We start from the raw sequence: 57,671 nt of genomic DNA, 5'->3' as shown, positions 1-57,671 counted from the left end.
CATTCGAAACGGTTGGTTCCACACTGGGGATATTGGCTATTTCGACGAAGCAGGCCACTTGTACATTGCAGATCGCTTAAAAGAAATGATCATTCGCGGTGGATTTAATGTTTACCCACGTGAAATCGAAGAAACCTTTATGACTCACCCAGATGTTGCCATGGTTGCGGTAGTCGGCATTCCAGACGAACACTACGGTGAAGAGATTAAGGCCTTTGTCGTGCTAAAACCAGATGCACAAATCGACAGCAAGCAACTGCAACAATGGGGGCAAGAACAGTGTGCCGCTTATAAATACCCTCGCTATGTTCAGGTGATGGATAAACTCCCTATGAGTGCAACCGGAAAGATCCTCAAACGAGAGCTAAAATCTGAGCACGAATCTAAAGCAGACTAACGCGCAGTCACTGCTGATAACTATTAAGGCCAGACATGCTCTGGCCTTTTTCATGTTCATCGTCAGGATTTCCTGAACCGGTAGGGTGCAAATCGACAAAACTGTAAAAATTATTGGCGTCGGTAAGGGCAATTTGGGTATGCTTGCTGTTCACCTCGATAAGGTTGCGTCATGCCAAACGTGTTAAAGACAATTTGGATTACGACATTCACTCTGTTTGCGATGCTTTCAACTAGCCTATTTGTTGAAGCCAAAGCCAGTGGTGAAGCCTTGCGAGCTCTTCACACCCAGTCAGAAAGCCAACAAAACGTTGATGTTGCGGCCAATTGCCCTGACGAGCAACACGGCTCGAGTGACCATGGTGTGAAAAACCATCAAAGTTGCAGTTCCACCTGCATACTCAAAATGCCGAGCCATCGCGCTTTATCTGAACTGGCTTATCAAGATTTTTCTCTAGCCCCAATTCCACCCGATTGCGCAATTAAACCGGTACTGATAGCCCAAGGGCTTTACCGGCCTCCAATCGTTTAATTCCATTCAAATAATCGAACTTAACTTGGCTTATTTCATTAGGCCTATACTGTTGTACATAAAATTTATGGAATTATTCAATTATGAAAAAGCTTTTTGCTCTATTTACCGCACTGCTAATGAGTGCATCTGTTGCTGCAGCGCAATTTGAAGAAGGGACACACTACCAAGTATTGGATGTAGAGAAGGCATCTAAGCCTGTTGTCACAGAGTACTTCTCGTTCTACTGCCCTCACTGCTACAAGTTTGAAGGTGTCGTTGAAAACCTGAAGCCAGCTCTACCGGACAACGCACGATTCGAAAAAGTACACGTCGCTTTCATGGGCAGCAACATGGCTGTTCCAATGGCTAAATCGTATGCAGCAATGGTAGCTCTGAAAGTGGAAGATACGATGGTTCCAGCCATGTTCAGACAGATTCATGAGCTGCGCCAACCACCAAAAAATGAAGAAGCTCTGCGTCAGATATTCATCGATAACGGCGTTGATGCAAAGAAATTTGACGCGGCTTACAACGGCTTCGCTGTCGATTCGATGCAAAAACGCTTCGATAAGAAGTTCCAAGCAAGCACTCTAACAGGCGTTCCTGGTGTTTTGGTTAACAACAAGTACATTGTAAAGCCGGACAACATTCGCAGTATCGAAGAGTACAACCAACTGGTGAACTACTTGCTGACACTGTAACCACTGTTTTAGGCGATACAGTTAAGCTCAATAATGCCCCGTTAGATCGGGGCATTTTTATTTTCGCCGCTACTCGTTAATAAGCAAAGCCAAGTCCAATCTACTGGTAGCTACCACCTTGAGCTTGTAGTACCTGACCATTTAGATCCTTGCTCACCGCCGCAGCGTAATACGATGCCACATCCTTAGCGGCGATCCCCGTGCTGCTATCCATTCCCCACGATTCCATCGTTTCTTTGACCATGCTTGGGCTGACCGCATTCAACCGCTGTTCGTTAGTCATGTCCAGCGCAGCGCTGCGAACAAAAGCATTTACAGCAGCGGTACCCATTGAAATCGCTACCACACCAGGCATCGGATGATCTGCAGCAGCTCCCGATGTTAACGTAATTGAGCCACCGTGATTTAAGTAATTCAAACCAACTCGTGCAACATTCACTTGTCCCATTACCTTGTTGTTAAGCACCGTTTGATACCCAGCATCATCCGTTTGTTGCAAGGTTCCCATTTCTCCGTTGCCCGCCATGCTAATGATGGCGTCAACCTTTCCTACTTGCTCAAACAAACGTTCAATAGACTGCTTATCTTCTATATCGACACGGAACTCGCCTTGGCTGTACCCAACACTGATCACTTCATGCTGCTGTTGTAGGTTATCAACCACCGCTTTGCCAATCACACCATTGGCACCAATTGCTACTACTTTCATTTTTTTTCCTCGTTAATATTGGGTTTGCGCCAACCACTCTTGGGTCAACTGCGCGAGCTGTTTCGGTTGATCTTCTTGAAGAAAATGGGAGGCGTCATTCACCGTATGATGCGGCTGCCCTTTCGCTCCAGTGAAGTTGGTTTGGAAATGGATGTCGTACCCTCGCCCTGCGAGAAAAGGATCACTGTCGCTAAATAAAGTCAGCACCGGCTTAGGCCATTGTTTTAAGCGTTGCCAATCAGCATTCACTTGGTCCAGTTCAGAGGCCACTATCTCCGCCATCTTTTTCGGCCCAGCTGCATATTCGACCGATGGAAACGGCGCGTCGTAACCGCTCATGTCATCGTTCGACAGTTGGCGAGTCGTTAAGGCTTGGATCACCTTGCCAATTTCCAATGGCGCACTATGACGGAAGTAACCCGCCCAATTTCCATAGTTAATCTTGGACGATAGGTCTTCAATACTTGGTTTGCCCGCCAAGGCCGCCATGACTTTGAGTACCTTCGGCACCATAAACTTCTCTAGGCCCTTCATCTCAGCCAGTGCCGTATTCGATAGCACCAATCTATCTAGCCAGTGCGGCTCGCGAGCCAAAACTCGCAGGCCAATCATGCCTCCCCAGTCTTGGAAAAATCCGGCAGCGTGCTTAATGTTCAACTGCTTAACAAAGCTGTGCATCCAATCGACATGATTGCCATAGGTATGAAGGTCGGAGCTAAGCGGCTTATCCGATTTTCCGAAACCAATTAAGTCCGGAGCAATCACTCGATAACCTGCCGAAACCAACTCGGGGATCATATGTCGGTACAAATAGCTCCACGATGGTTGGCCATGAAATAGGAATATCACTTTGGCGTTCGATTTTCCTTCGTCGACATAGTGCATACGCATGCCATCAACCGACACATAATTAGGCTGAAATGGATAATCTGTTAAATGTTCGAATGCACTGTCGGGTGTACGTATCGTCTTCGGTTTCAATGAATGAGTTAAGCTATTCATGGCTCTACCTCCGTGCTGTTTGATTGGCTTAGACACACTTTAGGCAAGCTGACGGTCAATAAAAAGCATAGAATTTTGCACAAAATGGTCATATTATTTGACCATGACAAATTTAGAGCACCTGTTGGTTGTGGAAACTATCTGTACGGAAGGCAGTTTCCAGAAAGCCAGCGAGAAACTTCATAAAGTCCGATCCGCTGTTTCCTATTCTGTGAAGCAAGTGGAGTCTTTCTATGGCATCCAAATTTTTACGCGTGATACTTATCGGCCAGAGCTGACGGCTGAAGGTAAAGTGTTGATTGTTCAAATCCGCCGCCTACTCAAGCAAGCCAATGAATTCGAAGCGTTTGTCAAAGAGATGAAAGGAGAGCAAGAGACGGAGCTCAAGCTCGGAATAGGCTCAATCTTCCCAATAGAAAGAATCACTGACCTTTTGCTCGACTTAAAAACAACCTTTCCAGCCACAACGATTCACCTAGATATCGAGGTAGCGTCGGGCGAGCGTAAATTACTGGATGATGACGTTGATATCGCCATCTATGGCAGTCCTTCACGGCACAAAGCTATTGATTATCAGCTGATTGAAACTATCGATGTCCCGTTGGTGGTATCAAATAAAATGCCATTAAGCAGACTAGAGAGCGTCAGCGAAGCCGACCTCTCCCACTACCCTCAAATTGTGATGAAATCTTCGGATCTCAAAGCGCCAGACACGCACGTTGTCGATGACGCACTAAAGTGGTTTGTCACTGACCTCACCACCAAAAAAACACTCATCACCGCTGGGCTCGGCTGGGGAAGGATGCCCATCCACTTGGTTGAAAAGGAAATCGAAAATCAGCAGCTTACATGCCTTGAAACGCTTGGTTCTCTGCAACTGCCAATATACGTTGCTAAAAGAAAAAATCAGCCTTTGGGCCCAGTAGCAAAGAAGATTTGGCAATATTTTTCCGATAAATAAGCCATATTTCCTCAATGCCATTTGGGCATTTTCTGGGCGATAGTCATGCTTTACAACGCAAAAGAAACGCGTTGACTCAATGTGAAGACACTCTAACAATCTGAATCAGACGAACGTTTTTTGCACAAATCGCTTTGTTACTATGAAACAATTATCAACGATGAATCTCAGGGATTGATACATGTTTGATGGTTACCTCATACACACCAAACGCTTAGCACTCGAATTTTGCAAATACTACTTAGCATCAGTGCTTGTGCTAGGTATCAACGGTGAACTGTTTAATATGGCGCTACGGGTTTGGTCCAACAATCAGATGTCTTTTTATAACGATGGCTTGTGGCAGATTAATCTCATCCTGTCGTTCTTTCTAACTTGCTGTGTGATGTTTTCTAAATACTGCCCTGAATAAGCCAACTTGCCTAATCAAGAGGATACCTCAATGATCTTGAACCACGTTTCCGTTGGTACTCAAAACCTAACCTTGGCAATTCAATTCTACGACGCTGTTCTGGCTACCTTGTCCATCGCACGCTCTCACCATATCGAAAATATTGCGGCTGCCTATGGTGAACAATTTGAGTTTTGGGTAGGCCATCCTTGTGAGAACCCTGCAACCTCAGGCAATGGCACACACATCGCGTTCAACGCTCCAAGTCAACAAGCAGTAGATAGCTTTTATCACGCAGCCATGGAGCAAGGTGCGCAATGCGAAGGCAAGCCAGGCTTACGCCCAGAGTATGGCGAAACATACTATGCCGCCTTCGTAAGAGACTTGGACGGAAACAAAATTGAGGCAGTTCACTTCTGATCCACAAGCATCGGACATTTCAAGGAGGCATCATGACGATAGAAAACCGACTACGCGAGCTGGGGTTAACGCTACCAACGGCGAGCGATCCTCAAGGCAGTTACTGTAATTGCGTAAGAACAGGCAACTTACTTTATGTCTCAGGTAAAGGCCCAGTGGCAGGGTTATCAGAAGTTCCAAAAGGGAAGATTGGACAAACGTATTCCGTTGAACAAGGATACCAGTTCGCCAGAGCCACAGGCTTAGATATTCTCGCTGCGGTTAAACTCGAGTTAGGCTCGCTCGATAAAGTCACCCGTGTTGTGAAGCTGCAAGGTTTTATCAATGCCACCAGCGATTTTGAGCAACACCCAAAAGTCTTAGATGGATGCTCAGACCTAATGGCAGAAGTATTCGGAGAAAAAGGCGTTCATGCTCGCTCTGTCTTCGGTGCGTATTCTGTGAGAGGAAACTTACCGCTCATCATCGACTCCATTTTTGAAATTCAAGCTTAGGGCACGGCGGCCAACATCATGCGTAAACTTCAAATCGATACCTACAGCCTCAATCGGCAATCCATAAAAGATAGCACTACCTTGCCTCTCTTTATGGCCAAAGCGATGGCAAAACGTATACCGAAAGCCCTCGCGTCTAAGTTCGATGAAAACGGTGAACAGTTAGAGCAATTGGTACAAGCAGTAGTCGATGCTAAAGAGACCGGCGTGATCTATGAAGTGGTGGCAGAAGATGAAAACGAACGTATCGTGTTTTCAATCTTCTAGCTTACTTGGCACCCACTAGCGCTGGTAAGTTATATCCATTGTTTGTAGGTTCGCATCTATGCTTTGATCACCTTTTAAGCGTTGCCATAACACACCTAATAGATCTAAGCCTCGTTCACTTGGAAAGCGTTGTGTTGATTCTAGTAGCTGCCACTGACCATCGCTCCCTTTCTCAGCAAAGACGAATTCAAACGACAAGTTATCTGCCATACCCAGCCTTAAATCCGACACGATCAGCGCATCACCTTCCACCCGATAATTGAGGTAGTTGTGAGAAAATGCCTCTAGCCCTACCAATGTAGGTGGCTTCTCTTCTAATGGCCAGCTACCTAGTGGCCTAGCAACGAAATCAATCGCTTGGTCTTTATCTAATACCGACGCCAAACCTTCCCAGTACTGACCGTCATCCATTACCACAACTCGCCACAATAATGTGTTGAACGCCGTTGGCGTGATCAGCACTTGCTGGTTAGGTAAGTTCTGAGCTGCGAGGTTTTGTTCCACTCGATTGGCAATGGTTTGCTGGGACGCGTACCCCCAACCAAGGTAGAGCGTTGAAAGCAGAACAACACTCTGACACCAGCGTCCTCCATGCTTTTTGGAAAACAACGCCACTCCGATGGCGAGCAGCAATGGTAAGGTGTATAGAGGGTCGATAATGAACACATTTCGCAATTCGAAATAGCCTTCAAAAGGCCAAATTAGCTGGGTCCCGTAAGTGGTCATCGCGTCCAAAAGAGTATGCGTGACCAATACACTTACGGTTAAGAAAAATACCCGAGATAGGTTCCAAAATGCGTCTGGTCGCCAGCGGCAATATAGCCAAGAAATCAGCAATGCGAACGGTGGTAGAACGAGCAATGAATGGCTGAAGCCACGATGTTTAATGGTGTTTTGAACAGCGTCCCCGTAATCAAGCATGACATCAAGATCGGGTAAAGTGCCAAGTGCTGCTCCCACCAGCAGTACTTTAGCATTACATTTTTTGCCAGCAATCGCGCCAGCGACTGTTGCACCGAGTGCCGCCTGAGTTATTGAATCCATATTGCCGTGTTCTTTTTTCACATGTGATTAGGTTACGTTGAATTCGAAACTAAAGTTCAGTTGGGAGAGTGTCAAACGTAGAAGCCACTCTAGCTTCGCTCTTTACCTACTTTTACATTATCGACATGACACCCCAGCATAAAAATACCAGCCAATTCATGCTTGGCTGGTACTAAAAGTATCATGTATGGAACCGTAAAAATTGCCTCTACGCGAAAGCTATTTACCAATGCACTCTAACAATTGAGCCGCTAGATTTCTCAACACCCCAGCTTCAGGCTTGGTATGGGAAAAAGTACGAATACCGTAGATACCCATCACCAAGAACTGGGACAAAGCCTGACAGTCTTTGGCTTGATCGATCTCTCCAGCTTTTTGCGCTTCAATTAATTTATCTGTAAACGCTTCCTGCCAGTCCGTCATCATATGACCGATAATGGCTTCAGCCTCATCATCTTGTTGTGACAATTCACTCATGGCTTTTTGCAGTAGGCAATCTTTGATTTCTTCACGTTCGCACTCGGCAACAACGTGGTCGAGGTACGCTTGAATACCCGCCAAAACTGTTGGCGATTGATCGAACAAGGCTTGAAATTCGGCGCTTCTCTCGCTGCGGTAATGTTCTAAAGACGCCAGTAATAGCCCGCGCTTGTTAGAAAATGCACAGTAAATCGACCCTGGATGGAGGCCAGTCGCCTTTTTCAAATCCTGCATACTCGTTTTGCTGTAGCCCTTACTAATAAAGGCATCCATGGCTGAACGTAATACTTCTTCACGGTCAAACTCGGCACTGCGCATAATCGTTCTCAAATCAATTTAGATGTCGCAAGTTTAACTTATCTTGAACAATCGTTCAAAAAGTTCTTGAATGATCGTTCAAGATGAACTAATTTGAATGGGCGTTCAAGAATATCACCCAAAGAATTCAAAAGGCTCAGTATGGAAAACTTATTTCAACCTTATGCTCTAAACGACACAATTACTCTACAAAACAAAATTTTAATGGCGCCACTAACTCGCGCCATGGCAGACGACAATTTGGTCCCAACCCAGCAAATGGCTGACTACTACGCTCGCCGCTCAGAAAGCGGCTTGATCATTTCTGAAGCGGTAATTATTCGCCCAGACGGTCAAGGTTATCCAAATACACCAGGGCTATTCTCGCCAGAGCAAATCATCGGATGGCGCACAGTCACTGATGCAGTGCATGAGAAAGGCGGTAAAATCTTCGCTCAACTTTGGCACACTGGTCGTGTGGCGCACCCACACTTCTTTGATGGTGAATTCGTACTTGCACCTTCAGCTGTAGCGGTAGAAGGCACCGTGCCTCGTATGAGAGAACTGTCTTACACCGTACCGAAGCCAGCAAGCAAAGAAGAAATTGAGCAACTAGTAGCGGACTACAGCCAAGCCGCAGCCAATGCGATCGATGCAGGCTTTGATGGCGTTGAGATCCATGGTGCTAACGGTTACCTACTCGATCAATTCTTGCATTACAGCAGCAATACTCGCGATGATGAATTCGGTGGTAATCCAGAGAATATGGCACGCTTCCCATTGGCTGTTATTGATGCAATCTCAGAGCGTATTGGCGAAGACAAAACTGCCCTACGAATTTCTCCGGGAGCTTACTTCAACATGGACCCAGATACTCGCGACCGCCAAGTATTTGATCACCTGTTAGCACAATTAGAACTACGTAATCTCGCCTATCTACACGTTGGTATTTTCGATGACAGTATGGAATTCGAGTACCTAGGCGGATCAGCATCAAGCTACATTCGCGCGCATTACAGTAAGACACTTGTTGGTGTTGGTAGCTACAGTGCAGAAACGGGCAGCGCTGCGATTGAGGCAAACAAGTTTGATCTACTTGCCATTGGTCGTCCATTTATTGCCAACCCTGACTACGTTGCAAAAGTGAAATCGGGCGAAGAACTCATTGAATACTCGGATGAAATGCTCGCGTCACTTGTGTAGTTAGTAACTTCGTTCCTAAGACTTTGAGCAATCTTTTGCCTTTTCATTGCTCGCTATATCACAGGGGAAGGTCTAACAGTACCCTACCCCTGCTTTGCCGCCACTAACTTGCTGGCGGCTTTTTCTTATCCTAATTACGCCCTTTCTAATTTGGTTATTACCCGCTTCACTGGATGCTGATCGGTCGCTAATTTCTAAATCTGATCAATCCCTTTCTTACATTGCTCGGAAATAGCTGACATCTCTCTGACCGTCTTTCCACTTTGGCAACTACGACTTTCCACACTTTCATACAAATCTCCTCTACATTTGCGTTCTAAATCAATGGGCAAGGAACTCTCAACTCAACCTAATACAAGAGAGATTACAATGAACTCAAACCATATTCTTATCATCGATACTTTTCCCATCGTCCGCCGCGCACTAGAACTTGAATTACGTACCGCAGTACCAAGCGCTCACTTTTATCACACGGACTCTTGCCAAGAAGCAGCAAAAATTTTACGAGCAAATGAGATCGATATGATCTTGCTTGATGTCGATTTAAATGATGGCAGCGGCCTTAATTTAGTGTCACGCATTCGCCGCCAGGGCTTCGCTGGAAAAATCCTATTTATTTCATCGAGCAGTTTTCCAAAAGTCAGCCAAACAGCGAAAGATGTAGGTGCAAACGGCTACATTTCGAAGACAGAGCCTTCTAACCTGATCCGCGATGCCATTATGGCAGTAAGAAGTGGTTATTCTGTGTTTAAGCAGGAGCCCGCGAGCACAGCCACATTCCAAGATTTATCCAAACGTGAATCGATTGTGCTTAACTACCTATCTAAAGGTTACTCAAACAAAAAAATTTCTGAGCTGCTGTCACTTAGCTCTAAAACAGTCAGTACCTACAAACGCCGAATTCTTAAAAAGTACGATGCAAACTCAATCATCGAAGTCATGAACCTAGAAGAGATGGCATCAGGTTCAGCATTGCATTCATAGATAATCAGTTATTCGATAATCTGGTATTTTCACTACAGCGTAGAGTCACCTTAATTTGGCTCAACAACTGTAGTGAAAGTGCCAACTGTAGTTCATCAGACATTAGTTAACACCTCTTTAGTCGTTTATCGCAGCATAACTGCCTACACTGTGCTGAGTTACCCCAGATATCAACATTTGGAAAGTCCGTTATTCCAGATAGTGCATTTCATAACCGACCAATGTAGCCCATATTATTCGCCAATATATCGTATTGAATAGATAACCTAGAGGCTACAGATTATGAAGAAAGTACTATTGGCCGCTCTCTGTTGCTCATTTATCACTGCCTGCAGTGATAGTGGTGATAGACAAGTAACCCCACCTGCGGGACCTAGCATAACTAGTGTTGTTATTACTCCCTCCGAAGAGAGCACATTTTTGACAGGCTACATCGACCCTGTCTTGCCAGTTGGCGCACGAGTGACTTATACGGCCACCGCCCATTACGATGACAACAGCAGTGAAAATGTAACAGATACGGTGACTTGGGACATCGGTGAGACCTCAATCATGCAGCATCTGGGTGGTACAACCATACGAACAGTATCCGTGGGAGAGAGTGCAGTTTCAGCGGTCTACCAAGGCACTCGAAGCAACACAAGCACGCTATCTGTGATAGATGCAGAGATAAAAAACATTCATATTACATCGGGTGACATCGAGCTAGAGCAAACTACAACACACCAATTTAACGCTGTTGCATCGTTTTACGGAACAGACTCAGTGATGGACGTGACTAGACAGGTAATTTGGGGCAGCACAAACTTCGACCAACTGTACATCGATCCTATTACTGGCCTTGCTCTTGCTAAAGATAGCAATGTTGAAGCGGATATTCTGGCTATCGCTCAATTCGACCTCGAATGCGCAGACATGGTTAACTGCGATATTTCCGACAATATCGGTGGCATCTATGATCAAGTGAGCGTTACGCTTATTGATAAATCGGATAACGAATCCCATCTATTTATCACTCCAACCAGCACAGAAATGCCAGTGGGGTACACTCTCCAGTTCGACCTGATTAGCAGCTCTGATAAAGGGTTGGAGAATCAAACCGGCATGACAAAGTGGCAAGTCAACGATGATTACTTCGCAACCGTCGAAAGTCACTCTGCTAGTGATACTCAGGACGCAGAAAATCCAGGGTTGGTAACAGCGCTAGCTCCAGGTCTTGTAGAAATAACAGGACACTACCTATTCACCACTAACAACACGTATACCAGCGAGATCCTTATTAATAATGAGGTATTGCAAGGTATCCAAGTCGTCCCTCACAAACTCGTCAACTCCGAGTCTGCTAAAAGCTTAGCCGACAACCCACATATCCCAGTGAACCTGACTTTACAGCTCTCAGCAGTCGGTAAATTTACCAACGATTTTGTCTATAACATCAGTCGCGATGTTGAGTGGAGCAGCAGTAACCCAGACGTGTTAGTCGTTGATGATAATGGCACTTTAACCACTCTTGAGGTGGGTAACAGTGTGCTGACAATCACTAGCAATCATTTTCGCGAAGAGGTTCTTATCACCGTAGAGGAAGCGAAAGTAGTAGAACTTGAAGTCACTTCTCCTGCAGAGGTATTGTCTCCGCGTGCAAGTATGCAATATCAGGCATTCGCCACTTACAATAATGGCTTTCAGGAAGAAGTGACCGACAAAGTGGTTTGGACAAGCAGCAACTCACACGTAGCCAGCTTCAATTTTGGCGCACCAAAAAATGGAATGATTACGGCGTACGAAGAGTGGGAAACTCTAGTTAAAGCATCAATTAGAGTGAGAGACGACAGTGAAGAATTCGTACAAGCGAGCACAAAACTAAGAGTGTTGAATCACTTTGGTACAAGCTGTGGAACGGATCTGCACCGCACACTAAGCACAGAAAATGGGCTTACTTTTACTTGTCCAGTTACGGTTAAAGAAGCGGATAACCATGGTATCGAACACGATGATTCAGACTATTACTATCAGCACAATGAGAGATGGGCGCTAATGAGCCTTACTCAAGGTCAAGCATACTGTGGCAGCTTAACAGCAAGGTTAGCAACCGAATCTGAGTTACTGGTTCTTGCTGACGAATATGGAGAACTGTTTGGAGATCATCGGTCTATCAAATGGCCAGCAACGGGTACGAGCGCACCAGATTTCGACACAGACCGATTAGGTCGTTACTGGTCATCAACGGGCACAACAGTTGATATGGTCGAGGCCGAAGCCTATGAGACAGAAAATCGCCTTCAGTTAGTAACTTGTGTTTACAACACTGCCGATTCGTAAAGCGCCCAATTTCGGCTAGAAAATATAAGTCGCTATCAAAAAGTCACCCGCTTGCTGCACCAGCAAGCGGGTTTGTTATAGCGAACGGAAAAATCGCGCTTAGCTATCCACTTCAATGCCTTCCAATACCTCAACCTTCACCGCCGCAACCTTAAACTCAGGGATCTTCGCATGAGGATCGGTCGCCGTGGTGGTTAACCTATTCACTGGTGATTCAACGAAATGGAATGGGATAAAGACCACGCCTTTTTGCATTCGCTTGGTAACAAATGCAGCAATTTCAATTTCGCCTCGGCGAGTAGAGACTTTGAGCATTTGGCCATTGGAGATTCCCAACAGCTCGGCATCTGACACACTGATCATCGCTCTTGGCCCAGCTAGGTTATTCAAGCCTTTGGTTTTACGCGTCATGGTTCCTGTATGGAACTGCTCCAGTACCCTACCGGTCGTCAACACTAATGGGTATTCCTCATCAGGCAGCTCGGCCGCATATCTAAACGGAATCGCTTCCATTTGGCCTCGTCCACGAGTGAACTGAGTTTGGTGCATAATGCGCGTACCCTCTGGGTTGTTTTTGTTACTTGGCCACTGCACACCATTAACGGTGATGTTCTCCCAGCGAAGCCCACCATATTGCGGGGTTACTCGGGCAATTTCATTGGTGATATCCGACACGTGCTGGTAATTCCAATCGCTACCCATTGTGTTGGCAATCATCTGAATAATCACCCAGTCTTCTTTAGCTTCGCCAGGCGGTTTAACTGCAGGGCTTACACGCTGAACACGCCTTTCGGTATTGGTAAAGTGCCCGCCTTTTTCCGCAAAAGAGCAAGAAGGTAAAACAACATCAGCGTACTGCGCTGTTTCCGTTAGGAAGATGTCTTGAACCACCAGAAAATCCAGTGCTTCTAATCCTTCAATAACGTGAGCTTGATTAGGATCGCTTAACACTGGATTTTCACCCATAACATACAATGCACGCACTTCGCGTTTGCATGCCGAATCAATGATCTCGGTAAGTGTTAATCCCGTTTCGGCAGGTAGGTCATGACAATCCCACTCCATAGCAAATTTCTGCCTCACCAGCGGATTGTACACTTTCTGGTAGCCTGGATAGTTGTTTGGCAGCGCGCCCATATCACATGCACCTTGCACATTTGATTGGCCGCGTAGCGGGTTAATGCCGCCCCCTTCAATCCCGATATTGCCACACAACAATTGTAGGTTTGCAATCGAGCGAACGTTATCGTGGCCAGTCGTATGCTGAGTAATACCCATTGAGTAATAGACTGCGGTACGATCTGAGGTGCCAATCAATCGCGCCATGGCAAATATGTCGTCCGCTTTTACGCCAGTGACAAGCTCGACTTTATCCAGTGCATAGTTAGGTGACATTACTTCTTGCAATAAGGTATCAAAACCATCAACCCTATCTTCAATGTATTCTTGGTCGTACCATCCGTGCTTGATGATTTGCTGCATCACACCATTGAGCAGCATGACATCGGTACCTGGGCGATGGGCAAGATACAGCTCCGCATGATCAGCAATATCAATCCGTTTAGGGTCTGCGACAATCAAACGAGCACCGTTGTGTCGCACGGCCTGTTTAATGTGAGAACCAATAATTGGGTGGGCCGCAGTGGTATCCGAGCCAATAATAAAAATCACATCCGAATGCTTGATACTCGGTATATCGTTGGTCATTGCACCACTACCTAGCGATGCTTCTAGCCCCGTAACGGTAGAGGCGTGGCACAGACGCGCACAATGGTCGACGTTATTGGTACCGAGTTCACGGCGGATAAATTTCTGGAATGCGTAGTTGTCCTCATTGGTGGTTTTCGCAGAAGAAAAACCAGCCAACGCATTACCACCAAACCCTTGTTTGATAGCGTTAAACTTGTCGGCAATAAGCCGAATAGCTTCTTCCCAACTTGCTGGCTGCAACCAGCCATCCTTGCGAATCAGCGGTGTGGTTAATCGTTCATCACTACCAATAAAGTCAAAACCAAAACGACCTTTCACGCATAGCATGCCTTCGTTTACCGGTGATTGTGCCCCTTTTACATATCGGATCTGGTTGTACTGTTCGTCGACATACATGGTTAGCTTGCAGCCTACGCCACAATAGGTGCAGATGGTATCGACTGCTTTTAGCTGCTCGATTCTGCCTTGGGCACGATCCCGGGCATCGGTTAATGCACCTGTTGGGCACACTTGCACACACGCCCCGCACTGAACGCAGTTGGAATCACCCATTAGGGTTCCACCAGCGCCAAAGTTAGGTCGACATTCGGGTCTTGAAGCTGGTCGCCCCTCTTTGTCGGTCATAAAGCTCAAGATGCCATGTACCGATTGATCACGGCAGGCGTGAACACACTGGCCACAGCTGATACATCGGTTGGCATCAAATACAATAAATTCAGAACTGGCATCGACTTCGAATTTTTGGCGAGATTCTTTGCTGCGATGCGTTTGCCAATAATCATCGGACTTTATCTCGACTGCATGAGCGAAAGCTTGCTCTGCGCCATACTCAGTCGAGTAATCGCGTAAATCACAATCGGTGTTTGCCTGACAGCCACATTCTAAGCAACGCGCCGCTTCAGCCATCGCATCTGTGTTATCAAAACCCGTCTCCACTTCATCAAAGCTCTGCTCCCTTTGATCTGGTGTCAATTCGGGCATAATTCTACGCGCCACTTTCTGAAGGTTTTGGAACTGCAGAGGATCGATATGTTTAAGTTTTTTCTCTTTACGAGAATTAAACGGCGTCACTGGAATCACTTCCATATCACCGTGAAAGAAACGATCAATCGCTTGGGCAACAATCCGGCCATCACCAACGGCTTCCACTGCGGTCGCAGGACCACGCCTAAAATCACCAATGCTAAAGATGTTCCCCGTTCCGGTGTGCATGGTATCTGGATTGACATCGGCAGTATTCCAGCGAGTCAAAGGAATCTCCAACGATTCGTTGTCCATAAAACTCAAGTCTGGCTTTTGCGAAACGGCCGCGATAACGGTGTCGAAAGATTCGATAAAAAACTCACCTGTTGGTTTCGGGCTGCGCCGACCTGAAGCGTCAGCCGGCCCTAGTTTCATTCGTTCCAGTTTGACCTCTTTTACGCGGCCACTTTCATCGGCGATGTTTTCCACTGGGTTGGTCAGAAAGTGGAACTTCACCCCTTCGTGTTCTGCTTCCTCGATCTCATAATCTTCTGCGGGCATTTCATCTCGGGTACGGCGATAAATCAGTGTTGTATCGGCGCCATCACGCACCGCAGTTCGCGCACAGTCGATCGCAGTGTTACCACCACCGATGATCGCCACTTTTTTCCCGGTAGTGTAAGCACGGTCAGTAACATAATCTTTAAGATAATCGACCCCAAGGTAACAACCATCGAGATCGCTACCGGTGTAATTCATTTCTACTGCTTGTGATGCCCCTACCGCCAGACAGACAGCATCAAACTCTTCGCTCAAGCTAGATAAAGTAAAATCCTCACCCAGTTTTTGGTTGCATTTCACTTGCATGCCATTGCGACACATCAGTTCAATTTCTTTATCCAAAATACTTTTCGGCAAGCGATATTCAGGTATGCCATAACGCAACCAACCGCCCGCTTGTGGCATCGATTCGAAGACAGTCACTTGATAGCCTTCATTAGACAGGTAATAACCCGCAGTGAGCCCACCTGGTCCACTACCAACTATCGCAATGGTTTGTTCTTTATCGGCTTTTTTCGGTGGAATATAGCTTTCTTGCATTGCCAAATCCGCATCCGCGGCATGGCGTTTCAATTGACGAATCGCAATCGAGTCATCCACTAAGTTACGACGACACTCCGTTTCGCAAAACGCAGGACATACTCGGCCAATAGACAGTGGCATTGGCAAGGTTCGTTTGATGACTTCAATCGCTTTTTGGTGATCGTTTTGAGCAATGTGGTAAAGATAGGACTGGATATCGACACCAGCAGGACACGCCGTTTTACATGGCGCTTCACAGTCGGCATAGTGATCGCTCATGATGCGGTTTAACGCTTTTCTTCTGTGTTCACTGAGTGTGTCCGATTGAGTTACAACACTTAGCCCAGAATAGACGTCGAGCTCACATGAGCGCTTAATGCCCCCGCTCTCGACTTCAACAACACAAAGGTCGCATGGCACCTTATCTTTGGTTTTATTCAACCCACACAACGAGGGGATCTCAACACCGCAGACTTTTGCTGCTTCCAACAAAGTTTGTCCTTGTTCAACAATGCGGTATTTACCATCTATGACTATCTGAACCATGCTTACCTCACTCGCCTCTGAACTACTGCAATTATTGGCATCAGACCTTGGTTGAGAACCACTCAAACTCACAAATGGCTCTTAATCTTCAAGCCCCGATATAACCATATTAAAAACAGGGAAAATAGCGTGTGACATTACCCTCATTATCCATACATTGTCTAGGGTTAAATCGCCATTTTTGTGCTCTCAAACGCCGCTAATGATAGAGCTAAAACTCAAACTGCAGCGCAAAGTAATTGCTCCTATTGCTTAACGTAACCAAGCAGCCTGTAGAGGTATTGCTTTGATGAATACAAGATTAGCCATCTAAAATTTGTATTTAACTCAAATTTTTACACTTCTAAACACAACGCCCACACCACCACTAAATCACTGTAATTAAAGACAATAAACCTAAACCCATACTCAACAAGAGGGATAATTGATCACAAAATAGATTTGTACTCTAAACATTTTCATGTCATTTTATATTTAATTGAACGTTCAATAAAAAATAAAGGACTCGAAAATGCCCAAGGTTGGGATGCCAGATATTCGTAAACCACAGCTCGTCAAAGCCACTATGGCAGTGATCGATCGCGTTGGTTTGCATGGCGCAAGTATTTCACTGATCAGCAAGGAAGCTGGAGTCTCGACGGGGATCATCAATCACTATTTTGGTGGTAAACACGGTCTGCTCGAAGAAACCATGCGAGTGGTACTGAGACAACTGTCCCAGACGATCATGGCCGAGCTCAAAGCGTTGCCAAAAGACGCCCATCAAGCGCGCATCAATGCCATTGTGAAAGGAAACTTTGAAGGCTTTCAGTCGGAAAGCGAGGTTGTGAAAACCTGGCTGGCTTTCTGGTCTTATTCAATGCACGACGAGCAGCTCAACCGACTACAACGCGTCAATGAAAAACGCTTGATCTCTCACCTTAAAATTGAACTTAAATCGTTACTCACTCCAGAGCAGGCAAACCTTGTCGCACACGGTATCGCTTCTTTGATCGATGGTATTTGGTTACGTGGGGCGCTCAACCCCGACGGTATTAACCCAGATAAAGCCAACGCAATCATCAACGACTACCTAGACAAGCAGCTAACGTTCTACGCAAAACAATAACAACCAATTCAGGCTCTCAAATGGAAATGAAATCACTTTATATTGATGGCAAGCTCGCTCACGCCCAATCCGGCGAAACGTTTGTAACTTATAACCCAGCCAATGGCGAACCTTTAGCAGAAATAGGCCAAGCGAGCCACGATGACCTCACGCTTGCCATCGAATCTGCACACCGTGGATTTAAGGTTTGGTCAGCAATGAGCGCGATGGAAAGAAGCCGAATTTTACTCAAAGCGGTAGAGATCCTTAGAGCACGAAACGATGAACTCGCTGTGCTTGAAGTGGCCGATACAGGCAAGCCTTTACAAGAAGCGATCGAAGTCGATATCGCAACGGGCGCCGATGTGATTGAGTACTTTGCCGGCCTAGCGCCAGCTCTACAAGGTGAGCAGCAACCTCTGAGCGAAACCCAGTTTTTCTACACTCGCCGCGAACCACTTGGCATTTGCGCAGGTATCGGTGCGTGGAACTACCCGATTCAAATCGCAATGTGGAAATCCGCTCCGGCACTGGCGGCGGGCAACGTGATGATTTTCAAACCTTCTGAAGAGACCCCGTTAACAGCGCTCAAGTTGGCAGAAATCTTCACCGAAGCCGGAGTGCCAGATGGCGTATTCAATGTTATTCAAGGCGACTACCGCGTCGGCCAAATGCTGACAGCACATCCGGCGATAGCCAAGGTGTCTTTCACAGGTGAATCCGGAACAGGGAAAGCGGTGATGGCAGACAGTGCGAAAACACTCAAGTCCGTCACCATGGAGTTAGGTGGCAAGTCACCAATGATCATCTTTGATGATGCTAAGCTCAACGACGCAGTATCAGCCGCGATGGTCGCTAACTTCTACACTCAGGGCGAAGTGTGTACTCACGGTACCCGTGTCTTTGTCCATGAGAAGCTTTACGACCAGTTTGTCAGTCAGCTTAAAGATCGAACAGAGAAACTGATTGTGGGTAATCCAATGGAAATGGAGACTCAAATTGGCGCTCTCATTTCAAAAGATCACCTGTCTAAAGTTCTGAATGCTATCGAGCAAGCTAAAGCGAGCGGCGCAACACTATTGGTCGGTGGCTATCAAGTCACTGAGAATGGGCTCGACAAAGGTAACTTCGTCGCACCGACTGTGTTCACTGATTGCAGCGATGATATGCCTCATGTTCAGCAGGAAATTTTCGGCCCAGTCATGTCGGTCCTCAAGTTCCGAGATGAAGATGAAGTGATTCAACGCGCTAACAATACCGATTACGGGCTCGCTGCAGGCGTATTTACCCAGAATCTATCTCGTGCTCACCGAGTCATTCACCAAATGCAGGCTGGGATTTGTTGGGTCAACACGTGGGGTGACTCCCCAGCCGAAATGCCGGTTGGTGGCTACAAACACTCTGGGCTTGGGCGCGAGAACGGACCAGAAACATTGCATCACTACACCCAGACTAAAAGCGTGTTGATTGAGCTTGGCGATTACGCCAGCCCATACGCTTAATAAGGGTGCTCACATCATGCAATACGATTACATCATAGTTGGAGCAGGCTCAGCCGGTTGTGTCCTCGCCGATAGGCTTACTGAATCTGGCGAGCACAGCGTTCTACTACTTGAAGCGGGCGGCACAGACAAAAGTATCTTCATTCAGATGCCAACGGCACTGTCTTATCCCATGAACAGTGAACGTTATGCGTGGCAGTTTGAAACCAATTCAGAACAAGGCTTGGATGGAAGAAAGCTCCACTGTCCTCGCGGTAAAGTGCTCGGTGGTAGCTCTTCGATTAACGGTATGGTTTATGTTCGTGGCCATGCTTGTGACTTCGATGAATGGGAGCAACAAGGCGCTGAAGGTTGGAACTACCAAGCATGTTTGCCATATTTTCGCCGTGCAGAAAACTGGGTGAAAGGCGAAGACCAATATCGTGGCGGAAACGGCCCAGTTGGCACCTGTAACGGTAACGACATGGCGCTCAACCCACTGTATCAAGCCTTTATCGATGCAGGCAGCGACGCAGGCTACCCACGAACCGATGACTATAATGGCTACCAGCAAGAAGGCTTTGGCGCCATGCACATGACCGTCGACGGCGGAGTACGCGCTTCAACCTCTAATGCCTACTTAAGGCGTGCGCTAAAGCGTTCTAACCTAACGCTACATAAAGGCGTTGTGGCACACAAAGTGTTGCTTGAAAACCAAGTGGCGACAGGCGTTGAATATCAAAAGTCAGGCACAATCAACCAAGCTAACGCGGCGAAAGAAGTGATCGTGTGTGCTGGCTCTATCGGCTCTCCACAACTGCTTCAGCTTTCAGGTATTGGTCCGAAAGCGGTGCTCGAACAAGCAGGAATAGAAGTACAACACGATTTACCAGGCGTTGGACTAAACCTACAAGACCACCTTGAAGTGTATTTCCAATATCACTGTAAGCAGCCGATTACGCTCAACAGCAAGCTCGACTGGTTCAGTAAAGGCAAAATTGGCGCTCAGTGGATCTTAACTCGCACCGGATTAGGCGCAACGAACCACTTCGAGTCATGCGCATTTATCCGCTCTCGTGAAGGGCTAAAATGGCCAAACATCCAATATCACTTCTTGCCGGCAGCAATGCGCTACGACGGACAGGCCGCATTTGATGGACACGGTTTCCAAGTACACGTAGGGCCAAATAAGCCGCAAAGCCGAGGCAGTGTTTCAATCACCTCCAGTGATCCAACCGCTAAGCCAGAAATCCAGTTCAATTACATATCGACCGAGCAAGATCGCCAAGACTGGCGCGACTGCATTCGATTGACGCGTGAAATTCTTAATCAGCCCGCCATGGACAGCTATCGCGGTGAAGAAATCCAACCGGGATTCGACATCACCACCGATGACGCCATTGACGCTTGGGTGAAAGAGAACGTCGAAAGTGCCTATCACCCATCATGCAGCTGCAAAATGGGCGCAGATAACGATCCTATGGCCGTGCTCAATGAACATTGTCAGGTACGTGGAATCAAGCAATTGCGTGTCGTCGATTCATCGATTTTCCCAACCATTCCCAACGGCAATTTGAACGCGCCGACCATTATGGTCGCCGAACGCGCCGCCGACATGATTTTAGGAAAGCCAATGCTTACGCAGGAACAAGCACCGGTTTGGATCGCACCGGATTGGCAAACCAAACAACGCGAGAAGGAGCCGTTAAGAGTCATCGACTAACACTCAACCATTCTCAGCATAGCAACAATAAGAAAGTCAGTAATCATTACAAGGAATACATTATGTCTCTGTCTAAAAAGACAATCATTACTATCGGGCTAAGCTCTCTGGCCGCATTTAATGTCTCTGCGAATCAATCGTGCGAGACGGTTCGTTTTGCCGATGTGGGCTGGACGGACATTACCGCAACAACTGCTGTGACCACAGAACTTTTGCACGGCTTAGGCTACAAAACTCAAACTCAACTGCTTTCCGTGCCTGTGACCTATTCATCAATGGCAAACGGCGATATCGATGTTTTCCTTGGTAACTGGATGCCAACCATGGAAGGCGACATCGCTAAGTACCGCGAAGCAGGAACGGTAGAAACCGTGCGCGCAAACTTGGAAGGGGCAAAATACACGCTTGCCGTTCCTCAATACGTCTACGATGCTGGCGTTCAATCCTTTGCTGATATTGCAAAGCACGCAGACAAGTTTAAAGACCGCATCTACGGCATTGAGCCGGGCAACGATGGCAACCGCCTAATCCAATCTATGATCGACGATGACGCGTTTGGCCTAAAAGATTTCTCTTTGGTTGAGTCCAGCGAAGCTGGCATGGTGTCGCAGGTTTCTCGCGCCGTTCGCCGCAACCAATGGATCGTGTACCTAGGTTGGGCTCCACACCCAATGAACAGCAATGTTGATATGGCATACCTAGACGGTGGCGACGACTTCTTTGGCCCGAACTACGGTGGTGCAAATGTTTACACCAATGTTCGCCAAAACTACACCTCAGAATGTAAGAACGTCGGTCAACTGCTGGAAAACCTTCAGTTCAGCCTAGAAATGGAAAACCAGTTGATGGAAGCCATTCTTAACCAAAACGAAAAGCCAGCCAAAGCAGCACGCGAGTGGTTAATTAAAAACCCGCAGGCCATTGATGCTTGGTTAGACAACGTCACTACCAAAGATGGTGCGGCTGCATCGGAAGCGGTAACGACTTACCTAACGCAATTTAAATCTTAAAACCCATAGGGTCTGTTGATCTTTCAAGCTGATTTTTGCAGCACTTTGTGGGAAATTTCTACAAGACAGAGGCTTTGATGTGTAGCTAGCCTACATGAGAAGCCGATAACGCTGTAGAAATGAACCACAAAGGCTGCCCGAAGGGTTCGAGCTAGGTGCCCCCGTTAAAATCGTTTTATGCTTTGTTGAAGACTATTTGCTTAGAATGACTAGGCGACACAGTCTTCGCCTCGCCTAAAACGATTTTGACTAGGCGTCCCCATCCGAACAAAATTTAACCATGAAAGATCAACAGACCCTAACAACAAGGACAAGGTGGGCACACTGCCCACCTTCTTAAAGGCGCTCGTGTGAACTTTATAACAGACAATAAAATCCCTTTAGGCACTTGGATGGAAAACGGGGTGGATTGGCTTACCATCAATGCAGCAGGGCTGTTTGATGCGATTTCATTCTTCTTAGAAACCGTGATTCTTTTCCTAGTCGATGTATTTAAATGGATGCCCCCTGCACTGCCAATGGCCATTACGGCGGCAATTGCTTGGTACTTGCACCGCAAAGTGTCTCTGGTGGTGTTTGTCGTTGGTGCATTATTGCTGATTCTTAACCTCGGCTACTGGCAAGAAATGCTGGAAACCTTTGTTCTCGTCTTCGCAGCGACAACGATTTCCGTATTAATTGGTGTACCACTTGGCATAATGGCAGCGCATCGACCTTGGCTGTACACCATTATGCGCCCTATCCTCGATCTTATGCAGACGGTGCCAACCTTTGTGTATCTGATCCCTACATTGGTTCTGTTCGGATTAGGGATTGTTCCAGGATTAATCTCGACCATCATATTCGCTATCGCTGCACCTATCCGCCTTACTTACCTCGGCATCACTCGAGTACCAGAAGAACTTATTGAAGCAGGTAAAGCGTTTGGTGCCAGCAAGATGAAATTGCTGTTCAAGGTCGAACTGCCCGCCGCACTGCCGAATATAATGGCCGGAGTCACGCAATGCATCATGTTGTCACTGTCGATGGTAGTGATCGCGGCATTAGTTGGTGCTGACGGACTTGGTAAACCTGTCATTCGAGCATTGAATACGGTCAACATTTCACAGGGCTTTGAAGCTGGATTAGCCATTGTTCTTGTCGCGATCATCCTCGATCGTCTGTGTAAAACACCAAAGCAGAGTAAGGAAGTTTAATCATGGATGCCATTTCAATTACTAACCTCGACGTGGTGTTTGGTGATAAACCAGAACAAGCATTGTCTTTACTCGATCAAGGTTTAGCGCGCCAAGAAATCATCGACCAAACAGGGCAAGTTGTTGGCGTGGATAACGTTAGCTTGAACATCCAAGAGGGCGAGATTTGCGTGCTTATGGGCCTATCTGGTTCGGGCAAGTCCAGTTTATTGCGCGCGGTAAATGGGCTAAACACCATTAGCCGTGGCTCTTTAAAGATCAAAGATGGCGACCAAGCAGTGGAACTCGCTAACTGCGATGACGCTACCATGCAGCATTTAAGAACGCACCGCGTTTCGATGGTGTTTCAGAAGTTTGCCTTAATGCCATGGCTAACCGTGTTAGATAACGTTGCGTTCGGACTTGAAATGCAGGGCATGAGCAAAAAGCTACGCCGTGAAAAAGCCCGTGAACAGCTAACGATGGTTGGGCTTGATGAATGGGAAAACAAGTTCCCTCATGAATTGTCCGGGGGGATGCAGCAGCGTGTCGGCCTCGCTCGAGCCTTTGCGATGGACAGTGACATTTTGCTCATGGACGAACCTTTTTCAGCGCTAGACCCTTTGATTCGAGCCCAGCTACAAGAAGAGCTTCTAGAGCTTCAAAGTAAGTTAAACAAAACCATTCTGTTTGTTAGCCACGACTTAGATGAAGCGCTTAAGATTGGGAATAACATCGCAATCATGGAATCTGGGAAACTGATTCAACATGGGCAACCTGAAGATATTATTCTTAACCCAGCGACTCAATACGTGAAAGACTTTGTCGCTCACACCAACCCACTCAACGTACTAAAAGGCCGCTCTTTGATGCAACCAGTTGATGAATTGGAATCGCAAGGTAAACGCTGGCAAGTTTGCTCGGATTCAGAGTTATGGGTTGGGCACGAAAACAACGTTCTTAAACTCCACCAGCAAAGTGAATTACAGCTCATCCATTGGGAGCAAGTGACGATGGATATCGAGCAACTCAACGAGAGTATGATTGTCGCCGCGTCTCCAGACATCGATATGCGAGAAGCCATAGAAATCAAACTTCGCACCGGTAACCCATTACTATTGGTTGAAGGCCAACAGTTAATTGGAACGTTAAGTGACAACAACTTCTATCAAGCGTTGCTCGGTAACTACCAGCAGCTTAATGCGGCCTAGAGCGCCTGTAAGCCGAACCGGTGAGTATTAATGCCTATTTAAATACTCATTGGTTGGGTTTTCTGCCGTTAGGTTATAGCGCAGTGCAGGTGAAATAAGCTTGGGCTGCGCTAATTGGTGATCTCGAGATTCCCGCTTTTCAACAAAGTCAGCTTTTGATGTGTGATCGGTGAGGAAAGAGTTTTCATGTTTCTCTTCACCAATGGTGGTTTTGTGAATCAAGTGCTCTTCATCATCGGGGTAGTTGTGGCACAAATAGACTTCGGTGCTGTCTTCCAGCTGGTAGAGCTTTTGCAGCGATTCAAACATCTTTTCAGCACTACCTCCCGGAAAATCAGCCCGCCCGGTTCCATGATGGAATAATGAATCCCCAACAAACAGCGCGTCACCTATCTTGTACGTAACGTCCGATGGTGTGTGCCCCGGGGTATCAATGACTTCCAAGTGCGAATCGCCAAAATCCAAATGCTCTTGATCCAGCAGCAAGTGCTCAAAGTGGTACATCTCACTTAACGCAAGCTCGTCTTTCCACGAGGAATAGACCTCTTTCACCTTCTCCGAAATATGAATCGGCGCGCCGAGCACTTTGCTCAAATGGAAGGATCCTGAAAGATGATCGGCATGGACATGCGTTTCCATAATCGCGGTGACATGTAGTTGATTGGCGTCCAAGTAATCCAGTATCTTTTGCGCCGACTCAAAGCTGACCTTATTGGTTGCGACATCATAATCGGCAACCGGATCGATGATGATGGCTTCACGAGTGTGAGTATCGGAAACAACGTAACTGATAGTGCCAGAGTCGGCATGAAAGAAATGCTGAATGGTCTGAGTAGCCATATATCCCCCTAGAGATTGCGACCATGTCGCAAGATGGATTCGTCTACAAAGTTTAGTTGTCCATCGGCTCCGCGCAAAATAACTAACAAAATTATAATTAACAAAGTTAACTCTGAGAGTGACTAGATTTATGGCGATTTTGACATAAAGGCATTCCGCCCGTGTGTCTGACTGTGCAACAATAGTGGCCTCCTGTCCCATGAGATAAAGAAGTACTGATGAAGTTTCAAGCGGCTATTTTTGATATGGATGGACTCCTGCTCGATACCGAGCAAGTCTGTATGCGCGTTTTCAAACAATCTTGTGAAGCGCAAGACCTTCCCTTTCTCCAAGAAGCTTATCTCTCAATCATTGGCTGTAACTCAGTCACCATAAATAAGATTTTACGTAATGCGTACGGTGATGATCTCGACCGCCTACACGCTGAGTGGCGTAAGCGTTACGATGCAATCGTCAAGCACGAAGCCATTCCAGTCAAAGATGGCGTGATCGAACTACTGGAGTGGTTAAAGGCAAACAACATCCCAACCGCCGTTGCAACCTCTACACAAAAAGACGTCGCAAAAATCAAACTTCGCCTCGCTGGGTTAGATGGCTACTTTGCTAACATCACAACAGGATGCGAAGTGACTCACGGCAAACCAGATCCAGAAATCTACCTATTGGCGGCGAGCAGGCTCAATGTAGATCCAAGCCAATGTGTGGCGTTTGAAGACTCAAACAATGGTGTACGTTCTTCGGTTGCCGCTAACATGACAACCTTCCAAGTCCCTGATTTGGTGGAACCTTGCCCAGAAGTGCTAGCGCTTGGCCACAGCATCCAACCGTCCCTTCACCACGTACTTATGCAACTTAAATCACTTTAAGTTCTGACACAGTACGTAACATATCGTTACGTACTGTTCTTAATCTCGCTCAAATTTTTCTCGATTATGTCTGGAATAATCACTATTCCCACAAGATATACCACTCCAAGGTAAGGTAGCTGATAGATCAATAATTAAGGTAATACCTATCATGTCTTCCAATAACGCTGCGCTTGTCCCATCGGAGGGTTCAGGCAATAAACTGCAAAGGATAGTCAAAAACACCCTACTTTTTCTTTTTAAAGCCATCATTGCCATTGGCACTCTTGTTGGTGCATCGCTAATGCTGTCAAAGCTGGGCAAAATTCACGGTAAAGACTTACCTGAAGAGTACTTTTCTAATGGTTATCCAACCATCTTGAAGTTACTCGATTCAGAAATCTTTATGGGATTCGTCTTTTTTGTCACGGTTGCCATCCTCATTTATACCGCCTACCTATTCTGGCAACTGCATGAAGTCGCAGTCCACAAAGCAGCAGAAATGTCGAGTGCACACACTCAGATCGTTTTCGCTCTATCGCTTTGCGGCTTGTTCATCGATAAAACGTGGTGGGTTCTTGCCATCATTATCGCCTTCGCTCGTTGGGATGTGCTTGCGGCAGAAATGTCGAACATCATTCGTAACGGCCGTAAACCTGCAAAATCTACGGAGGAATAAGCCATGAAAGAGATTATGCTCCCTTACGTACTGATTTGTTGGATTTTGGTAAAAGCAGGGATTGTTCAGTGGACACTCAGAAATGCGGTAATCATCGTCGGTACAGGCGTGCTATTAGCCGCAGCGCTATTTACAGCTCACCGTTTTTGGTCACCTGCGGATTTGACCGACAGTACCACAGTGAAAGCTCCACATGCGGTGTTAAGCCCACTTATTGGCCAAGAAGTCGAAGAAATCTTTGTTGTGCATAACCAAATGGTGAAAAAAGGTGACCTAATATACACCTTACGTACTGAAGATACGGCGCATCAACTAGAAGGCTTACAAGCACAAAAGGATGCAGCGCAAGCTGAGATCCTAGCGCTCACGCACCAAATTAATAACGATAGAAAAAACCTGACTCGTTTAGAGAAGCTCGATGACTACGCACAAGAATATCAACGTGATGACGTGCGCACTCGCATTGAGTCGACTGAAGCAGAGATCGCATCGGTTAATGCACAAATCTTAAATCTTGATGCCCAAATGGCGACGGCAAAGTGGCAAAACGAGCGCCGCGAAATCCGCGCTCCGTTTGATGGGCAGCTTTCAATTACTAACATCGCAGAAGGCACGCGAATTGGTAACATGCATCTTTACAACACCAACAAGAAGTTTGTTGAAATGCGTATCGCCGACCAAACTTATCGCGGTATTGAAGAAGGTCAGTTTGCCGAGTTTTATGTTGATGCGTACCCAGGTGAGATTTTCCGCGGACGTGTACACAGTGTAACAACCGGTACAGGTGAAGCGAGTGTATCACCAATCAACGGTTCGCAAAGTGTTCGTCGCCACGTTGGTGCCAACACAGGTTCTCATGGCCGTACTATCGTGATCGAGTTTGAAGAACCAGCAGGCTACAACGTACCGATCGGTGCAACAGGTTCAGGTTGGGTTTCAGCGAAGAAGCCGCACTCGGCACTTGGTTTTATGGACATCATCGGCGGTGCAACCGTGAGGCTTAAAGCGTACAAGTCTTACTTGTCTGCTTTATAAAGCTCGCCATTCTAAATAGCAATAACAACGTCAGGCTAGGCTCAATTTAATGAGCAACGAAAAAGGAAACCAACTATTTGGTTTCCTTTTTTAATTCACTTGGCCTTACCCACGATTCGATATAGCGATCGATAATATTTTCGATAATCTCAGACAACCACTTCTGCTTAGCCGCATGGCGCAGCGATGCTTTGCTGATCAGCGCAACATCCAAATTCAGTTTATGCTGCTCATTAGCATCGTAGTAAGGTTCGTATCTCAGAGTAAAACAATCGTCCATCAGCTGAGCCATTAACTGGTGGCTATCGACGATGATGCCGACCTCGACATTAGGGTCGAGGGTTTTGAAATGATCGGCATGTTCATTCACGCCAGAAACAATGAACTTAACGTACTCGCCCTGCTGATTGCCTTCAAAATATCCGGCCCCAGAGTGGATGCGCTTTTGGTAGAAGCTTTGCGGTTTGTCGTTAATCACGTGTACGCCGAGGTCAACCTCTTCACGCAAAATCAGCTCTTCACTGTGCTCTCCCCACTGGCGAAGCTCAATAAGCGCACTCGTGTGTTTACGGATCTCTTCAATCAGCTCTTTGCCAATTTGGATAAGGTATGGCTCGACTAAGTGCAACGTTATTTTCTCAAGCTTTGCGGGATCAAACACTTCAGGTGCGATTGCCAAATCCAGTTGATCGAGCGCGTTGCGTACTTTGGGTTCTATCGATTCAGCATAATTGGTTGGAACAAGGCCTGATACCTCGCGAAGAAAAAGCGGATCCGCCAAATCTTCTCGCAGCTGAGCCAACACTTTGGAAACGTATGACTGAGAGCGACCGATCTTTTTCGCCGCCTTCTGAGTAGAGCGTGTTTGCATTAAGGCTAAAAACACATGAAGCGCATTTAAGTCGTTCATTTTTATCCTTGTTCGTTATTTCTTATTAAAATTAACCCATTCGTATGCACTGCGCCATCAATGCCGAAAGTAATGTTTGAAATATCTACTTACATCACTACTCATTTAGCAAAATGACTCAAACAATCGAAGCCGCGTAGTGTAGACCCGATTATTTCTATAAAAAACAACTTCTTGGCTACTCGCCTATTTCGTTTGGAATATCGACTATTCCCACTTAATGACTTGAATCACATCTAATTACGTTTTTATAAATAACGTACGAGTGAAAAGTGAAGTTTACAACTAAGATCGTTGCAGCCGGCGCTGTCATCAGCGTCGTTGCACTGACTATTTTGTCGCTAATACAATATAAAGCGGTGAGTAGCGGTGTAGAAGAATCCATCGAGCAACAAATTGATAGAACTCTGGAAGATGTGTCTAAATTGGTCGCCGCAAGTCTGCAAGGAAAGTATGCACTTAGCCAATACGTTACAGAGCAACTGGCCCGTGAACACCACGCGCCAAATAGCCAATTGCTCACCACCAATTCAATCCGACAAACCTTTGTCACTGCAGGTATCGGCTATCACAAAGATGGCTCTATCTTGCACAACGACACTCAATGGACACCACCTGGTGATTGGGACTCTCGCAGCCGCCCTTGGTATCAAGATGCGGTACGCAACCAAGCACGCACCATTACCGAACCCTATAAAGATGAGGGAACGGGCGCAATTTTGGTTTCGATTTCCTACCCAGTGTACGACGCATCTACGTTGATCGGCGCAACCTTCTTCGATGTCGACCTGTCTGATCTTTCGAGCAAGATTCACCTCGATAACAATAGCGATGCCATGGTGTTTATCGTGCACAAAAATGGCACCTTAATCAGTTACCCAGATGAGAGTTTCAACGGCGCTCCAATGGCTCGAGTTCTTAATGATGCCAAGATTATCACCAAGCCTATCGTGACCGATGTACGAGGTGAGCGTGCCTATCTGGACTTTGTCGAAATACCTGGCGAAGATTGGTACGTAGGTATGATTCTCGACTACGACTCAGCCCATGAGATGCTGTACGACATTCGTAACTACTCTATTGCAGCGACCAGTGTGGCCTTAGTTATCGTTTCCATCATTTTCCTATTTGTTCTTAACTGGTTAACGAAGCCGCTTGGGCACCTCAATCAAGCCATGGCAAATGTCGCTTCAGGCAATGGTGATCTAACCAAACGCCTAGAGACCAATAGCGATACTGAATTCAAGATGCTGGCGGAAAACTTCAATGCCTTTGTCGCCGCTATACAGTCTTTAGTACAAAGCTCGCAAAAAACCGCTGACACCGTGTCAGACGTATCGGAGCAAGCGAAATCTGCGTTCAACGAGTCGAATCAACTGCTGAACAACCAAGTTCAAGAAGTTGAACAGTTAGCCACGGCCATGAACGAGATGTCGACCACATCTAACTTAGTGGCTCAAAATGCTCAACATGCGGCAGAGTCAACTCAAACAGCGGACTTATCGACCAGCGAAGGCGCCGACCTTGTGTCAGAAACCTCCGATGCGATTGATCGATTAGCGCAAGAATTAGAAGCGGCTGCAGGTACGGTAAGTGAAGTCGCACACTCAACCGAAAGCATTGAAACCATCGTCGATGTGATTAATGGTATTGCCGATCAAACCAATCTACTTGCCTTGAACGCAGCCATAGAAGCCGCTCGCGCCGGTGAATCTGGCCGAGGCTTTGCGGTAGTCGCCGATGAAGTACGCACCCTAGCCCAGCGCACACAAGAGTCGACCGACGAAATCCGCCAAATGGTAGAGCGCCTGCAGCAAGGCGCTAATAGCGCGTCAAAAGCAATGACCACCAGCTTCCAACTTGCCGAAGAAACCGTGCAGAAGGCGCAGCAAGCGAGTGAAGCTCTAGCGAATATTAAGAGTTCGGTGTCGCAAATCGCTGAAGTGAATATTCAAATCGCATCGGCTGCGGAAGAGCAAAGCTTGGTCGCAGAGGAGATCAACTCAAATACTGTCACGATCAAGGATTTGTCTGACCAAATAGCCCAACGGACTGACCATACTTCGGAGCTTATCGAGCAGCAAAATGCTCTGGGTAAACAGCAATCGAAAGCAATGAACCAGTTTATCGTATAAGTCATCATTGCTCAGGCTCTCACTCTAGAGCCTGAGTGACGACATTGCTCTACGTAACCCATTTATGTGCTCTATCTCCATAAGAAATATAGCCGCAAGGAATAATGGTTATTCCTAAAGCAATCACGTATTTCCTTACAATATGCATGGCCTAGTGAGCGATAACTACATAGTCGATGAGAACGGAGCTCTTCGACACATTTGGAGCATGGATGCCTCCTAATAAGTGGAACAACCATGCAGACTGAACACAACCCTCTGAACCGCCGCAAAGCATCGACTAAAGCTTTGCAAAGCAATTCATTCACGACAAAACTCGCGCCTATTTTTACTCTTTCTCTTTTAAGCGCAGCCATATTCACCGCTTCAACCGCAAATGCCAGTGGCCTATTTCTTCAAGAAGCCGTCGTTGCCAACGCGGGTACCACAGGAGCTGGTGACGGCGTGTACACTCAATCCGCTGCCGCTATGTGGACTAACCCAGCGACCATGTCACACATGGGTGAAAGCCTGACGACTGTCAACGTCACGGCATTCGATTTAGAAATGAAATACCAGCACGAGACTGGCGACCCAGCCGACAATGGCAAAGCGCATACCGTAATGCCATCGTTATCGGTCTTTCATGCTCGCCAATTGAATGAAGATGTTCACCTTGGCCTCGCCTTTGGAACCGTTGGAGGCTCTAGCCTTGATTACGGCCACGACTGGGCTGGCAGCAATTTAATGACAGATATCACCCTAACTGCACTGCAGTTTAACCCAGCGTTAAGTTTCCGCGTAACCGACCAAGTCTCTTGGGGCTTGGGAGCGCAATTTAACTGGGCATCACTAGAAATGGGAATGGGCTCAGCGCAGCTAGAGCAATCTTCTGATTGGGCATACGGTTTCAATGCTGGCGTGATGTATAAGCACAGCGATAAGCTCGACTTAGGTGTCAGCTTCCGCTCTAAAGTTGAACACGAATTTTCCACGAACTTAAAAACCGCTAGTTCGAGTACTCATGCTGTCGCTTCTGACCTAGCCGTTCCAGCCATTGTGGACGTTAGCGCCAGCTATGCTGCAACCAGCGACTTAAACCTATTGGCCAGCATTCAATTACACCGCTGGAGTGAATGGGATCAAACCGTATTTGATTTTGGCTATTTACCAAGCAATCCAGCTGGATTGAACTCCATCGATCGCCAATGGGATGATGTGTGGAAGTTTGCAATTGGCACCGACTACCGCCTCAATGCCGATTGGCGCTTAAAAGCTGGTTTCTCGTATGAAACCTCACCACAGGAAGACCCAACGAAACAGTGGGTCGACCTACCTGTAGGAGAGCAATACCGTTACTCATTAGGTGCCAGCACACAATGGGATGGTTACACCTTTGATGTGTTCTACGAATACGCCGACTTTGGCAGTGTTGAGATCGCTGAACGCAGAGACGTTGGAATTGGTATCAACGGTACATTTGAAGGCCGCATCCACTTCGTTGGGATGAACCTCACTTTCTAACTTATGAAGCACTCTCTATATTTATCTGGCCTTATGGCCATAAGCTTGTGCGCATTGAGCGCACAAGCTGAAGAAAAACACCACGAAGATCCAACTAAAATTGTCACTAAAGCTGGACTCGCCTATAGCGAAAGCTTGCAGATATCTGGCTCTATAGGCCTTGATGATGCACGCATGATTAATGCACGCGTTAATGCCGACGGCGAAGAGTGGCGAGTCGGTGGTTCATGGTTGTTACCCATGGGTATCGTTAACTTCAACTTTAGCCGCGCTGAATACGACTACGACGGCTACCGAAATAACTACAGTATCGGCACTTTTGTTCCATTAGACTACTTCGGTATTGAACCGCTAGGCTGGCAACTATTTCCTATGGCTGGTTACAGTTATAACGATGGGGAAATTGCTCATTTCGATGACAACAACCTAGAGCAAGACTACGTACTAATGCCTGCCTCAAGCCACGGTGGTTATCTGGGCATGTTTGGCTTAAAGCCACTCACCAAGAAGTGGACTCTAATGGGTTTTGGTGGTGGTTCAATGGGGTCAGATGACTACTCGGGGTACTGGTTTGGTGCAGGATTAAGCCACAAACTGACTGATGCTCAATCGTTTAATTTTTATGGTGTCGTCTCAGAAGATGACTTTGGTGAAAATAATCGCTGGGGCATTTCCTACACCTACGAGTTTAAGTAAACCGCACTTCCATTTGGGGCTTCTCGCCCTAATAACCCAGCTTAGTTCTCACCATTCTATGGTCAGAGCCAACAATAGAACTGTCTGCGCGGCGGGAACAAATCCGCCAGCCAGATTTACGCGATTTTAGCCATAAATGATCAATCCCGATCATGGTGAACGCTGGAGTATCAAATAGGGGATTCCAGTTCGGCCAACTTGCTACTGGTGCCGTTTCAAAGCTTGGGAATAAGGCGCTAAATCGACGGCTATTGGCCGACAAATTGAAATCCCCAATCACCAACATTTCATCCGCTGGGTACTGCTCTATCATCGCTTCAATGGTGCGTAGCAATGCATTGCGTCGATACCATAACTCCTTGGTCCGTGGTGACGGAGGGTGCGCAGTTAATAGCTTAATCCTTTTGCCGGAAACCGGTCGCCAAATACCAGAGATGACGTTCTGACCATCCGGTGTATGAAAGACAGACATATCGACTAAAGGCGCTTGGCTCAAAATCATCTGACTCGATGGGTAACCGACTTCGGGCTGACCTCCATACTGGTAGGGGTAAATATCATCGAGTAGCTTGAACTTCTCGCCATCTTCCGGTGCAACCTCTTGGAGTACCACAAGGTCGGTCGGGTGCGACAGCAGATAGTTAATGAATTCATTCACATGCGGATTGTAGTAAAGCATGTTGTATTGAAGCACTGTCACGGGGGAAGAACAGTTGGCCGTCACTACACGACTATTGGGCGGCGTAATCAGAATTAACGCGGCGCACATCAACGCGCATAACGCGGTATAAAGCCACAACCGTGCAAGTACAAAGAACAGAGTCAGCATTAAATAGTAGGCGAGCAGCAAACTTGGTACACCGATTAAGTTTTCAATCCACCACTGGGTTGCGGTGAAATGCAGCGTGATCCACACAACACTCGGGACGATGATTGCTACCCAAATTAGCCATCGAAACCTTTGCATTCCGCTTCCTCGCTCCATCTGACTTGCTGTCAGTTGTACAATTATCGTCTACTATTCACTAACTTGCGTACTTTTTCGCTACTTAGAGAGTGAAATAGAACTGACATAAACTCGCGCTATGCTTGCGTTTTTTGCTTCACTTCATCCGACAAAGAGACTCATTTATGACCCAGCCTTTATACGTGTTTGACCTAGACGAAACCCTCATCAACGGCGACTGCGCCATGATTTGGAACGAGTTCATGGTGGAAAAAGGCATTGTGTCCGACCCAAATTTTCTGCAGCAAGATGAGCATTTAATGGCGCTGTACGCTCGCGGTGAACTGAACATGGAAGAGTATCTTACGTTTTGCATGGCCCCTTTGCTTCACCATCCAAAAACGCAAGCCATGGAGTGGGTAGAAGAATGTGTAACACGCGATGTGTTACCTAAGCTATTTCCCCAAGCAAAACAGCTAATTACCGAGCTAAAACGCGACCAAATCGACATGCTGATCATATCGGCTTCCGTTGCATTTTTGGTTGAAGCGGTTGCAGACAAAATTGGCATCGAGCAAGCCATTGGAATCGACTTAAAAGAGCAAGACCATCGATTCACCAGCAAGGTCGTCGGTACAGCCAGCTACCGAGAAGGAAAAGTGACACGATTAAAACAATGGTTAGCAGCAACCGACAAACGCTACGACAGCATCCACTTCTTCACGGATTCAATTAACGATCTTCCGCTGTGTCTGCACGCCGACCACGTTTATCTCGTTAACCCATGTGAGCAACTAAACCATTATTTAGTAACAAACAACGGGCAGAAGACAGCCAATTGGCAGCGATTAAGCTGGGGCTAATTTGAGCCTAATTCATGAAAGAAGCCACCTATACTAGGCGGCTTCTTTATGCACAGTATTAAACTTTTATCAGCTCAGCCATTCCTTTCTCATCATTTTCAGGGAATATCGAATCAAGTTTGCTCTCTGATACCCCAAGATGATCCCGAAGCACGCCTTTAATTACCGTTTGCATATCTGTGGTTGGGGCAAGATCTCGCCCTTGATAAAGCTGGGAGTCAGATAACCCCGGCCAGTCTGCTATCACTTTCCCACCGCTTACGGCTCCACCAGCAATAAACACAGCATTCGCGGTACCATGATCCGTCCCCTGTGTGCCATTCTCTTTGACGGTGCGGCCAAACTCACTAGCAATCACAATTGCAGTTTTTTGCCATTGTGGACCTAACGCTTTTTTTAGTGCCGCTAAGCCTTGATCCAACTTTTTCAACTGGTTGGGCAAACGACCTGCGACCGAGCCTTGCCCTGCATGAGTATCCCAGCCTCCGAGCTCTAGCACAGCAATGTTAGGGCCGTTTTCAGCGGTTAAAAATTTGCCTGCCTGTGAAGCGAGCGCAGAAAATTGTCGCCCTGTCATCGCCTCACCAGCCATTTTCTCTATCTCCATGGCTTCCATAAAGTTTTCAGACAACGCTTGATCACTTTGAAACAGTTCTTCAAGTAATTGAGCTTGTCTGTCTCTCACTTTAAGGTTGTTTGGGTACCAACTGCTTACTGATTCGTCACCTTGCATAATTAGCGGCAACCCCGCATCAATAGCAATACCTTTCGATTGGCTGTTTGTCAGCAGTAACCGGTTTAACCAACCTTCCCTATGCATTGGATCACTCGTACCATTTTCAAGCACTTTTTGACCATCGAAATGTGAGCGCTGGCGGTAAGGCGTCGCAACGGCATGAACAATGGCAAGTTCGTTCGTATTAAACCAATCGTAAGCATGTTTTAGGTTAGGATGCAGGCCAAACATTCCATCCAACTTGTTCAATTGGCTCTGTTTTAAACCAATAGTTGGACGGCTCGGCAAATAATCGGGATCAGAATACGGAACCACAACGTTCAAACCATCCATCGCACCGCGAAGCGTTATCCAAACCAACAAGTTACTGGAGTCGGTTTTAGCAAAAGCCAAATTAGGTAACGCGGAGCATGCGCCAAACGCCGCGACAGATTTCAAAAACGAACGTCTTCCAATATCGTACTTAGATTCATTCATCGCATCATACTCCTATCGATACTGGAACTGGGGGCTGAGCCAAAGCAGAGATAACTTCATCGCTAAACCATCGGCTTTTTCTAACGCAACTTGCGTATGCTGGTCGATGTCAGACCCATACAAGTTAGCGACAATGTCTTTCACCAGCCGGTCAGGTTTATCCCCCCTTTTCCTAGCCTGTTTGATGGTTGCTGCCGCTAAGTTATTCGCAATTTGCCACCTTTGCACCAACGAAGAAGGGCTGTTGTAATCTTTATCAGAATCAGACCAGCCAGCCGGTGAACCTGCGACAAAGGGGGGCTGCCCTAACGTCCTTAACAAGTTGACCGTTCTTTTATCTGGAACACTTACTCCACTGCTGCGTAGCACGGCAAACAACCACTCTTGTGGAGTTCGAAACCGCACTGATTTCGGGCTATTTGAAGCCATATGCTCAACCAAGATTTGATACACCGGCGTCAACTCCCCTTCAAATTTCAAGTAGATTTTACTTAATTCATCGACCAGTTCACTCGGGGTATCACCGATAAAGTGCAAGGTGAGCTTAGTCGCTAAGTGCTTGGCCGTATCAGGGTGTAGCGCAAGGTCTCTAAGGCAGTTCTCTCCTTGTCGCACACCACTTTGTGAATAGCGGGTCCCGAAAACCGTTACGCTACCAGGCTCATGAGTACCAGCTGAAAAACGAAAACCCGCGTTAGGTTGGGCAAACTTAACCCCCCAGCCTGTAATCGCTTTGGCGAGATTCTCTACATCTTGCTGGGTGTAGCTGCTGCTCACTCCAAGGGTATGCAGCTCTAAAATTTCCCGAGCAAGGTTTTCATTGAGACCTTTACCTCGTTTCTTACCGACTTTCGAATTTGGTCCTATGGATATGTGGTTATCTAAAAACATCAGCATGGTTGGGTGTTTCGTCACATCCACCAGCATGTCAACGAAATTGCCATTCCAATGCTTACGAATCACTTCGTTCTCAACACCGGCGACAATAGGCTTTACTCTGCGGGTATCTGCAGATATCGCAAAGTGATTGCCCCAAAACTGAATTAACCGCTCCTGAAAGCCATAAGGGGTACGACGTGTTTGCTCACTACGGGCCGCCATTTGGGCCATATAGCTCTGGTTGAAGTATTGGTTGAGCTGCTTTTGGACTTCACGTCGCTTCTCAGGAGCTTGCTTTAGTTGCCGTCTCTTTTTATTAAACTCGGCGATATCATTCAGAGTCGCTGCCGTACTTGGTAGGTCAATAACAGCCGCGCTAGTATACGTACTAGCCAGCAATTGCTCAGACACTGAAGTCACTCGCGGCTGATTAAGTCGGGGCCCGAAGCCAAAACGCTGCTCAGCTAAAATTTCAGCGGTTGGGTAGTAATCCATACGACATCCTGAAAAGTTTAATTATTGTCAGTGTAACAACACTGCCAAGAGTTATTTTAGCGCACTGTAAATATTTCAAAGTTGTTAAAAACAATCCGCTATGCTTAACTAAATCCACCTCCACATCCTACAGATACTATTGAGGGCTCCCTTTGAAATTCACCATCAGCCGAATTAACACACCCATAGGTATTTTCCGTTTATCAGGAGACATTTCGGAATCAGAACAGCCTCCAACGCTGACCTACAACGACGCCGAGTTTATGGGTACCGACGGCTGGGTGTTGATCAATACCACGTCAGAACATGGCTCCAGTATATTGTCGCAAATAGAGCCATATGTGCTTGAACACTTGGCAGATAAATGACGCCCGACAAGTTCTTCCATGCCTCTTCCTTATGTACGTGATTGGTTTACAATGCAGGAATATTTCACACCCTAGTTGACCAGCCGCATTGGATATCACTATGAACTTGAGACAACTCGAAATTTTCTATGCCGTGATGCAGGCAGGCACTATTTCTGGTGCGGCCAAAAACCTCAATGTCTCTCAGCCCAACGTCACAAGAGTGCTGTCTCACACTGAAATGCAGCTCGGCTTTCAATTGTTCGAGCGAGTAAAAGGTCGCTTGGTACCAACTCAAGAAGCAAAAACCTTGCTGCCGGAAGCCGAACGGATATACCAGCAACTCGGCCAATTTCGTTCTCTGACCAACAAGGTTAAAAAAGGCAGCTTGCACCTTCGAGTTGGTGCTCCCCCTATACTCGCCAGTGCCTTGCTTAGTTCGGTCATAACCAAGTTATGTGAGGATCAAGCATTATCCGTCGAAGTTTCAACCGCGAATAGAGATGAACTGTGCCAAGGGCTTTTGAAAAATGAATTGGATGTCGCGGTAAGCTTTGGTGACGACGCACCTTCTGGTATTGCTTGTGAGCTTCTCGCAACAAAGAACATGGTTGCTTTGCTACCCACAACCGATACTAGTCAATCAGTTGAGCTCGCTTCTCTACTCGACTCTTCCCTACCCGTCATAGGGTTAGATTCTCGCGATCCACTCGGTCAGTTACTTCACCGAGCTATACACAAAACCCATCCGCAGTATCACCACCAAATTTCTGTCAGAAGTTATGGGGCGGCCGCCGAGCTGGTAAAACACAATGCAGGCTCAGCCGTGGTAGACCCTTGGACAGCCGCGCAATTTAGTCACGTAAACACAATGAAAGCTGCCGAGCTGACTCCGCCTATCCCATTGCACGTATCGATCCTTCATGCAGAACATCAACCCTTCTCTATCACCGCACAGCAATTCATCGCTGCACTCAAAGCTAAAATTGAGGCACAAGAGAGTTAAAACCAATACGGTCAAAGTGAGGGTATAACCTCAAGCTATAGGCTTCGAATAGATAAGTATTCGGCGCGCGCCGTTGTATTTCATATGCTGCATCTCAACAGTTCACGGATACAACGCAAGGATTCTTATGTCTATCTCTCAGCCTTACCTACTTTTTCTTGGGGATGTTACTGACCCGCTTTCAGCAAAAACAGCCCGCGGTATTCACCAGTGGCGCCCTAACGTTTGTGTCGGCCAACTTCGCCTGACTGAAGATACCGTATCCTTGGGGCTCGATGATCTATCGCTAGAGCAAGCAAAAGAAGCAGGCGCAAAGACATTAGTCATTGGGACAGCGAATGCCGGTGGCTTTATTCCAAAAACTTGGCTCAGCACACTGATACTCGCAGCAGAAATGGGATTCGAAATTGCGTCAGGCATGCACCAAAGGCTGTCGGATGTGGAAGAACTCAGCGCGTTACAAAAGGCAGGGAAAACAACACTCCACGATGTTAGACACTTCGATGATGCCCTTGATGTTGGTAATGGAAAAGAACGAGCAGGTAAGCGCTTGCTAACAGTTGGAACTGACTGTTCAGTAGGAAAAATGTTCGCTGCACTCGCGATTGAAAAAGCACTACAAGAACGTGACATTAAGGCTCAATTCAAAGCGACTGGCCAAACAGGCATTCTGGTACAAGGCAGTGGCATCTCAATTGATGCGGTCGTTGCTGATTTCATTTCAGGCGCTGTGGAAGCGATTAGCCCTGCATTTACCGACCACGAATGGGACATCATTGAAGGCCAAGGCTCTCTGTTTAACCCATCTTATGCAGGCGTCAGTATGGGCTTGCTCCATGGTGCACAACCTGATGCCATGGTGCTGTGTCACGAAATTGGTAGACAACACATTCGCCACTTACCTCACGCAAGCTTGCCGACCATTGAAGCCACCATTGCTGCTAACGAGCAAGCGGCTCAGCTTACCAATCCAAATGCGAAGATCGTGGGTATTTGCCTCAATACGTCCAGCTTAGAGGAAGAAGACGCGAGAGAACTGTGCGCACAGTGGAGTGAACGATACCAACTTCCTGTGACCGATCCTGTTCGCTTTAGCGTTAATAGTATTGTCGATCGTTTGGTGTAAGAGGCGCATATGAACATATCGGCGCAGCATCACTCAATCAAACTGGCTAAACCTTTCAGTATTTCTCGAGGCACTCGCACTCACGTCGATGTCGTGCGTGTGCTCATTGAGTTTGAGGGCATAAGTTCATTGGGTGAATGTACTCCTTACCCTAGATACGGAGAGTCAGTCGACTCGGTAATCCAACAAATTGAATCGTTCGCTCAATATATCAGCACTCAAAACGTTGACACTCCAGAGCAAGCGAGAGCAATGCTTCAGCACAACATACCAGCTGGTGCGGCTCGTAATGCACTGGACTGCGCATTTTGGCAAAGTGAGATATCGCGTAAAGGAAGCCGTTTCCCTTCTCCGTACTTTGAAATTGCCAGCCAAATTGAAACGGCGATGACCGTATCAATTGCCACTCCAGCACAAATGGCTGAACAAGCCAAAGAGTACGTTGAATTGGGAGCAACACTGCTCAAAGTGAAACTCGACGATCAACAAATCATAGAACGAGTCGCAGCAATTCGCCGTGTGGCACCTCAATGCAAAATTGTATTGGACGCCAATGAAGCATGGCTTAGTCTGCCTCTCGCTGAGCTTTTTGATCAACTGGCTAATTACCAGATCGCTATGATCGAACAACCGGTACCTGCTGGACAAGATGACGTTTTGCAAGGTATCCCTCACCCAATACCATTGTGCGCGGATGAAAGCTGTCACACCAGTGAAGATTTGCATGCATTGCTCGGCCGCTATGAAATGGTCAACATCAAGCTCGATAAAACAGGAGGGCTTACTGAGGCATTAAAGCTTGAAGAACTCGCCAGAGGTCATGGTTTTAGCGTAATGGTCGGTTGTATGTTGGGAACATCAATTGCAATGAAAGCCGCCCTGCCTATTGCAACTAGAGCAGAGATCGTCGATTTAGATGGCCCCGTATTGTTAGGCATAGAAGAACCCGATGGCTTAGTCTACCAATCTGGGCAAATCTTAGTCCCTCAGCCTGTCGACTAAAGTGCACAGGTAGCTAAAAGTGTACTGCTAGCGCAATAAAAGCCGCCTCCTTATGGGCGGCTTTTAATCTTGTTATCTACAGCTATATACTCGCTACTCTTCTCTCAATCGCTCAAAATAATCATAAATAAGCGAGTTATAGCGGCCATCTTGTTTCATTTCGAACAGCACTTGATCAATGTTCTTGAGAAGTTCTGAATGGTTTCTTAGTTTGGAGAACGCAATAAAGCTTTGGGTAGCGTCGATGGATGGGGATAAGATTTCTAGCTGCTCTTCCAACTTTTCTTTTACCAAAATACTTCGCGCACCGAATTCGTTGTTTACCCATAAGTCGGCAACTTGTTCATTGATAAGGCGAGCACATTCACTTGCACTCTCGCGACGAATAACCTCTTTGAAGCGGCCACCAGCAATTCTTTGATCGACCGCTTTACCATAACTGACTTTATTCACCACGCACAAAGTAAACTGGGAGGAGTTGGCGAACATAGCGATTCGCGGGGAAATGTCACGCCCTTTCAAGCTGACTAGGCTAATGTTTTGCATAAACAACATTTGAGAACTGTAATCAGCAAACTGTTCCCGTTGGCGATTTTTGAATATGGTGAAGATGCCATCGGTACCACCACTTTCGACTAACTTCAACGCTTCAGCCCAAGGCATTACCGTGATAGTTACCGGTTGTTCTAACTCAGCAAACACATAGCGAACTAAATCGACCGCAACGCCCGAGACGCGGTCTTCTTTTTGCTCAATATAAGGAGGATAGTCGAGTGTCACGAGTTCAATTGGCTCTGCCGCTACCAATTGACTGACCTGTAACAAAGCTGCGACAGCAAACAGTCGTAAACCAATCATGCCACCTCCCTACTCAAGCTAGTGTTAAGTATAGAGGCAATCTGAAAAAGAACAGTAAAAGCCTATGCTACGTCCAAGCGCTCAATATTGGAGTTTTTGTAAGCTTTCTTATCTTCGTACATTCGATGATCTGATAACGCAATAAACTCTTCCAATTGCTGATAGCTTTCTATCTCATCCACTAAGCACCCACCGACACTACTGGTTATTTTGGTGCCGTGAATCATGAAGCTCCCCTCAGAGCAATGCCCTTTGATGCGTGCGATTAATACTTGAAGCTCTTCTTCACTAGTCATGTCGTTGGCGATGATCAAAAACTCGTCGCCGCCATATCGGATGATCCAATCGGTCGATTTCACGTTATCTTTGATGGTTTTAGCAATGTGCTGAATGGCTAAGTCACCGACCTTATGGCCAAAGGAATCGTTAATTTTCTTAATACCATTACCATCGACAAACAACACCGCTGCATTTGAGATTTTTCCGCCGTTGAGAAAGAATTTGCGAATATAACTTTTGGTATACACCCCTGTCAGCTCGTCTTTCTGACTTTCCAGTTCAGCAGCTAACGATCTTAAATAACGGGCATACGCAAAGCCAAACATTCTTACTAGAGCCACAGAGACAACAAACAAAACCGCCAACCATACTGCATTGTCTTCTAACACACTCATTACATAGACTCGAGACTCCATAATGGCGCGTGGAGACATAATGTAGTTATCTGAGAAATACAGTTTGGCATCGTCACCTTGCTCTCTGTTGGACGCCACATTGATGTACCCTCGGCCCGTATCTTCGGTGTGAAAGTAAAAGTCCTGTGATAAGAAGATATCTGAGGACAAATCTGCAATAAGTTCACCTTCGATGATGACGGGTGTAGAAACGGTAAGTACTTGCTTACCCGTTAGAATATCTTTGTAAAACTTAGAGATGATAAATCTATCACCTAGGCTTGATATCCCACGTGTACATTTATAGGTTTCTTGACAATTGATACTGTCATTCCTTGGTGCGCGGATTGGACGAACTTCTTGATCTGTCATGACCAAACTAGAATTATCTAGATAGCCACGATAATAAAAATCCGTATTTTGAGCCTGTCGACCTGCATGTGAACTGTATATTTTGGCAAGATGGAAGATAGGCGCGCTAATGCCCCCTTGTTTGTCCCCTGTTCGAAGAAAACCAAAATTCTTGTCTTCCATTAGTGCACGAACATCTTCATCCTGTATGGAAACGCTGGTTTGGGACTCTAGCGCTTCTGTGAGCTCCGTAGATAGTACGAGTAGCCTGGTTGAGAGATTGTGCACTTCACTCTCTAGCTCTGTTTGATAAGAGAATTGCTGTTCGACCTTTCTGTCGAGGCTATAGACAAACGCAAACGCTACAATCGCCGCAGACAAAAGCAACGAAACTAGCCACGCCAGCCAACGCATTTTAAAGCTATAAAGTGCATGCAACCGATTAATACTCATTTGCCCAACTACCCTTACCGTTCAACATAGAAGCTTCGCTCAACTTACCTCATTCAACTTACCCACTTCAGAAATTGAACTATTACACATACAGGCGATAAGGTTACTTCGATATGAAACGAGACTTTTACCCTTTTACGCCACTAATGACATTTCACTCTTTAAGAGTATGAATCCATCTTTCGAGCCAGCGAGCCAAGATCTCGTATAGCTTGTTTTACATTTTCAAAGACGAGATCTTGCTTGTCAGACGCTTACACGCTTGAAATTAAACCGTGAGACATGTCACAGTAGGAAAAACTAAATCTCAACAAAGAGTGAGGTCTCACATGCTCAACATAGCTTTTTTCAGCACCAAGAATTACGACGAAACGTCATTTGACAATGCCAACCAAAATCCCAATATTGAGTGTCATTTCCATGACTTCCGTCTCAATGCAAAAACAGCTCAAATGGCCGCAGGTAGCCAAGTTGTTTGTGCGTTTGTAAACGACAACCTTTCTCGCCCAGTCTTAGAAATCCTTGCTGACGTCGGCGTTAAGCTAATTGCCATGCGCTGCGCAGGCTTCGATAAGGTTGACCTTGAAGCAGCTAAAGCGCTTGGATTACAGGTAGTTCGAGTACCCGCTTATTCACCTGAGGCGGTCGCAGAGCACGCCGTTGGCATGATGATGTGTTTAAACCGCCGATTACATAAAGCCTACCAACGTACCCGTGATGCTAACTTTTCTTTAGATGGACTGGTTGGATTCAACTTCTTTGGTAAAACTGTCGGTGTCGTGGGCTCAGGAAAAATTGGCATGGCCGCGATGCGCATTTTCAAAGGTCTAGGCATGAACATCCTGTGTTTTGACCCGTATGAAAACCCATTGGCCATCGAACTGGGTGCTAAATACTGCTCGATCGATGAGCTGTTTGCTCAATCCGACATTATTTCTCTGCACTGCCCATTAACAGCAGAAAATAAGCACCTACTTAATGAACAAGCGTTCGATAAGATGAAAGACGGCGTGATGATCATTAATACCAGCCGCGGCAAGTTGCTTGATTCTGCGGCGGCGATTGAAGCGCTAAAAAAAGGAAAAATTGGTGCTCTTGGCCTTGATGTTTACGACAACGAAAAAGATCTGTTCTTCCAAGACAAATCGAATGACATCATCGTTGACGACGTATTCCGTAGGCTGTCGGCATGCCACAACGTGCTGTTTACCGGCCACCAAGCGTTTTTAACTAATGAAGCACTGCACAACATCGCTACAACCACACTAAACAGCATTGATGCTTTCTTTGCAGGTCAAAAGTCGGGAAATGAACTCATCAACGACTAAATAAAAACGCGAAAAAAGGCCGCAGGGAATGCGGCCAAAAGTAGGACAAATGTTATAGGACGTAAATGGAAAGGGTTGGGATTACTGAAGGTAAGCGTTCAGCATCCACATCAATTTTTCTTGCTCACCAATGTAGTCACCCATTAATGCAGCCGTACCTTCATCATCGGCTTCACCCGCTTGTTCAAGTAGTTGGCGCTCTTTCTTAAGTAATACGCTAAATCCACTCACCAAACCTTGCACACATTCCACACCCGAAGTTGCATTTAGGTGCTCGCGAATTTCACTTGCTTCTAGGTAGCGGCTAAAGCTGTGGTCTGGCGTAAAGCCTAGTGTGAGAATTCGTTCTGCAAGTTCGTCGATCTTGGTTTGTAGATCGGTGTAAATCTCTTCAAATTTGACGTGTAATTCGAAAAACTGCTGACCTTTAATATTCCAGTGATAACCGCGTGTGTTCATATACAGAACTTGGTATAGCGCTAATAAGTGGTTCAGTTCACCAGCAAGATCTTGTGCTTTTTCGTTATCTAGGCCAATTAAATTTGTTTGATTAGTCATACCGACACTCCTTGGAACAGGGTTAATTTGATTAAGAGCTTTTCTCTCTTTGATGGTTGTAGTTTATGCAACCCCATCAGATAGATAAAACCGTTTAAACCTATTCATTTGATAGTGAAAACCAATCAAGACTTCACACACCTATCCAAGCTCAGAGCATTAACTACAAGCCAAAAAATTACCCTCAAAGCCTTAGACCTACCACTACCACAGCGCTCGACGCCGTTATAGAAAATTTATTTTTTTTATTGCCTTTTGAATCCACCACTACTGGTTAAGCATTGCCGCTGTTCACAACATTATTCCTATACATCGTGAAGACGGCTCAATAGCTCAGATATTCACTAACAACGTTTGGCTCTCTACTCAGTAACAAGTTACTGATCAATACGAAAACATTATGGAGACACCCATATGTGGGTTCATTGTTTTAGGCTGTGCGCAGCCGTGCTTTTTATCCTAAATTCCGCACTGTGGCTTATTTTGCAGATGGAGGGATTAGATCCGCTTGAATACCTAACCAGTATTGTTTCGGAGTTTGATCTATGAGCCGTGGTTATATACCTAAGGAGCATAGGGAACGCAGAGCTGTGCGCCGCAAGTGTATTCAATCTGTGCTAAAGCACGGCTATATTTCTTTGGAAACGCTTTCGGCTAACTCGATGCGAAAGCCTGCTAAGTATGAATTGGAGCACGGATTCAATCCAGCGAAAGTGCCGTTACTTCCTATAAACGCCAAAATGGAGCTTATGTTTCTATTGAGAACCATCGACGATGCCGTACTTAAAGCAAAAGGCGAAGTCTTCAGTCCTATCCTGCAACATAAAACCATGGCTGTTAGTGACTAACAGCCATGGTCAGTTTGTTAACGTTTAATGCAGGTTAAGCCACTTTCACCATTTACGATGTCATATCGCAACTGCCCCTCATAAACAACGTCAGAATCACACTCGTAGTAGCTAATTCCATCGGTGTAGCCGATTTTCTCAATGACATCGCCAGGCTTGATATCAATGGCAGGATTGGTAAGGAACTCATCATCACCCCAGTACAAACGTGTTGTACTAGGATTTAGCCAACCGTAGAAAGAGTCAGCAAACCAATCCGTAGTTTGAACAGAATCGAAAGCAGGATAGAAATATTGCCCTGTAGAGTTGGTGATGGAAATATAGGTATCCTCATAGTGAATGGTACAAGTTCTCACACCAGCCTTAGAGTCAGACTCTGTTAACTCAGCAATTACCGGACCTCGGAAAATCACATCGCCACAATCTACGTTTTCTCCAGCATAATTAAAACCAACTGCACGAGTACTACCCGGAGTGACATCGTTATTGATCATCTCAGCTGAGCTCTCGGTAAACTCCGTTGAGAAGTTCATAGGGGTAGTACCGATGCTGGCCCAAGCACCTGAACCATCTTCGACTAAATCTCCGGCGGACTGGCCTGAGTCGGTGTTATTCAGGTAGTACAGGTGGAAGCTCCCCACCCTAGCCGTCGTACAGTGCGCTCCGTCATTGTTAGACACCGGGGTATTGGTATCACCCACTTTTTCGTAGTCGTTTAGGTTATCAACGTTAACTTTGTACACTGAACCATTGTTATTGCTTACGTAGAGGTAGCTGGAATCAGCTTCAGCGTAAGCGCCTCCCCAGCTGTGGTTACTTTCTGAGTTAAAAAATGGCGCATTACCTACCACTTCAAAACTTGCCGAGCCACTAGTTTCGGTGAACTTAACCACTTGTCCAGCTTCATTCAAACCGTAAGCCGCTGCCACGTTTCCGGAAGACTTACTTGGCATGAACGCCATATCCGGTGCAAAGTTACCGGTTGCCCCTAGTAAAGGAGTCCAAGTTAACGACTCAAGATCCAACTTGTACGAGATTTGGTCGTTAAACAAATAAAGTGAGTCGTTGTATACGTCGCCAGAGACCGTATTAAAGTCTGGGTCTGGTAGCAAAGAGTCAATGATCTCAACGGCAGCACTGCCACTATCGAGGTTTCTAATCCTCACCGCTTTCTTTTGATTTTTATCCCATCCATAGAGATACCCATCGGCATCTCTATGACCGATTGCCTGCAATTCGTTCGGGTACGGATTTCCTTGCCATAGCGAAACAAATTCGCTTTCATCCCCATAAGGGTTGAAACGAATCAAGTCACTATTTCCATTTCCTTGAACCAAGTAAGAAAAGCCATTGCATTGGAACTGATCCGGTGATTCGTTGGGCATCACAGTGACTAAACCACTATTGCGATCCAAAAACTCTCTGGATTGCTCGACACATTTTTCAGAGTGTGGATTATTTTTACAGGTCTGAGCTATCGATTCACATTGCAGTCTATCGCTCCCTGAATATACATCACAACGTTCTGCTGCTATCGATACACCACTAAAAAAAGTAATACTAAGAACCACTGCTGTACGTGTATTTTTAATCATCATTATTGAACTCTCATTAATATTTTTTGTTACCACTACTAGCTAATCCACATCGGCAATAAATATAAATAAATTACATATGAATAAGCTGGCTTTCAGTTTTAAAAAGAAACGAGCCTTAGAGCTCTATTTACTGGTAATAACAAGAGTGTGATTGCAAATTCATGAACGCTGTTTTAGACGTATCCAGTGTCACCGGTGGGCAGTAAGCGTAACCATTTCCACCATCAACCCCCCTCACAGTATTAAGGTAAGTCCCTACAGCAAAGCTCACATACGCCGATGCTCCAGGGCCAACAGTTCTAACTTCATAATAATCTGGACCAATCATTTCCACATATGCTTCAGTGGTACTGTTATTGACAATATTAAGAGTTACATCAGAACGTGGATATTCTTTGATTTCCATTTGGTCCAGTTTCAATTGCGCTTCTTCTTTAGATATTGCTGCATAGACAGGCAGGCTAGCTAAAGAAATCAGACATAGAGAGGATAGTATTTTTTTCATATTTATTACCTTGTTTATAAATTAAAAACCCAACTTCGTTGAGAAGCATTAATTTTCGGCGACTATCTATATCCAATACCTAATCAATTAAATATCCTACAAAAAACAAGTAAAATAAAAACCCGATAAATAACGGTTTCATGGACTAATTACAAATATTCAACACGATCCCTCACTCCTTTACTTTCCAACTTGAGGGGTAAAAAAAATAGTACTAAACAAACAACTCCCGAAATGATTAGGAGTCATCATGTACAAACTTACTTCTTGCTTGGCAATTGCTAGCTACATCACGTTTCCTGCTCTCGCAGCAGATTCGGTTCCAATTACGCAGGCTTTCAGCGGCCTCGAAACGATTTCCAGTACTGAGTATTTCGCGGTATACGATGAGAAGCACACCCTTGGCAACGACCCCGACACAGAACCTCCGCGATTCAGTGTGATCGTCAACAATGGTGAAGGGCAACTCATGGTCAATGACATCGATAACAGTAAAGTAGACTATGGCAACCAGCTACCTGCTAACGATCTCGAAGGCATTTGTCGACTGAGTGACAACCATTATGTGGCTCTGGAAAGTAGCTATTATCAGGGTAACTATGGCCGGCTGCTGGTACTCGATTACACGCCGGCCAATCAGCAGCAAACTATTACTATTAAAGCTGCCATTGATCTTCCAACTCAGGACGGGCTCAATTTCGAAGGGATTGCATGTGAAGAGTCGATCGTTGGCGAGAGTTACAACATCATGATTGGCGATAGGAACAGCGGCCAACTTTGGCTAAGCAAGATACTCAAAGAACAATTCGACTACGGGGTACTGGCGCCTTTTCATCAGGTAACGACAGTAGATACTAGCTCACTAAATGGAAGCATAAACCGACCTATTTCAGAGTTGCATTCACTGAATGGCAAAATTTATGGTTTCGCTACCTTCGACGACGGAGATCCAGCCTCATTCAGATCGGTGCTTTATCAACTTGATATTGACCTGACTGACGAATCACAAATTACTAACTTACCTCCTACGGTAGTGAGTGAGCAAATTATCACGACGGAAGGCAATAAAATGGAAGGGCTTACAGCTCTCTCCTCAACCCTGTTGCTCGGTAGCAGCGATAACGATGGAACCAGCAATCTATTAAACTCCTACCCGATTGAAGACTAGCGCTGTACACACTAAACCTTAGAAAGTCCCAATAAACAGCCACTTCTAACTGAGAAGTGGCTTAGTAATCTACAAGGGGATAAATAACCTAATGGCACAAGGTGAATGAAATCATCTTGAGTCCTCGTATAGAAAGGCTCGCTCTAATAATCAATCCCTTCATAGCAGCCATTACTATCGCACGTCAGGCCTACTTTGTTCGATATATGGCCATAATAAATCACCTCTTCCGTGACATTATCGGTAACGAAGGCATCGACATACTCGATATCTTCAGTCACGTTCCCAGCAATAAATGCCGTCGTCCAACCGTTTAGATAGTTTCTATAGTAGTCGTAAGGCGTTCCACCCGCTAAGTAGACCGATAACGAATGCCCTGTCGCATTATAGATCGGAAGGCATGTTTCTTTGGCTCCTAAAGGAAAACCCTCATCATCGTTATTACACAGGTCATACGGACCTTCTGCCATTATGTGCCAACCATCTATATCAATGATTTCTGCAGAAGCAAACTTGGGCAACAATGAGATTAAAGCGATTAATAAAACAAGCATGGGTATTATACATCTCCAAAATAAAAGGGAGCATATGGGAGTACAAATATAGCCGTAATGAAACAAAATAATAATTAACAAATACAATAACAATACAAGAACTGGACTAGTAACCTAGTATAAAAGTCAAATCCCTCCCAAAAAATACCTTCATACAAATCGCTAAAATCAATGAATGTAAGAATAATGCACATATAATAATCATCTATAATAAAACCGTAAACCGACGCAGTTAATGAGATTTAATTTTGATGTTTAAATCTATAAATAACTAAAAATCACACTTAGTATTAAAACAAAGTTAATAAAACATTAAATTATTACAAAACAACAACTTAAATAAAAAATAGAAACAAGGCACTTACAATTACACATAAAACATCCCATTAAAACACAATCATAAAACATGACCTATTTGCATCAATGTAATTTAACTGGTTTCATAATAACGAGACCAGAGAGAGGCGGTTTACCGCACTTATTACAGGGACGATGAATCTGGTCTCGTTTCGTTATTTGTCTGCGTCCAATACCTAGTGCAGACGGCTAATCCCACCCCCAAGTTCCTCGGCGGTATCTGCTTGGGGAGTGGGATATTTTTTTAAGGCTTACGACTAAAAATATTCAATAACAACGTCATATCAAATAGGAAAATAAAAATGGCTGAAATTTATCATCAAGTGGGTATTAAGGCGCCCATAGACAAAATTCATGAGTATTTAACGACTGAGCACGGTATTAAAGCTTGGTGGACCGATTGCAAACTTGTTGACAGTGCAGGGTCTACCTATGTCGTTTTATACATTCAAGAGCACATGTACCACATGGAGGTATACAGCAATGGGCCAGACAGTATTACCTGGCAGCCGATCGTTATCGATGGTGATGAGGTCGAGACTGGTAACTGGGCCAACACTTGGATTAATTTCTCTCTTTCAAAAGAAAAATCTCAGACGATAGTGAATTTTATCCATCAAGGCTGGGATAAGGCTGGTTCGAGCTTCTCTGCTGTTTCAACCAAATGGGCAGTGTTTCTCTTGAGCCTAAAAGAAGCGGTCGAATCTGGGGTTGGACGACCTTACCCAAATGACATTCAGATCAATCACTATTAAGGAGTCACATGAACATCCACACATTATGTCCTTACCTTAGGATTCCAGGTCAATGTGAAGAAGCATTTAACTTTTATGCGCACGTACTAAACGGAACAATTAAAGATAAACACTACTTCAAGCAATCACCTATGCAAGATCAAGTAGATAGCAGAGCCAACTGGCAGGATAAATTATTGCATATCGAAATGAAGTGTCAGGGTTTCACCTTAATGGGCTCCGACGGCTTTCCTGAACAAAAAGGGCAGCCAAGCGATAACATCACTCTCGTGGTATCGGTTGAACAACCTCAAGAAGCCATCAACATATTCCAAAGCTTTTCTGCGAAAGGTGACGTTATCATGCCAATACAGAAGACCTTTTGGGCTCAACAATATGGCATTGTGCAAGACCACTTTGGTATCACTTGGAACATCAATTGCCACTAAATCCTCTCGTAGGCTCAGAACATCCACCTACATTTAGTTCTCGGGCCTACATTTCTTCCTTTCTAACAACATCGCCACAAAATACTTAAACCAAATAGTGAATCGATTCACCCTTTTATTATTGTCACGCCAGTTATTTCTGTATCGATAATTCTAGCCGCCTCAAAACTCACCGTTCTACAGTCATGAAATGCTATCAGTCCACATTTGATGCAGTGCTTTTTCAAAACAGATGCCATGTGCTTCGCTAACAACGCGAAATATACTTTAACTTCGTTTACTACCCTTAAACAAAAACTCGCTCATAAGGGGCTTAAACATCTAATGAGCGAGAATAAGAAGTTAGCGACGTCTAGCGATCTATAAGAAGCATTAGAGCAACAGGTTAGAATATATAGCGTTTATCCTCGTTATCACTTCGGTTAAACGGATCATCAACACAGATAACCGCCAAGTGAACCCAATCTTCAACATCGTAAGGGTTACCATCTATATACTGTGAGTAGTGACCAGATTCTGATTCATCCACCGTCCAGTAGTGCATGTGATAGTAAGGCCACCCATAGGCTAAACTGATATTGGCATATGGATACGTTAATGAATTTAACTCCTGTCCTGAATGTGGCAGCCTTTGTCCCCGGTTTTGGCAAATGCTATTCGCTTCACTCCAAGTTTTTAGCGCCCATTCTGTCCATGGCACCCGTTCATCATGGTAACAATGCTCCGAGTTGTGACAGACTACCGGTCGATGAAAGTGCTCAACTTGCGCTAATGAAGGCGGAGTCGTTGTTAATGTGATGGTATTGTCGCTAGTTACTTGTTCGAACTCAGCAGATACATCAGTCTGTTGGTTAGTCCCTTCGATGGCCGTGTATTTGTTCTCGTAGCGCTCAAACGCATTAGGATTGGTATTATCCCACGTAACAAGATCAGTGATGTCTTGTTGTACATCGCCTCCCTTGCCATCGCTATAGTGTCCGGTTGCGACAAAATACCGATATTGATCCCGCGGGACATCCAAAGGCAAATTGTGGTGGTTATCCATAGCGATATGGATCGACAGTAACTCTCCTTTTTCAACCCCAATATCCTTTGAGTCATCCTTGCTGGTTTGTTCTGGGTTCAAAAATTCAAAATCGGTAGAGCTCGCCGTTGCGGTCACGGTAGACTGACTCCCTGCGCTTCCTGTCGCATCAAATAGGCCAGGTATATCTCCGTCTTCAGTCAGTGCTGAGCCTGTACTACTCCAGTCCACTTCATTGGTGATTTCCTCTTTAACAAAATCGCCATCTTGGTAGAAGAAGGTCCCATAAGCATGAAACTGCATTGAATGAAACTGAATAACGGACTCACTGTCTGGGTCGCTTTGTACTTCCACTTTTTTCAGGTTTGCCATTCTCACATTTAGCGGTGAAGACGCACTATCACCATCATATTGAGCAGTAACGACACAACTTTCTTCCCCCTGTGGACTGCCTATTGCTCTGATGCTTCTTCCTTCGATAATCAGATCCGCGCAGTCGACTGAAAACTGAGTATCATCCGTGACATCTAAGTCAAAAGTCTCTCCCCCTTGACCATTTTCACTAATGTCTCCTTTAAAACTTGCGATCGTAGAAAGCTCTCTAAATTGCCCTTGATGGATATAGTCAACACTTTCATCGTTGTAAAGTGGGCTTACAGTCATACTCACACCAAGTAAAACCCCATCAGTAATACGAGCATCCAAAGTACTGCTCGTACTGCCATATTCTATTGAGATGGTGGCAATGTCGCCACTCTCGCCAATCGCTCTCAGCTTTTCTTGACGCAGGTTTTCAGATGTCAATTGGAAGCTATTTGAACTCACGGTTGCAGTAACATCACCGGCAGCAAGTTTGTGTAAAACATCGCCATTACTCCACACCACATCAAAATCTAAAAGAGCATATAAACCTTGAGGCAACTCAATCTCATGTAAATCTCCCTTAGTGCTCACTTGATTGATCAACAAACGTTGTTCCTGCACTGTTTCAATGTCGAATGTATCTGCATTAACGCCATCTACTGAAGCCAATACAGTCGTCACTCCTTGGTAACCAATATCAGTAAAACAATTTCCGTGGGTCTCGAGATTAGATTGCCCTACCACCTGCCAACTCGCAATTGAGGTCAGATCCTTAGTAGAGCCATCGGAGTAATTGCCTGTGACCTCATAGCAAACTTGGTCATTTCTATTGATAGGTAATGTATTGAGTTTAAACGCCCCGCTTTCAAATCTAGACTCAGTTTCGGGCTTGCTAATTTGAGTTATGGATAGATGACTTAAAGTGGGCTCTACAGGGTCTACAGGGTCTACAGGGTCTACAGGGTCTACAGGGTCTACAGGGTCTACAGAAGATGTATCCCCGCTGTTGCATGCAAATAGAAACAATGAAGTTAATATTACCGCTACAATCCTCAGGGGTTTCGATAAACAAACCCATGTCGAGGTGACGCGAGTCATTCCAAGTTTGAGTGCCATATTGCTATCCTAGTATTGAGTTTTACTATCAGGCGTACTTAGGTACGAGCACTTCATAATCAATTTTCGATAGTCTGACGATGCTCCAAACCAGTCAGCAGTAAGCTCGACAAATCTCGATTCAGAGACTGATGAATAACTCCCAAAGTAACTACCGCATCATATATTGTGTGCTCATTAGGAAAGGAGGACATAAAAATAAATAAAATTTAAAATCAATATAAACAGGTAGTTATATTATTACTTCTGTTTTCTACATCGGTTTAAGCCACCTATAAGAGACGGCACTCTTGAGCCTCAACCAACCCTTTCAACACCACAGTTAGGTGTATCTACTTTGGCTGCCCTTTATTGCCTTTTATTTACGCGTTGTTATTAGCCGGAGCTATTAACCTTGACGTTTTAAAACGATAAGTAAGTAAAGTCACATGTTAGAGAGGGATCATATGATTACCAAAGTATACGGTGTACCAGCATCACCATTTGTTCGTAAAGTCACGATGGCGTTAGATTTTTACGGTGTGGAGTTTGAGTGCCTAGCTGATGTTTCCCCGGTAAATAAAACACCAGAATTCCAATCAATAAGCCCACTCGGCAAAATACCCGCGATTAAAGATGATTTGGTTTCATTGGCTGACTCTTCAGCAATCTGCCAATACTTAGACAAACGTTATGCTCAACAACAATCACTGTACCCAACCGATCCGGTGCAGTTTGCCAAAGCGTTATGGTTTGAAGAGTATGCTGATACCAAATTGCTAGAAGTATGTGGGAAAAATCTGTTCTTTGAAAAAGTCATCAAACCGAAGGTGTTTAATCAGCCAACTGACGACTCAGTAGTAAACGAAAACCTAGAGGTCGCAATGCCTGCTGTTTTACAGTATCTCAACAACCATAGCCCTATAGAAGGTTTCCTATGTGGTGAATGGAGTATTGCGGATATCGCGATAGGCAGCCAGTTTTTAAATGCTCGTTACGCAGGTTTCCACGTTAATGAACAACTCTACCCAGCATTCTCTGCTTACCTAACACGCGTACTGTCTACTGATGGTTTTATGCACGCAGAGCAATCAGACCACGTCTTCTTCAGTTGATATCTAGATAATTCGAAACCTGTAGATTACGCTAAATAATCTACAGGTTTTATGCCAACTAGCTTGAGCAACACTAAGATGGTTTGAATCAAACCGTTATCTACCACAATCCGAGCTGCCCTCTTAAATGGCCTTTGGTAAGCCATTGCTCAGGGTAATAGAAAAGTAAGACGCTTTCTGTTTCGCCTTCAGCCCAATACCCTCTCACTAACTCAGACTCTCCCATAACCGTCAACCGGCTCTCTAGTTCGAGATCTGGTGTTTCTAGATAAACTTCATCGGTATACAGAAAGAAATAGTCAGGGTACAGACTGTAGTAACGCCCTTCGACTCGGTAAATTGCCGTCTTTTCTGCATCCACGACACTAAACACCGCCCTTCCACGTTCGCAGATAAAACTCACATTGACACCAGTTGTCTTATTCTCACCCAGATAGTAGAAGTCACACGATGCGCCGTTAGAAAAAGCTAATACGATAGGTAGTGCAGCGATTAGCACTGAAATTTTAATTATCCAGAACTTCAAAAGTGACCTCCCCAAATGAATTCACAGCGTAGTAGATGATATTGTCATCTTGATCTGGGCTGAGTACCGCATCTCCTTGTTTCCATTCGTCGGAAGCAAACCCGCATACCTGTTGATCCGCAGTCACCGGCTCACAAGTCAACGTTCTTACTCCCAGTGACATATGGAACCAGCCAGCCAGTACCCATACACTAAGCAACAACCACACAACAGGGGAAAAGTAGGTTCCGTAAAATGTTTTGATGTGTTGATAGTGGTCCGCTATAGATAATGGGGGCTTAGGTATTGCTTCCTCACTAGGCTCGTCAATCTGTTCCACGCTATTCTGTGGAGCGCCTTCATAGGCGAGCCTAAATTTGAAGTCCGATTTATACCCCTCTTTCGGCACTGTCACGAGTTGACTACTTGGTGAAAACTTTTGTAGAAGGTTGCGAATATTCCCTATCGCAATGTTGACAGAACGCTCTGATACTACCGAGCCAGGCCACCCTACCTCAAGCAACTCAAATCGGGAAAATATACTTCCCGGGTGCTCATAAAAATGAATCAAAATTTTCCGCTCAGCGCTCGACATCTTAATCAAATGCTCGCCGTCGGAAAGGGTATTGTGCTCCACAAATAATTGCTTTGCTTCACTGCTCTTCATCTCAAATTATCCACTGTTGTATTGTTCCTTCTTGAATCCGTCCTTAGAGTTCAACTATCAACCTTTAAGATGGTTCTACACTTGTCACCGAATATGTATGGCTTTCCTAATAAGTAGCCTTGAAACCAATGACAACCGACACTCTTCATTCTTTCGAAATCTTCCGTCGTTTCTATTCCCTCCGCGACGACAATAATTCCTTCCTTTCTCCACGCTTGAACACTTTTCACGAGCAAAGTATCCGTGCTTTCCAACCTAGTTAAGGACCGATCTAGTTTAATGATAGATGGTTCTAAGTTGAGTATCCTGCCGAGCTCGATATCTCTTAAGCAAACATCATCCAGCGCACGGTGAACTTTAGGCAGCCACTTAGTCATCGCAAGTTCGCGAAAACGCTCTTCGTCACGGCATACTTGTTCTGTGAGCTCAAAAACGATCCGAGATAGATCAATCTTGAACTGTGATAGACATGTCCGGTAGACACTAATTTGGTTTGGTGACTCCATAATGTCGAGAGCGGTATCAGGAGATACGTTGATGAACAGCTTGCAGTCTGTACTTTTTTTCGCGACAAACGTGTGGAAGTTTAGGATGTGCAGAACAACTAACCATTGCTCTATCAATGAGCGTTCATTAGCATCTAAACGGCTAAGAAACACATCCGTCGGAATATGAGATTCAAATTGGGATCCCTCATCCAAACTCGCTAGTCGTTGATCTTCGCAGGAGACTCTCACCAGGCTTTCAACTCCAATCATTGAATTTTTGCCATCAAAAATGCCCTGAAACGCACTCTTTAAGACAACGCGATGCTCAGGAACGTGCAGCCGATGCTGCCCGGCTGGATTACGAGAAAAGCGTAAACTTCCCATACTCATATGCACTACCAATTATTTAACAAAAACCTGCCAAACACTTTACTGCAAAGAAACAAGCGCGATCTATTGTCGGCCGATGTTATATTTTATTGTTTATATTTGTTGCAATTCTTTGAGGTAGTACCTCACTCTATTGATGTACAGAAAGCGGGCCTCACTCGAAGTCTTTCCATCCTTTTATCAATGAGTTAATGCGCTAAACTTGGCACCATACAATACACTCATGAATAAACAACGTGTCTGCACTGTGCATCTTGATTACAGCGAGTGAACCATTCATTACGCCAATATCCTCTCATTCCTAGCGCTTTTCGCATCGCATGATATTCACACAATAAATATAAAAAGTTCTAAATAGTCAAAGTAGTACTCTCCTTAAAGCATTAGTTTTACTAGTCTGCTTCGAGCTAGGAACTTTAGAAAAACAAACTAGATAACAACGAGTTGTATCGAGTTGGGCCTAATGACAAAAGTTTAATTAACTTTGTTGCCTTGAATAGAGAACACCGTTCAATAAACTCCCCCTAACATTTTTATCAATATATTCTCTGGGAGTATAAATGAAGCGCCACGTGAGACAGTGTCGATTAGCACTAGCGGTAATAAGCATCCTTGTATCTTCTTACCCAATGGGAGTATTCGCTCAGCAAATAGAAAGTGCAGCGGAAACGGCTGCAGCAAAAGAGGCCGCTGCAAAAGAAGCAATCGCCGAAGCAGAAGCGGCGGCTGAAAAAGCTGCTCAAGCCAAGGTCGAAGCTGAAGAGGCTCGAGCAAAAGCAGAGGCGGAAGCTAAAGCGTCGCTCAACAACAAAGCTGACACTCAACCTGAACCTGAGCGTGGCGAACTCGATTCATCTCCAGAGTACTTTATTGGCTTGATACATTCTCGACGTCTATC

At 45.6% G+C, this 57,671-nt stretch carries 55 protein-coding genes (2 of these 55 running past the window's edge); 35 read left to right on the top strand and 20 right to left on the bottom strand.

All coding sequences use genetic code 11. The features are described from left to right. The 3 genes from J4N42_RS15720 to J4N42_RS15710 form a co-directional block, all read left to right on the top strand. Window positions 1-397: the end of a long-chain-fatty-acid--CoA ligase gene (locus J4N42_RS15720; RefSeq protein ID WP_252033272.1), read on the top strand. It extends 1,148 nt beyond the left edge of the window; 397 of the gene's 1,545 nt are visible here — the last part of the coding sequence; its start codon lies off the left edge, out of view; the stop codon is at window positions 395-397. Between the two features lie 171 nt (window positions 398-568). Then, window positions 569-928, top strand: a complete 360-nt coding sequence (locus tag J4N42_RS15715; RefSeq protein WP_252033271.1) for a hypothetical protein — start codon at window positions 569-571, stop codon at window positions 926-928. A gap of 83 nt (window positions 929-1,011) precedes the next feature. Beyond that, window positions 1,012-1,611, top strand: coding sequence for a thiol:disulfide interchange protein DsbA/DsbL (locus tag J4N42_RS15710; protein WP_252033270.1), 600 nt, complete (start codon window positions 1,012-1,014; stop codon window positions 1,609-1,611). A gap of 100 nt (window positions 1,612-1,711) precedes the next feature. On the opposite strand, the gene J4N42_RS15705 is transcribed toward J4N42_RS15710, so the two are convergent. Both J4N42_RS15705 and J4N42_RS15700 read right to left on the bottom strand, forming a co-directional pair. Next, on the bottom strand, window positions 1,712-2,320 hold the full coding sequence (locus J4N42_RS15705; protein WP_252033269.1) for a short chain dehydrogenase: 609 nt from the start codon (window positions 2,318-2,320) through the stop codon (window positions 1,712-1,714). 12 nt (window positions 2,321-2,332) lie between these two features. Then, entirely contained in the window at window positions 2,333-3,322 is a 990-nt protein-coding gene (locus tag J4N42_RS15700) for a haloalkane dehalogenase (protein WP_252033267.1), read from the bottom strand. A gap of 103 nt (window positions 3,323-3,425) precedes the next feature. Between J4N42_RS15700 and J4N42_RS15695 the strand changes: the two genes are divergently transcribed. From J4N42_RS15695 to J4N42_RS15675, 5 genes are all read left to right on the top strand, one after another. Continuing rightward, the gene (locus tag J4N42_RS15695) at window positions 3,426-4,283 is read left to right on the top strand and encodes a LysR family transcriptional regulator (protein WP_252033265.1); all 858 of its coding nucleotides are present in this window, start codon (window positions 3,426-3,428) and stop codon (window positions 4,281-4,283) included. 181 nt (window positions 4,284-4,464) lie between these two features. After that, on the top strand, window positions 4,465-4,695 hold the full coding sequence (locus J4N42_RS15690) for a hypothetical protein (RefSeq protein WP_252033263.1): 231 nt from the start codon (window positions 4,465-4,467) through the stop codon (window positions 4,693-4,695). Between the two features lie 30 nt (window positions 4,696-4,725). Beyond that, a complete protein-coding gene (locus J4N42_RS15685) occupies window positions 4,726-5,094 on the top strand; it encodes a VOC family protein (protein WP_252033262.1) in 369 nt (122 codons plus the stop codon). A gap of 32 nt (window positions 5,095-5,126) precedes the next feature. Next, complete coding sequence (locus J4N42_RS15680) at window positions 5,127-5,588, top strand: RidA family protein (protein WP_252033260.1); 462 nt, start codon at window positions 5,127-5,129, stop codon at window positions 5,586-5,588. An 18-nt stretch (window positions 5,589-5,606) separates the two neighbouring features. Next, window positions 5,607-5,855 (top strand): hypothetical protein, encoded by a 249-nt coding sequence (locus J4N42_RS15675; protein ID WP_252033258.1) that lies wholly within the window; start codon window positions 5,607-5,609, stop codon window positions 5,853-5,855. Between the two features lie 15 nt (window positions 5,856-5,870). Here the strand turns inward: J4N42_RS15675 and J4N42_RS15670 are convergent, their stop codons facing one another. Then, a complete protein-coding gene (locus J4N42_RS15670) occupies window positions 5,871-6,899 on the bottom strand; it encodes a metal-dependent hydrolase (protein ID WP_252033256.1) in 1,029 nt (342 codons plus the stop codon). 219 nt (window positions 6,900-7,118) lie between these two features. Then, window positions 7,119-7,697, bottom strand: a complete 579-nt coding sequence (locus J4N42_RS15665) for a TetR/AcrR family transcriptional regulator (RefSeq protein ID WP_252033254.1) — start codon at window positions 7,695-7,697, stop codon at window positions 7,119-7,121. 141 nt (window positions 7,698-7,838) lie between these two features. Here J4N42_RS15665 and J4N42_RS15660 point away from each other — a divergent pair, with 141 nt between their 5' ends. From J4N42_RS15660 to J4N42_RS15650, 3 genes are all read left to right on the top strand, one after another. Then, on the top strand, window positions 7,839-8,879 hold the full coding sequence (locus tag J4N42_RS15660; RefSeq protein WP_252033252.1) for an alkene reductase: 1,041 nt from the start codon (window positions 7,839-7,841) through the stop codon (window positions 8,877-8,879). 369 nt (window positions 8,880-9,248) lie between these two features. Further along, window positions 9,249-9,863 carry a response regulator transcription factor gene (locus tag J4N42_RS15655; protein WP_252033250.1) on the top strand — a complete coding sequence of 205 codons (615 nt, stop codon included), beginning with the start codon at window positions 9,249-9,251 and terminating at the stop codon, window positions 9,861-9,863. A gap of 282 nt (window positions 9,864-10,145) precedes the next feature. After that, window positions 10,146-12,182: an Ig-like domain-containing protein gene (locus J4N42_RS15650; protein ID WP_252033248.1), complete on the top strand. Its 2,037-nt coding sequence runs from the start codon at window positions 10,146-10,148 to the stop codon at window positions 12,180-12,182. Window positions 12,183-12,281: 99 nt separating this feature from the next. Here J4N42_RS15650 and fdhF read toward each other — a convergent pair whose 3' ends face one another. Then, the gene (gene fdhF, locus J4N42_RS15645; protein WP_252033247.1) at window positions 12,282-16,484 is read right to left on the bottom strand and encodes a formate dehydrogenase subunit alpha; all 4,203 of its coding nucleotides are present in this window, start codon (window positions 16,482-16,484) and stop codon (window positions 12,282-12,284) included. 511 nt (window positions 16,485-16,995) lie between these two features. On the opposite strand from fdhF, the gene betI reads away from it, so the two are divergent. The 6 genes from betI to choV all read left to right on the top strand — a co-directional run bounded on the left by betI (window position 16,996) and on the right by choV (window position 24,171). Next, window positions 16,996-17,592: a transcriptional regulator BetI gene (gene betI / locus J4N42_RS15640; protein WP_252033245.1), complete on the top strand. Its 597-nt coding sequence runs from the start codon at window positions 16,996-16,998 to the stop codon at window positions 17,590-17,592. Window positions 17,593-17,612: 20 nt separating this feature from the next. Beyond that, window positions 17,613-19,073 carry a betaine-aldehyde dehydrogenase gene (gene betB / locus J4N42_RS15635; RefSeq protein ID WP_252033243.1) on the top strand — a complete coding sequence of 487 codons (1,461 nt, stop codon included), beginning with the start codon at window positions 17,613-17,615 and terminating at the stop codon, window positions 19,071-19,073. Between the two features lie 16 nt (window positions 19,074-19,089). Next, on the top strand, window positions 19,090-20,775 hold the full coding sequence (gene betA / locus J4N42_RS15630; protein ID WP_252033240.1) for a choline dehydrogenase: 1,686 nt from the start codon (window positions 19,090-19,092) through the stop codon (window positions 20,773-20,775). 62 nt (window positions 20,776-20,837) lie between these two features. Then, window positions 20,838-21,785, top strand: coding sequence for a choline ABC transporter substrate-binding protein (locus tag J4N42_RS15625; protein WP_252033238.1), 948 nt, complete (start codon window positions 20,838-20,840; stop codon window positions 21,783-21,785). A gap of 350 nt (window positions 21,786-22,135) precedes the next feature. Then, on the top strand, window positions 22,136-22,981 hold the full coding sequence (gene choW / locus J4N42_RS15620) for a choline ABC transporter permease subunit (RefSeq protein ID WP_252033235.1): 846 nt from the start codon (window positions 22,136-22,138) through the stop codon (window positions 22,979-22,981). Window positions 22,982-22,983: 2 nt separating this feature from the next. After that, window positions 22,984-24,171, top strand: a complete 1,188-nt coding sequence (gene choV / locus J4N42_RS15615; RefSeq protein WP_252033233.1) for a choline ABC transporter ATP-binding protein — start codon at window positions 22,984-22,986, stop codon at window positions 24,169-24,171. Window positions 24,172-24,198: 27 nt separating this feature from the next. Here choV and J4N42_RS15610 read toward each other — a convergent pair whose 3' ends face one another. Further along, complete coding sequence (locus tag J4N42_RS15610; RefSeq protein ID WP_252033231.1) at window positions 24,199-25,011, bottom strand: MBL fold metallo-hydrolase; 813 nt, start codon at window positions 25,009-25,011, stop codon at window positions 24,199-24,201. Between the two features lie 218 nt (window positions 25,012-25,229). Here J4N42_RS15610 and J4N42_RS15605 point away from each other — a divergent pair, with 218 nt between their 5' ends. The 3 genes from J4N42_RS15605 to J4N42_RS15595 all read left to right on the top strand — a co-directional run bounded on the left by J4N42_RS15605 (window position 25,230) and on the right by J4N42_RS15595 (window position 27,570). Then, entirely contained in the window at window positions 25,230-25,877 is a 648-nt protein-coding gene (locus J4N42_RS15605) for an HAD family hydrolase (protein WP_252033229.1), read from the top strand. Between the two features lie 151 nt (window positions 25,878-26,028). Further along, complete coding sequence (locus J4N42_RS15600) at window positions 26,029-26,535, top strand: magnesium transporter (RefSeq protein ID WP_252033227.1); 507 nt, start codon at window positions 26,029-26,031, stop codon at window positions 26,533-26,535. 3 nt (window positions 26,536-26,538) lie between these two features. Next, window positions 26,539-27,570 carry an HlyD family secretion protein gene (locus J4N42_RS15595; RefSeq protein WP_252033225.1) on the top strand — a complete coding sequence of 344 codons (1,032 nt, stop codon included), beginning with the start codon at window positions 26,539-26,541 and terminating at the stop codon, window positions 27,568-27,570. 73 nt (window positions 27,571-27,643) lie between these two features. On the opposite strand, the gene J4N42_RS15590 is transcribed toward J4N42_RS15595, so the two are convergent. After that, a complete protein-coding gene (locus J4N42_RS15590; protein WP_252033223.1) occupies window positions 27,644-28,480 on the bottom strand; it encodes a LysR family transcriptional regulator in 837 nt (278 codons plus the stop codon). Window positions 28,481-28,752: 272 nt separating this feature from the next. Between J4N42_RS15590 and J4N42_RS15585 the strand changes: the two genes are divergently transcribed. The 3 genes from J4N42_RS15585 (at window position 28,753) to J4N42_RS15575 (ending at window position 32,814) form a co-directional block, all read left to right on the top strand. Beyond that, on the top strand, window positions 28,753-30,615 hold the full coding sequence (locus tag J4N42_RS15585) for a methyl-accepting chemotaxis protein (RefSeq protein WP_252033221.1): 1,863 nt from the start codon (window positions 28,753-28,755) through the stop codon (window positions 30,613-30,615). A 237-nt stretch (window positions 30,616-30,852) separates the two neighbouring features. After that, entirely contained in the window at window positions 30,853-32,118 is a 1,266-nt protein-coding gene (locus tag J4N42_RS15580; protein ID WP_252033219.1) for an OmpP1/FadL family transporter, read from the top strand. 3 nt (window positions 32,119-32,121) lie between these two features. Continuing rightward, entirely contained in the window at window positions 32,122-32,814 is a 693-nt protein-coding gene (locus J4N42_RS15575) for a hypothetical protein (RefSeq protein WP_252033218.1), read from the top strand. 28 nt (window positions 32,815-32,842) lie between these two features. On the opposite strand, the gene J4N42_RS15570 is transcribed toward J4N42_RS15575, so the two are convergent. Next, entirely contained in the window at window positions 32,843-33,781 is a 939-nt protein-coding gene (locus tag J4N42_RS15570) for an endonuclease/exonuclease/phosphatase family protein (RefSeq protein ID WP_252033216.1), read from the bottom strand. 164 nt (window positions 33,782-33,945) lie between these two features. Between J4N42_RS15570 and J4N42_RS15565 the strand changes: the two genes are divergently transcribed. Continuing rightward, on the top strand, window positions 33,946-34,623 hold the full coding sequence (locus J4N42_RS15565; protein ID WP_252033214.1) for an HAD family hydrolase: 678 nt from the start codon (window positions 33,946-33,948) through the stop codon (window positions 34,621-34,623). Between the two features lie 58 nt (window positions 34,624-34,681). Here the strand turns inward: J4N42_RS15565 and J4N42_RS15560 are convergent, their stop codons facing one another. Both J4N42_RS15560 and J4N42_RS15555 read right to left on the bottom strand, forming a co-directional pair. Continuing rightward, window positions 34,682-35,836, bottom strand: coding sequence for a DUF1501 domain-containing protein (locus J4N42_RS15560; RefSeq protein ID WP_252033212.1), 1,155 nt, complete (start codon window positions 35,834-35,836; stop codon window positions 34,682-34,684). A gap of 12 nt (window positions 35,837-35,848) precedes the next feature. Further along, window positions 35,849-37,210 (bottom strand): DUF1800 domain-containing protein, encoded by a 1,362-nt coding sequence (locus J4N42_RS15555; protein WP_252033210.1) that lies wholly within the window; start codon window positions 37,208-37,210, stop codon window positions 35,849-35,851. A 152-nt stretch (window positions 37,211-37,362) separates the two neighbouring features. On the opposite strand from J4N42_RS15555, the gene J4N42_RS15550 reads away from it, so the two are divergent. The 4 genes from J4N42_RS15550 (at window position 37,363) to dgcA (ending at window position 40,691) form a co-directional block, all read left to right on the top strand. Further along, the gene (locus tag J4N42_RS15550; protein ID WP_252033207.1) at window positions 37,363-37,578 is read left to right on the top strand and encodes a hypothetical protein; all 216 of its coding nucleotides are present in this window, start codon (window positions 37,363-37,365) and stop codon (window positions 37,576-37,578) included. Window positions 37,579-37,678: 100 nt separating this feature from the next. Next, complete coding sequence (locus J4N42_RS15545) at window positions 37,679-38,563, top strand: LysR family transcriptional regulator (protein WP_252033206.1); 885 nt, start codon at window positions 37,679-37,681, stop codon at window positions 38,561-38,563. A 127-nt stretch (window positions 38,564-38,690) separates the two neighbouring features. Then, window positions 38,691-39,689 carry an N-acetyltransferase DgcN gene (gene dgcN / locus J4N42_RS15540; RefSeq protein WP_252033205.1) on the top strand — a complete coding sequence of 333 codons (999 nt, stop codon included), beginning with the start codon at window positions 38,691-38,693 and terminating at the stop codon, window positions 39,687-39,689. A 9-nt stretch (window positions 39,690-39,698) separates the two neighbouring features. Next, the gene (dgcA, locus tag J4N42_RS15535; protein WP_252033204.1) at window positions 39,699-40,691 is read left to right on the top strand and encodes an N-acetyl-D-Glu racemase DgcA; all 993 of its coding nucleotides are present in this window, start codon (window positions 39,699-39,701) and stop codon (window positions 40,689-40,691) included. A gap of 93 nt (window positions 40,692-40,784) precedes the next feature. On the opposite strand, the gene J4N42_RS15530 is transcribed toward dgcA, so the two are convergent. Both J4N42_RS15530 and J4N42_RS15525 read right to left on the bottom strand, forming a co-directional pair. After that, window positions 40,785-41,549 (bottom strand): substrate-binding periplasmic protein, encoded by a 765-nt coding sequence (locus J4N42_RS15530; protein WP_252033203.1) that lies wholly within the window; start codon window positions 41,547-41,549, stop codon window positions 40,785-40,787. Between the two features lie 62 nt (window positions 41,550-41,611). Further along, window positions 41,612-43,027 (bottom strand): GGDEF domain-containing protein, encoded by a 1,416-nt coding sequence (locus J4N42_RS15525; protein ID WP_252033202.1) that lies wholly within the window; start codon window positions 43,025-43,027, stop codon window positions 41,612-41,614. A gap of 329 nt (window positions 43,028-43,356) precedes the next feature. Between J4N42_RS15525 and J4N42_RS15520 the strand changes: the two genes are divergently transcribed. Continuing rightward, window positions 43,357-44,355 carry a 2-hydroxyacid dehydrogenase gene (locus J4N42_RS15520; RefSeq protein ID WP_252033201.1) on the top strand — a complete coding sequence of 333 codons (999 nt, stop codon included), beginning with the start codon at window positions 43,357-43,359 and terminating at the stop codon, window positions 44,353-44,355. 81 nt (window positions 44,356-44,436) lie between these two features. Here J4N42_RS15520 and J4N42_RS15515 read toward each other — a convergent pair whose 3' ends face one another. Then, window positions 44,437-44,913 (bottom strand): Dps family protein, encoded by a 477-nt coding sequence (locus J4N42_RS15515; RefSeq protein WP_252033200.1) that lies wholly within the window; start codon window positions 44,911-44,913, stop codon window positions 44,437-44,439. A gap of 590 nt (window positions 44,914-45,503) precedes the next feature. Here J4N42_RS15515 and J4N42_RS15510 point away from each other — a divergent pair. Beyond that, window positions 45,504-45,761 (top strand): hypothetical protein, encoded by a 258-nt coding sequence (locus tag J4N42_RS15510; RefSeq protein WP_252033199.1) that lies wholly within the window; start codon window positions 45,504-45,506, stop codon window positions 45,759-45,761. Window positions 45,762-45,778: 17 nt separating this feature from the next. Here J4N42_RS15510 and J4N42_RS15505 read toward each other — a convergent pair whose 3' ends face one another. Together J4N42_RS15505 and J4N42_RS15500 are read right to left on the bottom strand one after the other, a co-directional pair. Next, window positions 45,779-47,359, bottom strand: coding sequence for a DUF6923 family protein (locus tag J4N42_RS15505; protein WP_252033198.1), 1,581 nt, complete (start codon window positions 47,357-47,359; stop codon window positions 45,779-45,781). 127 nt (window positions 47,360-47,486) lie between these two features. Further along, window positions 47,487-47,864, bottom strand: coding sequence for a hypothetical protein (locus J4N42_RS15500; protein ID WP_252033196.1), 378 nt, complete (start codon window positions 47,862-47,864; stop codon window positions 47,487-47,489). A 250-nt stretch (window positions 47,865-48,114) separates the two neighbouring features. Between J4N42_RS15500 and J4N42_RS15495 the strand changes: the two genes are divergently transcribed. Further along, a complete protein-coding gene (locus J4N42_RS15495; RefSeq protein WP_252033194.1) occupies window positions 48,115-49,032 on the top strand; it encodes a hypothetical protein in 918 nt (305 codons plus the stop codon). 143 nt (window positions 49,033-49,175) lie between these two features. Here the strand turns inward: J4N42_RS15495 and J4N42_RS15490 are convergent, their stop codons facing one another. After that, window positions 49,176-49,586, bottom strand: a complete 411-nt coding sequence (locus J4N42_RS15490) for a hypothetical protein (RefSeq protein WP_252033192.1) — start codon at window positions 49,584-49,586, stop codon at window positions 49,176-49,178. 659 nt (window positions 49,587-50,245) lie between these two features. Between J4N42_RS15490 and J4N42_RS15485 the strand changes: the two genes are divergently transcribed. After that, the gene (locus tag J4N42_RS15485) at window positions 50,246-50,698 is read left to right on the top strand and encodes an SRPBCC family protein (protein ID WP_252033189.1); all 453 of its coding nucleotides are present in this window, start codon (window positions 50,246-50,248) and stop codon (window positions 50,696-50,698) included. Between the two features lie 8 nt (window positions 50,699-50,706). After that, window positions 50,707-51,126, top strand: a complete 420-nt coding sequence (locus J4N42_RS15480; RefSeq protein ID WP_252033188.1) for a VOC family protein — start codon at window positions 50,707-50,709, stop codon at window positions 51,124-51,126. A gap of 385 nt (window positions 51,127-51,511) precedes the next feature. On the opposite strand, the gene J4N42_RS15475 is transcribed toward J4N42_RS15480, so the two are convergent. Next, a complete protein-coding gene (locus J4N42_RS15475) occupies window positions 51,512-53,629 on the bottom strand; it encodes an adhesion domain-containing protein (RefSeq protein WP_252033186.1) in 2,118 nt (705 codons plus the stop codon). 446 nt (window positions 53,630-54,075) lie between these two features. On the opposite strand from J4N42_RS15475, the gene J4N42_RS15470 reads away from it, so the two are divergent. Further along, complete coding sequence (locus tag J4N42_RS15470; protein ID WP_252033183.1) at window positions 54,076-54,723, top strand: glutathione S-transferase family protein; 648 nt, start codon at window positions 54,076-54,078, stop codon at window positions 54,721-54,723. A 100-nt stretch (window positions 54,724-54,823) separates the two neighbouring features. Here J4N42_RS15470 and J4N42_RS15465 read toward each other — a convergent pair whose 3' ends face one another. Genes J4N42_RS15465 through J4N42_RS15455 form a run of 3 tightly spaced genes read right to left on the bottom strand, consistent with a single transcriptional unit; the run spans window position 54,824 to window position 56,773 of the window. After that, window positions 54,824-55,249 carry a hypothetical protein gene (locus J4N42_RS15465; RefSeq protein WP_252033182.1) on the bottom strand — a complete coding sequence of 142 codons (426 nt, stop codon included), beginning with the start codon at window positions 55,247-55,249 and terminating at the stop codon, window positions 54,824-54,826. Next, window positions 55,230-55,895: a transcriptional regulator gene (locus tag J4N42_RS15460; protein ID WP_252033180.1), complete on the bottom strand. Its 666-nt coding sequence runs from the start codon at window positions 55,893-55,895 to the stop codon at window positions 55,230-55,232. The genes J4N42_RS15465 and J4N42_RS15460 overlap by 20 nt, the downstream gene beginning before the upstream one ends. 50 nt (window positions 55,896-55,945) lie before the next feature. Further along, a complete protein-coding gene (locus J4N42_RS15455) occupies window positions 55,946-56,773 on the bottom strand; it encodes an EAL domain-containing protein (RefSeq protein ID WP_252033177.1) in 828 nt (275 codons plus the stop codon). Window positions 56,774-57,333: 560 nt separating this feature from the next. On the opposite strand from J4N42_RS15455, the gene J4N42_RS15450 reads away from it, so the two are divergent. Further along, window positions 57,334-57,671: the 5' end (the start) of a hypothetical protein gene (locus J4N42_RS15450; protein ID WP_252033175.1), read on the top strand. 493 nt of this gene lie beyond the right edge of the window; only the first 338 of its 831 coding nucleotides appear in the window; its start codon is at window positions 57,334-57,336; its stop codon lies off the right edge, out of view.

The sequence above is a fragment of the Vibrio sp. SCSIO 43135 genome (assembly GCF_023716665.1).
In the GTDB taxonomy this organism is placed as follows: domain Bacteria; phylum Pseudomonadota; class Gammaproteobacteria; order Enterobacterales; family Vibrionaceae; genus Vibrio; species Vibrio paucivorans.
The sequence above is the reverse complement of the archived record's forward strand: the minus strand, read 5'-3'. Positions and strand labels throughout refer to the sequence as shown.

What these genes read in the sequence shown, in the direction of transcription:
- J4N42_RS15605 (WP_252033229.1), top strand. Translation starts at nt 25,230, where the DNA reads ATGAAGTTTCAAGCGGCTATTTTTGATATGGATGGACTCCTGCTCGAT.
- J4N42_RS15695 (WP_252033265.1), top strand. Translation starts at nt 3,426, where the DNA reads ATGACAAATTTAGAGCACCTGTTGGTTGTGGAAACTATCTGTACGGAA.
- J4N42_RS15515 (WP_252033200.1), bottom strand. Translation starts at nt 44,913, where the DNA reads ATGACTAATCAAACAAATTTAATTGGCCTAGATAACGAAAAAGCACAA.
- J4N42_RS15595 (WP_252033225.1), top strand. Translation starts at nt 26,539, where the DNA reads ATGAAAGAGATTATGCTCCCTTACGTACTGATTTGTTGGATTTTGGTA.
- J4N42_RS15485 (WP_252033189.1), top strand. Translation starts at nt 50,246, where the DNA reads ATGGCTGAAATTTATCATCAAGTGGGTATTAAGGCGCCCATAGACAAA.
- J4N42_RS15570 (WP_252033216.1), bottom strand. Translation starts at nt 33,781, where the DNA reads ATGCAAAGGTTTCGATGGCTAATTTGGGTAGCAATCATCGTCCCGAGT.
- betA (WP_252033240.1), top strand. Translation starts at nt 19,090, where the DNA reads ATGCAATACGATTACATCATAGTTGGAGCAGGCTCAGCCGGTTGTGTC.
- J4N42_RS15565 (WP_252033214.1), top strand. Translation starts at nt 33,946, where the DNA reads ATGACCCAGCCTTTATACGTGTTTGACCTAGACGAAACCCTCATCAAC.
- J4N42_RS15685 (WP_252033262.1), top strand. Translation starts at nt 4,726, where the DNA reads ATGATCTTGAACCACGTTTCCGTTGGTACTCAAAACCTAACCTTGGCA.
- J4N42_RS15495 (WP_252033194.1), top strand. Translation starts at nt 48,115, where the DNA reads ATGTACAAACTTACTTCTTGCTTGGCAATTGCTAGCTACATCACGTTT.
- J4N42_RS15475 (WP_252033186.1), bottom strand. Translation starts at nt 53,629, where the DNA reads ATGGCACTCAAACTTGGAATGACTCGCGTCACCTCGACATGGGTTTGT.
- J4N42_RS15470 (WP_252033183.1), top strand. Translation starts at nt 54,076, where the DNA reads ATGATTACCAAAGTATACGGTGTACCAGCATCACCATTTGTTCGTAAA.
- J4N42_RS15520 (WP_252033201.1), top strand. Translation starts at nt 43,357, where the DNA reads ATGCTCAACATAGCTTTTTTCAGCACCAAGAATTACGACGAAACGTCA.
- J4N42_RS15655 (WP_252033250.1), top strand. Translation starts at nt 9,249, where the DNA reads ATGAACTCAAACCATATTCTTATCATCGATACTTTTCCCATCGTCCGC.
- J4N42_RS15665 (WP_252033254.1), bottom strand. Translation starts at nt 7,697, where the DNA reads ATGCGCAGTGCCGAGTTTGACCGTGAAGAAGTATTACGTTCAGCCATG.
- J4N42_RS15650 (WP_252033248.1), top strand. Translation starts at nt 10,146, where the DNA reads ATGAAGAAAGTACTATTGGCCGCTCTCTGTTGCTCATTTATCACTGCC.
- J4N42_RS15705 (WP_252033269.1), bottom strand. Translation starts at nt 2,320, where the DNA reads ATGAAAGTAGTAGCAATTGGTGCCAATGGTGTGATTGGCAAAGCGGTG.
- J4N42_RS15700 (WP_252033267.1), bottom strand. Translation starts at nt 3,322, where the DNA reads ATGAATAGCTTAACTCATTCATTGAAACCGAAGACGATACGTACACCC.
- betB (WP_252033243.1), top strand. Translation starts at nt 17,613, where the DNA reads ATGGAAATGAAATCACTTTATATTGATGGCAAGCTCGCTCACGCCCAA.
- J4N42_RS15660 (WP_252033252.1), top strand. Translation starts at nt 7,839, where the DNA reads ATGGAAAACTTATTTCAACCTTATGCTCTAAACGACACAATTACTCTA.
- choV (WP_252033233.1), top strand. Translation starts at nt 22,984, where the DNA reads ATGGATGCCATTTCAATTACTAACCTCGACGTGGTGTTTGGTGATAAA.
- J4N42_RS15710 (WP_252033270.1), top strand. Translation starts at nt 1,012, where the DNA reads ATGAAAAAGCTTTTTGCTCTATTTACCGCACTGCTAATGAGTGCATCT.
- J4N42_RS15545 (WP_252033206.1), top strand. Translation starts at nt 37,679, where the DNA reads ATGAACTTGAGACAACTCGAAATTTTCTATGCCGTGATGCAGGCAGGC.
- betI (WP_252033245.1), top strand. Translation starts at nt 16,996, where the DNA reads ATGCCCAAGGTTGGGATGCCAGATATTCGTAAACCACAGCTCGTCAAA.
- J4N42_RS15500 (WP_252033196.1), bottom strand. Translation starts at nt 47,864, where the DNA reads ATGAAAAAAATACTATCCTCTCTATGTCTGATTTCTTTAGCTAGCCTG.
- J4N42_RS15555 (WP_252033210.1), bottom strand. Translation starts at nt 37,210, where the DNA reads ATGGATTACTACCCAACCGCTGAAATTTTAGCTGAGCAGCGTTTTGGC.
- J4N42_RS15560 (WP_252033212.1), bottom strand. Translation starts at nt 35,836, where the DNA reads ATGAATGAATCTAAGTACGATATTGGAAGACGTTCGTTTTTGAAATCT.
- J4N42_RS15715 (WP_252033271.1), top strand. Translation starts at nt 569, where the DNA reads ATGCCAAACGTGTTAAAGACAATTTGGATTACGACATTCACTCTGTTT.
- J4N42_RS15690 (WP_252033263.1), top strand. Translation starts at nt 4,465, where the DNA reads ATGTTTGATGGTTACCTCATACACACCAAACGCTTAGCACTCGAATTT.
- J4N42_RS15600 (WP_252033227.1), top strand. Translation starts at nt 26,029, where the DNA reads ATGTCTTCCAATAACGCTGCGCTTGTCCCATCGGAGGGTTCAGGCAAT.
- J4N42_RS15580 (WP_252033219.1), top strand. Translation starts at nt 30,853, where the DNA reads ATGCAGACTGAACACAACCCTCTGAACCGCCGCAAAGCATCGACTAAA.
- J4N42_RS15530 (WP_252033203.1), bottom strand. Translation starts at nt 41,549, where the DNA reads ATGATTGGTTTACGACTGTTTGCTGTCGCAGCTTTGTTACAGGTCAGT.
- J4N42_RS15610 (WP_252033231.1), bottom strand. Translation starts at nt 25,011, where the DNA reads ATGGCTACTCAGACCATTCAGCATTTCTTTCATGCCGACTCTGGCACT.
- J4N42_RS15455 (WP_252033177.1), bottom strand. Translation starts at nt 56,773, where the DNA reads ATGAGTATGGGAAGTTTACGCTTTTCTCGTAATCCAGCCGGGCAGCAT.
- J4N42_RS15575 (WP_252033218.1), top strand. Translation starts at nt 32,122, where the DNA reads ATGAAGCACTCTCTATATTTATCTGGCCTTATGGCCATAAGCTTGTGC.
- J4N42_RS15670 (WP_252033256.1), bottom strand. Translation starts at nt 6,899, where the DNA reads ATGGATTCAATAACTCAGGCGGCACTCGGTGCAACAGTCGCTGGCGCG.
- J4N42_RS15525 (WP_252033202.1), bottom strand. Translation starts at nt 43,027, where the DNA reads ATGAGTATTAATCGGTTGCATGCACTTTATAGCTTTAAAATGCGTTGG.
- dgcN (WP_252033205.1), top strand. Translation starts at nt 38,691, where the DNA reads ATGTCTATCTCTCAGCCTTACCTACTTTTTCTTGGGGATGTTACTGAC.
- J4N42_RS15680 (WP_252033260.1), top strand. Translation starts at nt 5,127, where the DNA reads ATGACGATAGAAAACCGACTACGCGAGCTGGGGTTAACGCTACCAACG.
- fdhF (WP_252033247.1), bottom strand. Translation starts at nt 16,484, where the DNA reads ATGGTTCAGATAGTCATAGATGGTAAATACCGCATTGTTGAACAAGGA.
- J4N42_RS15625 (WP_252033238.1), top strand. Translation starts at nt 20,838, where the DNA reads ATGTCTCTGTCTAAAAAGACAATCATTACTATCGGGCTAAGCTCTCTG.
- J4N42_RS15675 (WP_252033258.1), top strand. Translation starts at nt 5,607, where the DNA reads ATGCGTAAACTTCAAATCGATACCTACAGCCTCAATCGGCAATCCATA.
- J4N42_RS15505 (WP_252033198.1), bottom strand. Translation starts at nt 47,359, where the DNA reads ATGATGATTAAAAATACACGTACAGCAGTGGTTCTTAGTATTACTTTT.
- J4N42_RS15480 (WP_252033188.1), top strand. Translation starts at nt 50,707, where the DNA reads ATGAACATCCACACATTATGTCCTTACCTTAGGATTCCAGGTCAATGT.
- J4N42_RS15590 (WP_252033223.1), bottom strand. Translation starts at nt 28,480, where the DNA reads ATGAACGACTTAAATGCGCTTCATGTGTTTTTAGCCTTAATGCAAACA.
- dgcA (WP_252033204.1), top strand. Translation starts at nt 39,699, where the DNA reads ATGAACATATCGGCGCAGCATCACTCAATCAAACTGGCTAAACCTTTC.
- J4N42_RS15460 (WP_252033180.1), bottom strand. Translation starts at nt 55,895, where the DNA reads ATGAAGAGCAGTGAAGCAAAGCAATTATTTGTGGAGCACAATACCCTT.
- J4N42_RS15490 (WP_252033192.1), bottom strand. Translation starts at nt 49,586, where the DNA reads ATGCTTGTTTTATTAATCGCTTTAATCTCATTGTTGCCCAAGTTTGCT.